This window comes from Mesorhizobium sp. WSM4816 (genome assembly GCF_055811535.1).
In genome coordinates this window covers 1-44,280 of record NZ_JBVVQR010000044.1, presented here as the reverse complement: position 1 = coordinate 44,280, position 44,280 = coordinate 1, and the positions used below count along the sequence as shown (strand labels likewise).

Here is a 44,280-nt window from a genome sequence, read left to right as displayed (position 1 = left end):
TTGCGACATCGATGGCGTGAACCACCACGAAAGCGCAAATTTCAGTCCATGCCGAAGCTATCTTAGCGCATATGCCCACGACGGGGGGATTGGCAGCGTCGATGCTGCTCCTCGCAACGCAGGTAGCCTCTTGGAAAGTCGGCCAACAAAAAGGCCCGCGAAGCTTGCGGTTCGCGGGCCTTGCTATCTTCGAATGTTGATGCCGATCAGCTCTTCAGCGCGGCATTGCACAGGCTGTAAAAGCCGCCACCGGTCTGGATCCATTTGAGGCCGCCCAGCGTCCCGGCCCCCTTGTTGGCGTGGTATTGGTCGCGGCAGGTGTACATGCGGGCCTTGGCCGGAGTTTCGCTGCTATATTTGTCCGGGATCGCCTTCGGCAACGTCACTCCCTGGGGAGCGGTGACGGTCGGCTTTTTCGGCTGGCTGGTGAGGCTTGCCTGATCGGCTGCCGGCTTGGTGTCGTCGTCGAAGGCACTGGCACCGCACTGGCTCATGCGGAAGTCGTTCCACTTCATGCCGTTCAGCGTGTTGCCGGCCTTGGCCGCCCGATATTTGGCGCCGCACTCCGCCCTGCTGAGGCCGCTGCCTGCATTGGCAGTTGCCGCTGCCTTGGTCGTCGCTGCGGCGGCCGCATCGGGCGTTGCAGCGCTGGTGCTGTTCGCCTTGGCTGGCGTGGCGTCGGTTGCGGCGGCGACGGTGGCGCATTCTGCCTTGCGGAACTGGTTCCAGTTCTGCCCGCCAAGTGTTCCGGCGTCCTTTGCCGCGTTATACTTGGTGCTGCATTCAGCCATGGTCAGCGCATTGGCGGGCGCTGCCAGGAATAAAGTCACGACGGCAAGACCCGTCAAAGTTGCAAGTCGATGGATAAGCATGTGTCTTCTCCCTCTGATGTTCACGTTATGTACCAAGCAAGCAATAGCACTCAACGAATGGTTGCGCCAGAGGCCAAATGGCGTAAAACCCTTCGGAAAGTGCATTATTTTGGATGAACTTGTTGCCAGCTCCTGCCCCAGGCATTTCCTGGGCGCATATGCACGGAAAACTTGTATAGAGCGGACCACTCTCCGGGAACTGCCTCGCATGACGGGCCGAGCGGGTCGGCCAGTGCGGCGGACCTGACTGCCCGGTCCAGAGCAACACGATTTGTGGGTTCCGAATTCAATGCCTATCGACTGACACTTGAAAGAATCCAGATGCGGTCTGAAGTCGCTGAAAGCTGCTGCTGCAACCAGGGCAGGCAAAATCAAAGCACTGACGTGACACAAAACACACAAGACAACAGTTTTCTAAGGATTGGTGCCCTATAATCATGAATTGTGATGATAGGGCTCGGGCCAATGTGTGGCATGACGTGCCGGCAATGAACCATCGGGAAGCTGACTAGCATGGCAGGAAGTTATTTCGGAACGGACGGCATTCGCGGCCGCGCCAACAGATTTCCAATGACGGCGGAGATCGCCATGAGGGTCGGCATGGCCGCCGGCCTTTCGTTCCAGCGCGGCAACCATCGTCACCGCGTCGTGCTCGGCAAGGACACCAGACTTTCCGGCTACATGATCGAGAATGCGATGGTGTCGGGCCTGTGCGCCGCCGGCATGGATGTGTTCCTGCTCGGCCCGATTCCGACGCCCGCGGTCGCCATGCTGGTGCGCTCATTGCGCGCCGACATCGGCGTGATGATCTCGGCCTCGCACAATCCTTACTACGACAACGGCATCAAGCTGTTCGGTCCCGATGGCTACAAGCTTTCCGACGAGATCGAGGAGCGCATCGAGGGCATGCTCGACAAGGATATCGAACTGGCGCTCGCCGACTCGGACGGGCTCGGCCGCGCCAAGCGCGTCGACGGCGTTCATGACCGCTATATCGAATTTGCCAAGCGCACGCTGCCGCGGTCGATGTCGCTGTCGGGCCTCCGCATCGTCGTCGATTGCGCCAATGGCGCCGCCTACAAGGTGGCGCCCGAGGCGCTGTGGGAACTTGGCGCCGAAGTTGTCGCCATCAACGTCGAGCCCAACGGCTTCAACATCAACAAGGAGTGTGGCTCGACCCATCCGGCCGGCCTGCAGAAGAAGGTGCATGAAGTGCGCGCCGATATCGGCATCGCGCTCGACGGCGACGCCGACCGCGTCGTCATCGTCGACGAGAACGGCGCGATCGTCGATGGCGACCAGATCATGGCGCTGATTGCCGAGTCCTGGCATCAGAGCGGACGGCTGGCCGGCGGTGGCGTCGTCTCGACGGTGATGTCCAATCTCGGCCTCGAACGCTTCCTCGGCGACATGAACCTGCAGTTGCACCGCACCAAGGTCGGCGACCGCTATGTCGTCGAGCACATGCGTGCGCACGGCCTGAATGTCGGCGGCGAACAGTCGGGCCACATCGTGCTGTCCGATTTTTCCACCACCGGCGACGGCCTCGTCTCGGCGCTTCAGGTGCTCGCCTGCATCAAGCGGCAGAACCGACCGGTCAGCGAATTGTCGAAGAAGTTCGCGCCGGTGCCGCAATTGCTGAAGAACGTTCATATTTCCGGCGGCAAGCCGCTCGAGGAAGCTTTGGTCAAGGCGGCGATCGAAGATGGACGCCACCGCCTGGGCCAGGCTGGCCGCCTGGTCATCCGGCCGTCCGGCACGGAACCGCTCATCCGCGTCATGGCGGAAGGCGACGATCAGCAACTGGTCGAGGCCGTGGTCAACGACATCGTCGAGGTCATTTCGGAAACCCGCAGCGCCGCCTGATCCCCCAGTTTTTGCCAGGTGAAAAGCCCGCCCTCCGGCGGGCTTTTTCGTGTGTCCGCACGCCAAATCGTTGGCGGACAACGCGAAAATCCTGAAAGATTTAGAGATTCATGGTTAAGCGATAGGGTTAAACGGCTTTTAACTTTTCCAATTCATTATCCACGACTGAAACCAATCAGATTCGGACGCGTTCGCTGTGCCGAGGGTTCTCAGGGGTGACAAGCATGTTCAATACAGCAAGAATGGGCCTCTTTGCCGCGCTGCTCGCGGGCGTGGCCGGACCAGTGTTCGCCGCCGACTTCGTCGAGCCGCCCGTGGTCGAGCCGGCCCCGCCGCCGCCCGTCTACGAGCAGCCGGTCGAATATGGCGGCTGGTACATTCGCGGCGACATCGACTACCACTGGTCGAAGTTCCGCGGCGGCGACTACATCACTTATAGCGCGGTCGCGCCGCAGAATCCCGGCCGCTTCGACAGCGGCGAGCTGGATGGCGCCTTCTCGGCCGGCGCCGGCGTCGGCTACCAGATCAACCGGCACTTCCGCACCGACCTGACCGCGGACTGGTTGAGCAAATCCGATTTCCGCGGCTCGACCAGCGGCTTCTGCGGCGTTAATCAGACGCCCTGCACTTCGACCGACCACTCGTCCTATACGGCGCTGCTGCTGCTCGCCAATGCCTATGTCGATATCGGCACCTGGCACGGCGTCACGCCTTATGTCGGCGCCGGCATCGGCGGCGCCTGGGTCAAATGGGACACGCTGCACAACAATGACATCGACGGCGAGTTCGAGCATCATGGCGGCAAGGGCTGGCGCTTTGCCTATGCGGCCATGGCGGGCGCCTCCTACTGCCTGACCGATCGCGTCAAGCTCGATCTCGGCTACCGCTTCAGCCATATCGAGGGCGGCAAGATGTTCGACTACGCTTCAGACAGCAATGTCGGTCCCGGCCGCGACAAGGGCATCAATGTGCACGAAGTGCGCGGCGGCCTGCGCTACCAGTTCGGCAACTCGGACTGCGCCCAGCCGGAGCCGATCGCCTACGAACCCGAACCGGTTTACACCAAGTAATCGCTTCGAGAGCAGGTTTGCGGACCGCCCGGCAAAGCCGGGCGGTTTTTTTCGTGGTGGCGGCAACGCGCATCAAAATCAATTCGCTAACGCCTTGTTATCCTTAACCGCCACTTAACCACTATGGTTAACAATGCCCTGAAACGGCGCTCGCGATCGCGAATGGCGCCAGCTTCGGGAGCCGGGGATCATGACAGTCAAATCGCGCATAGCACTGGCGCTTGCAGCAATCGCCCTGACGCCGTTGTCGCAGGCGCTTGGCGCCGACTACGATCCGCCGATCTATGTCGACCAGGCGCCGGACTATGTGCCGGTCGAAGTCGGTTCGGGATGGTATCTGCGCGGCGATGTCGCTTATCTGCCGGAAGAGAGCTACAGGAATGTGGACTTCGAATTCACCCCTCCAAGTTATAGTTATAAGGAAAGCGAGGATCCGGTTTTTGCCAGTATCGGCTTCGGTTATCATCTGAACGACTACCTTCGAGCCGAAGTGAATCTCGGCTATCTGCCCGGCAACAAGATTAACGTCAGATACAACGATGGAACCGTTGCTGCTTCCGCGAATGTGAAAAATTCCGCCATGACAGGTATGGTGAACGGCTATGTCGACCTGGGAACCTATGTCGGCTTCACGCCCTATGTCGGCGCAGGTGTCGGCCTTTTTCGAAGCAAACGCAGCTTTTCGGCGAGCTATGCCGACGCTGACACCCCGGCAGACAACTTCGCCCTGCGTGACAACAAAACCCAGTATTCCTTTGCTTATTCGCTAAATGCCGGTGTTGCGTACCAAGTGTCCAAGAACGTCTTCGTTGACTTGGGCTACCAGTACCTGTCGTCGCCGGATGCCGAATATGCCACCCTGGCCGACCTGGATGACTCTCCAATCCGCAAAGGGATCGACTCGCATCAGATCAAGGTCGGGCTGCGCTATGATCTCTGGTAGGCACGGCGAAAGCCTCGGGAATGCCAGCGGCGGACTTCGGTCCGTCGTTCTCTTTTTCGGTGGGACGCGACCAGTATCCCGTCAGCGACAAAAACTTTCCTCTTGACGCCGGAAGCCTGAACGCATATCGCCGTCTGTGGGCCACCCCTCCCCAACGAGGGGCCACTATCTGGAAGGATAGACCACGATGACGATCCATACGAAGCCCGGACTGCGCCCGGCAAATCCCAATTTTTCCTCAGGTCCCTGTGCAAAACGCCCCGGCTGGTCAGTCGAGGCGCTGGCCAATGCCGCGCTCGGACGCTCGCACCGCGCCAAGATCGGCAAGACCAAGCTCGAACAGGCGATCGAGCTGACGCGGGAAATTCTCCAAATTCCGGCGGATTATCGCATCGGCATCGTGCCGGCGTCGGACACCGGCGCGGTCGAGATGGCGCTGTGGTCGCTGCTCGGCGAACGCGGCGTCGACATGGTCGCCTGGGAGAGTTTCGGTTCCGGCTGGGTCACCGATGTGGTCAAGCAGCTGAAGCTCGCCGACGTGCGCAGGATCGAAGCCGGCTACGGTGCGTTGCCGGATCTGACAAAAATCGACTTCGACCGCGACGTGGTCTTCACCTGGAACGGCACGACCTCAGGCGTGCGCGTGCCGAACGGCGATTTCATCCCGGCCGCCCGCAAGGGCCTGACCATCTGCGACGCCACGTCGGCGGCCTTTGCGCAAGAGCTCGATTTTGGCAAGCTCGACGTCGTCACCTTCTCCTGGCAGAAGGTGCTGGGCGGCGAAGGTGCGCATGGCATGCTGATCCTCAGCCCACGCGCCGTCGAGCGGCTGGAAAGCTACAAGCCTGGCTGGCCGCTGCCGAAAATCTTTCGCCTCACCTCGGGCGGCAAGCTCATCGAAGGCATTTTTAAGGGCGAAACCATCAACACGCCGTCGATGCTGTGCGTCGAGGATTATCTCGACGCGCTGCGTTGGGCGAAGTCGATCGGCGGTCTCGACGCATTGATTTCCCGCGCCGACGCCAACGCCGCCATTATCGACGGTTTCGTCGGCAAATCCGCATGGCTCGGCCATCTGGCCACCGACCCGGCGACGCGATCGAACACGTCCGTCTGTCTTTCCTTCACCGACCAGGACGTCGCCGCGCTCGATGCCGACGGACAAGCGGCGTTCGCCAAGGGCATCGTCTCGGCGCTCGACAAGGAAGGCGTCGCCTACGATATCGGCGCCTATCGCGATGCGCCGCCGGGCCTGCGCATCTGGTGCGGCGCGACCGTCGAGACTTCCGACCTCGAAGCGCTACTGCCGTGGCTCGACTGGGCCTTTGCCGCGCAAAAGGCGTCGCTCAAGGCGGCCGCCTGATCCCTCCCCTTCGAGGGGAGGGTGGCCCGAAGGGCCGGGTGGGGTCGCCTCCACCCAACTCAACGGTCCGCCGTCCAGAAGAAAAAGATTTCGGCCACGCCCGGCCGCAACCTACCCACCCCGGCACGTCGCGCCGACCCTCCCGTCAGGGGAGGGGCGCCAATCGCAAAGGATGAAGCCCATGCCCCGCGTTCTCGTCTCAGACAAACTCTCCACCACCGCCGTGCAGATCTTCAGGGATCGCGGCATCGAGGTCGACTACCTGCCCGATCTCGGCAAGGACAAGGAAAAGCTGCTCGAAGTGATCGGCCAGTATGACGGCCTCGCCATCCGTTCGGCGACCAAAGTCACCGAAAAGCTGATCGACGCCGCCACAAGGCTCAAGGTGGTCGGCCGCGCCGGCATCGGCGTCGACAATGTCGACATCCCGGCGGCGAGCCGCAAGGGCATCATCGTGATGAACACGCCCTTCGGCAATTCGATCACCACCGCCGAGCATGCCGTCGCCATGATCTTCGCGCTGGCCCGCCAGATACCGGAAGCCAATGCCTCAACCCATGCCGGCAAGTGGGAAAAGAACCGCTTCATGGGCACCGAGATCACCGGCAAGACGCTGGGCATTATCGGCTGCGGCAATATCGGCTCGATCGTCGCTACGCGCGGCGTTGGCCTGAAGATGCACGTCATCGCCTTCGATCCGTTCCTGTCGGACAGTCGCGCCGAGGAGCTCGGCGTCGAGAAGGTGGAACTCGACGAGCTGTTCGCCCGCGCCGATTTCATCACCCTGCACACGCCCTTGACCGACAAGACGCGCAACATCATCGACGCTTCGGCGATCGCCAAAATGAAGACCGGCGTGCGCATCATCAACTGCGCCCGTGGCGGGCTGATCGTCGAGGCCGACCTGATCGCGGCGTTGAAAAGCGGCAAGGTGGCAGGCGCCGGCATCGACGTGTTCGAGGTCGAGCCGGCGGAGAAAAGCGAGCTGTTCGGCATGGAGAATGTGGTGGCGACGCCGCATCTCGGCGCATCGACGATGGAGGCGCAGGAGAATGTCGCTCTGCAGGTCGCCGAGCAGATGGCCGACTACCTGATCAAGGGCGCCGTTTCCAACGCCATCAACATGCCGTCGATCACCGCCGAGGAAGCGCCGCGCCTAAAACCCTTCGTCAAGCTGGCCGAAGTGCTCGGCGCCTTTGTCGGCCAGGTCACCGAGGATCCGATCAAGGAGGTCGAGATCCTGTTCGACGGCTCGACCGCGACGATGAACACGCGCGCGCTGATCAGCGCCACACTTGCCGGGCTGATCCGGCCGCAGGTCTCCGACGTCAACATGGTTTCGGCGCCGATCATGGTCAAGGAGCGCGGCATCATCGTCGCCGAGGTCAAGCGCGACAAATCGGGCGTGTTCGACGGCTATATCAAGCTGACGGTCAAGACCGAGCACAAGACGCGTGCGATCGCCGGCACCTGCTTCTCGGACGGCAAGCCGCGCTTCATCCAGATCAAGGGCATCAACCTCGACGCCGAGGTCGGTCAGCACATGCTGTACACGACCAATGCCGATGCGCCCGGCATCATCGGCCTGCTCGGCACGGTCTGTGGCGAGAACGGCGTCAACATCGCCAACTTCCAGCTCGGCCGCAACCGGCCTGGCGGCGATGCCATCGCGCTGCTCTATCTCGATGCGCCGTTCCCGGAGAAGGTGCTGGAACAGGTGCGGGCGCACAAGTCGATCGACTCCGCCAAGCGGCTGCATTTCGACGTCGGCGTCGCCTGAATCATGCGCGAGGCGCCCCGCGGGCTTTGTAAGCCCACGGGGCGTTTCGACAATGGCGTCGAAATATCGACAGAGTTCTTTCACGGCCCGTCACAGGTTTCCGGCTGTCAAATCGCCATTTTCCGTCCGCTGTATTCGGCCAGGCTGATGCCGCCGAGCACCAGCACGAGGGCGACGCCCTGATAGAGCTGGAATGTCTCACCGACGATCAGCACCGACAGCAGCGTGCCGAAAATCGGCACCAGGTTGATGAACAGGCCGGCCCGGTTGGCGCCGATCAGTTCGTTGCCCCTGATATAAAAAATCTGCGAGACGACCGAAGCGCCGATCGCAGTGTAGAACGCTATCGCCCAGCCGCGCGCATCTGGGACGATGACCTTGCCGGCAGCCACCTCCCACAGCAAGAAAGGCAGCGAGGTGACGAGTGCGGCAATCGACAGCGCCAGCATCAGGCTTTGCCAGCGTATGGCCGGCTTCAGCCGCAACCCGACCGAGTAGAAGCTGTAGCAAAGCACCGCGATCAGCATGATGGCGTCACCGAAGTTAAGATCCAGCTTGAGGAGCTGGCGCAGATCGCCGTGGCTGGCGGTCAGGGCGACGCCGATGATCGTCAGCGCGACGCCGGCGATCTGCACCCGGTTCACACGCAGGCGAAACAGCACGAAATTGGCGAGGATGATGACGACCGGGATTGCCGCCTGCTCGATCGAGACGTTGATCGCCGTCGTGTAGTTGAGCGCCGTGTAGAAGATCGCGTTGAAAAAGGTGAAGCCGCAAGCGCCGAGCCCGCCAAGCAGCAACCAATGCCTGCGCACCACCGGCCAGTCCTCGCGTAGCGTTCGCCAGCCGATCGGCAGCAAGATCAGAACGGCCAGGACCCAGCGCAGGAAGACCAGCGTCATCGGCGAAATATGGTCGACTGCCAGCTTGCCGGCCACGGAGTTGCCGCCCCACAGCAAGGTGGTGGACAGCAGGAACAGATAGGCGGTTCGATGCATCGCGAAATTCCAGCCGGGGTGGGCAGGGTCATTGCCGACCTATTGTGGTGGTTCGCCCAAGTAAATGATGTCAAAGGCGAAAATTGTTGTGCCTGAGGGCGCTTTCGGCGGCAAAGAATGGTCGCGCTCGCCGGGTGTTGACGTTATAGAACGACGTACGTCCACTTGGACGCGCAAAAGTACGAGTCTCAAGGCTTTGAACGTTCGCGTCGTGCTTTCCGAAAATCGATTCCGATTTTCTGGCCGATGCGATAGAAGCCTGTCGTTTCGAACCATTCAAGCCGCTCGGAGCGGCGCCTCAAGGGAAAAGAAACATGGCCAATGTGGTGGTCGTCGGCTCGCAATGGGGCGACGAGGGCAAAGGCAAGATCGTTGACTGGCTGTCGGAACGCGCCGACGTCGTCGTGCGCTTCCAGGGCGGCCACAATGCCGGCCATACGCTGGTCGTCGACGGCAAGGTCTACAAGCTGTCGCTGCTGCCGTCCGGCGTGGTGCGGCAAGGCAAGCTGTCCATCATCGGCAATGGCGTCGTCTTCGATCCGCATGCCTTCGTAGCCGAGGTGACGAAATTGAAGGCGCAAGGCGTCGAGGTGACGCCGGAGCGCCTGAAAATAGCCGAAAACACCGCGCTTATCCTGTCCTTGCACCGGGAGCTGGACGGATTCCGCGAAGACGCCGCCTCCAATTCGGGAACGAAAATCGGCACGACCCGTCGCGGCATCGGCCCCGCTTATGAGGATAAGGTGGGCCGGCGCGCGGTCAGGGTGATGGATTTGGCGGATTTGGAAACGCTGCCCTTGAAGGTCGACAGGCTGCTGACGCATCACAATGCGCTGCGCCGCGGGCTCGGCCACGCCGAAGTCACGCATGAGGCGATCATGAGTGAGCTGATTTCGGTCGCCGACGAGATCCTGCCCTATATGGACCGCGTCTGGAAGATCCTCGACGACAAGCGCCGCGCCGGCGAACGCATCCTGTTCGAGGGCGCGCAGGGCACGCTGCTCGACATCGACCACGGCACCTATCCGTTCGTCACCTCGTCCAACACGGTAGCCGGTCAAGCGGCCGCCGGATCCGGCGTCGGCCCGGGTGCCATCGGTTATGTGCTCGGTATCACCAAGGCCTATACGACGCGTGTCGGCGAAGGTCCGTTCCCGACCGAACAGAAGAACGAGATCGGCGAGTTCCTGGGCACGCGCGGCCACGAGTTCGGCGTCGTCACCGGCCGCAAGCGCCGCTGCGGCTGGTTCGATGCCGTGCTGGTTCGCCAAGCCGTCGCCGTAAACGGCATCAAGGGCATCGCCCTGACCAAGCTCGACGTGCTCGACGGGCTGGACGAGATCAAGGTCTGCACCGGCTACCGCCTTGATGGCGAGGCGATCGATTATCTGCCGGCCAGCCAGGGTGCGCAGGCGCGCGTCGAACCGATCTACGAGACGCTGGAGGGCTGGAAAGGCACCAGCGCCGGCGCCAGAAGCTGGAACGATCTGCCGGCCCAGGCAGTCAAATATGTCCGTCACATCGAGGAACTGATCGGCGCGCCGGTCGCACTCCTTTCCACCAGCCCTGAACGGGACGACACAATACTTGTGACCGATCCGTTTCAAGACTAGATTCCAAGCTGTTCCGGGCATCGCGGCCGATTTGCAGGGGCCGGCTCAGAAACGAAATGCAGGTCGACTGAAGCATGGCAGATTTTGTTGGTGCTCTGAAAAAGACGCTCGACGGCCTTGGCAATCCGACGCCGGAAATACGCGCCAGGGTCTATGACAAAGCCCGTTCGACAATCGCGGACAAGCTGGCGAAGAACATACCGCCGCTGGCGCCGTCGGTCGTTGCCCAGCATAAGCGCACTTTGGAAGATGCCATCGCCATCGTCGAGCGGGGCTACGCCAAGCCTGCGCCGGTATCCGATCCGCTGTCGGAGCTGGAAGACATCTTCTCCTCCATCGACCGCAACAAGAACCAACCCAGCCATGTCCGACAGCCGGCAAAGGCCGAGCCGGCATGGCAGCCGGCCAAGACCGAGCCGGAATGGCAGCCGGCACCTGCCGCCAAAGCCTCGCTGAATTGGCAAAAACCGCCTCCAGAGGACACCGATGCGGAGCCTTCGGATGCGGATCTTCCAGCGGCGTACGAGAACAGCGATAGCTTTAGAGACGATGTCTTCCCCAACGACGAGGAGCCGGCGCCGGACACTTTTCAGCATCCTGCCGAGCGCAGGCGCAGCTATGGCGGGCTGATCGCCGCTGTCGTCGCCTTGCTCGTCATCGCGGGCGGCGGCTACGGCATCTGGCTGAACAAGGACGCGTTCAGCAACATGCTGGATCTCAACAGCACGACGGTCGCAACCGTAGAACCGCTGGTGAAGCCGAGCCCGGCCGAGCGGCCGGCTGCCGATGCTGCGGCAAGAGCCCCGGCCGCAGCGGCTCCAGCCGATGCCGAGGGCACAAAGTTCACCCAGCGGCTGACACCTGAGGGCGGTGAGGTCGATCCCGGCCCCGCTTCAGGACAAAGTGGCATCGGAGAGGGCGAGTCCGTCGCAGCACTGACCACGCCGCCGCCGGCCGCACCTGCGCCTGCAGCGCCTGCCGGCACGCCAGCCACGAATGTGCCCGCACCGGGCGCGGCCCCCGCAACACCGCCTGCCGATGCCGCCACGCCGGCGCCGGCGGCGCCGACCGATAGCGCAGCCGCGCCGGCAGCGCCGGCCCCGGGTGCCGCGCCGGGTGCTGCACCGACAGCCGCGCCTGCCGAAACCGCGCTGGCGGTCGGCCAGAAGGCGATCTTCTACGAGGAGCGCACCAGCACCGCGCAAGGCTCGGCCGAGCCCGGCAGCATCGTCTGGTCGCTGGTGCAGGAATCGCCCGGCGGCAATCTGCCGCCCGAGCCGGCAATCCGCGCCGAGGCGAGCATTCCGGGCAAGGACGTGCAGTTGCGCATGACCATCCGCCGCAACACCGACCAGACGCTGCCGGCCAGCCACATCATCGAGATGATTTTCCTGACGCCCGATGGTTTCGACGGCGGCGGTGTCGACAACATCCTGCGCGTCGCCATGAAGGGCTCTGAACAGGATGCCGGCAGTCCACTGATCGGCATCCCGGCCAAGATCGCCGACGGCTTCTTCCTGGTCGCTCTCAACGACACAAAGCCGGATGAAGACGCCAATCTGACCCTGCTGCGGGGCCAGAAATGGATCGACGTGCCGGTCGTCTACAAGACCGGACGGCGGGCGCTGCTCACCATGGAAAAGGGCATTCCCGGCGAGAAGGTGTTCGACGAGGCGCTGAAGGCCTGGCAAACAAAAGAGGCGGGCTGAGGCCGGCTCACCAGCCTCCCTTCGGCTCAGAAGCCCTGGAACAGCATGTCGAGCGCGGCCACGATATCGTCGTGATGCCTGGAGATATTCAGTCGACTTTCGCCCAATTCCTTGGCCGGAACCGTGGCGATCAGATGGGTGGCCACAACCAATTTTCGCCCATTGATCTCGACGAGGGGATGGAGCTTTCGCATCGGCGGCGGCGTAATTGTTGTCGGAAGCAGCGGGATCACCACCCGTGTTTTAAAATCGTCGAGCAGGTCGGATTGGACGTCCAGCAAATAGCTGCCGCGAAGACATCATAGCGTGCCATCAGAACTGCCGATGTTCTTCCAACGGAATACCGTGCTTTTCGACGTATTCGTTCCACGCTTCTATTGTGGCGCGATTCTCAAGTTTCCATAGTCGGGCTTTTTCGGCAGCCACCGCCTCTGCGATACCGGCTTCGGCGGCGCGCGAGACATTCACATCGAGTCCCTTGGCTTCCTTCATGAGCTTCGAGTCGATCGACAGATTTGCCGGCTGACGAACCGCATTCATAGCTATCTTTCGCATAATAACCTCCGCAGAATGCGCATAATGTATGCGCATTGTCGTGGTGGAGCAACGGCGAAGCGTCTACCCCTCCATCTCCTCGCGCAGCATTTCAAGTTCCAGCCATTCCTCCTCGAGCGCTGCCAGCGTGGCGCGCTCCTTGTCGAGCGCGGCGATGGTCTTCTGGAATGAGGCCGGGTCGCGCTCGTAATAGGCCGGGTCGGCGATATTATCCTCCAGCCGTGATATCGAGGCGGTCACCGCGTCGATCTTCTTGGGCAGCGATTCCAGCGCGAATTTCTGCTTGAACGACAGTTTTTTCGCCGGGCCCTTCGGCGCCGTTGCCTCGGTCCGGGCTGCCGCCGCCACTTCACTCGTCTCGGCCTTCGGCCGTGCCTTGCGGTCGTCCAGCCTGGTGCCGCCGCGCTGCGCCAGCATGTCGGAATAGCCGCCGGCATATTCGATCCAGCGGCCGCCGCCTTCCGGCGCGATCAGGCTGGTCACCGTGCGGTCGAGGAAATCGCGGTCGTGGCTGACCAGGATGACGGTGCCGGCAAAACCGGCGACCAGTTCCTGCAGCAGTTCCAGCGTCTCCATGTCGAGATCGTTTGTCGGCTCGTCCAGCACCAAAAGATTTGCCGGCCGCGCCAGCACACGGGCGAGCAGCAGCCGCGCCCGCTCGCCGCCCGAAAGCTCGCGCACCGGCGTGCGCGCCTGTTCCGGCTTGAACAGGAAGTCCTTCATGTAGGAGACGACGTGGCGCTGCTCGCCGTTGATGACAAGGTTCTCGCCGCGGCCGTCGGTGAGATACTGCGCCAGCGTCTCTTGCGGGTCGACCGCCTCGCGTTTCTGGTCGAGCGTGGCGATCTCCAGATTGGTGCCGAGTCGCACCGTGCCTGAGTCCGGCTTCAATTCGCCGGTCAGCATCTTCAGCAGCGTCGTCTTGCCGACGCCGTTCGGGCCGACCAGGCCAACGCGGTCACCGCGCTGGATGCGGGTCGAGAAACCCCTGACCACGGTGAGGTCGCCAAAGCTCTTCTCGATGTTCCTGGCCTCGATCACCAGCTTGCCCGATTCGGCGGCGTCGCTGGCCACCATGGTCGCCGCACCCTCGGCGCCACGATGGCCGCGAAAGCGCTGGCGCATGGTCTGCAGTTCGCCGAGCCGGCGCATGTTGCGCTTGCGCCTTGCCGTCACGCCATAGCGCAGCCAGTGCTCCTCGCGCACGATCTGGCGGCCAAGCTTGTGCTGCTCGCGCTCTTCTTCTTCCAGAACGGTGTCGCGCCATTCCTCGAAATGGCCAAAGCCCTTGTCCAGCCTGCGGGTCTGGCCCCGATCGAGCCAGACGGTGGCGCGCGACACGCGCTCGAGGAAGCGGCGGTCGTGCGAGATGACGATCAGCGCCGAAGAGGTGCGGGCAAGCTCCTCCTCCAGCCATTCGATGACCGACAGGTCGAGATGGTTGGTCGGCTCATCGAGGAGGAGAATGTCGGGCTCCGGCGCCATGACGCGGGCCAGGGCAGCACGGCGGGCTTCGCCGCCGGAGAGATCGTTCGGCCGTTCCTCGCCGGACAGGCCGAGATGCTCCATCAGATAGGTGGCGCGGTAGGGATCGTCGGCGGGTCCGAGCCCCGCCTCGACATAGGCGCGGACGCTGGCGAAACCATCCATGTCGGGCATTTGCGGCAGGTAGCGCACTGTTGCCGAAGGCTGGCGGAACACCTCGCCATCCTGCGGCTCGATCAATCCCGCAGCGATCTTCAGCAACGTCGACTTGCCCGAGCCGTTGCGGCCGACCAGAGCGATCTTGTCGCCCGCCGACGCCGTCAGTTCCGTCCCGTCGAGCAGCGGCGTGCCACCGAAGGTCAGTTTTATCCCGTCGAGATTGAGAAGCGGCGGCGCCATGTCAGCTTTCAGGTAGGGGGAATGGATGGGCGAGCAACAGCGCGCGGCCGCTGCCCAGCGCGACTTCGAGCCGGCCCTTGACCTCGTTGGAAATGGTCAGCGACGAGCCGAACGCCACCTCGACATGGTTCAGCGGCCATTTGGCGCCGGTCACGGTCAGACCGGCAAGGTCGGAGAAGCCGAGAATCGAAAACAGCGTGCCGTCGGCGTAGTCGAAGCCGGCCTTTCCGGGAAGCAAGGGCACGCCTTCCTCTGCGCCACTGGTCAAAAGCACCTCTGTCCCTGCCTCGGCCAGCCGGACGCCGAGCGCCAGGTGCAGGAAGGCGTGGTCGGTGCGCTTGCCGCCGAACGCGCCGGCGAGCACGAGGCTGGTGGCGCCGCGTTCGAGCGCGGCGGCGATAGCCAGTTCGCCGTCGGTCTTGTCCTTTTCTGCCGGAAACACCTGGCGCGGCACTGCGGCGAGCTCGTCCGGCAAATCCGCCGGCACCGAATCGAAGTCGCCGACCCAGAGTTCCGGCGTCAGGCGCAGAGTCCGGGCATGGCTGATGCCGGCGTCGGCGGCGATGACACGCGTGCCTTCGACCTGGCGGTCGAGCAGCGGCGTGCGGATAAGGTCGCCGCCAAGCAGGATGGTGAATTTGCTCATATGCGTGGCCCTTACCAGCCCTGCTTGCGAAACGGAAGGCCGCGGTCTGGATGCCCGGCAACTTCCGCTTGCGCCGCAGATGGGCCGGGCCTATGTGTCGAAGCGCTCTAACGGGGTGCTGGACGCGATCTTCGCGGACCGGCTGAGAGGCAACCTGCCAACCCGCTGAACCTGATCCGGTTTGTACCGGCGGAGGGATTAGACGTTTCGGACAACCCGACGCCTCAATTCCCTTCAACGCCAACGAAGGAGGCGCCGATGCGCACGTTTTTATACACACTTGTTTCGGCAGTGCTGCTCGCGGCGACCGTTCTCGCCGGCACCGGGCCGGCATCCGCGCAGGAAAAACTCACCGTCTATACCTATGAGAGCTTCACCGCCGAATGGGGTCCAGGCCCGGCGGTCAAGAAGGCGTTCGAGGCCGAATGCGGCTGTATTCTCGAATTCGTCGCGGTCGCCGACGGCGTCGCCCTGCTCAACCGCGTCAGGCTGGAAGGGGCCGCGACCAAGGCCGACATCGTGCTCGGCCTCGACACCAATCTGACGGCGGAAGCCAAGGCCACCGGCCTGTTTTCGCCGCATGGTGCCGTCATCGACGTCAAGGTGCCGGGCGGCTGGAGCGACGATATTTTCGTGCCGTTCGACTATGGTTATTTCGCCGTCGTCTACGACACCGAAAAGCTGAAGACGCCGCCGAAGAGCCTGAAGGAACTGGTCGAGGGCAATGCCGATGAAAAGATCGTCATTCAGGATCCGCGCACCTCGACGCCCGGTCTCGGCCTGCTGTTGTGGGTGAAGTCGGTTTATGGCGACAAGGCGCCCGAAGCCTGGGCCAAGCTTAAGGCAAAGGTGCTCACCGTGACGCCGGGCTGGAGCGAGGCCTACGGCCTGTTCACCAAGGGCGAGGCGCCGATGGTGCTGTCCTACACCACGTCGCCGGCCTATCATATGGTCGCCGAAAACACCCAACGCTATCAGGCAGCGCCCTTCGACGAGGGCGCGTATCTGCAGATCGAGGTTGCCGGCATCACCAAATCAGGTGCGAAGAACCCGTTTGCGAAACAGTTCCTGACTTTCATGACCGGGCCGAAATTCCAGGATGTCATTCCCGAGACCAACTGGATGTTCCCTGCCGGCAAGACCGAGAAGCCGCTCAATCCGGCTTTCGAGAAGCTCGTCAAGCCGACCAAGACGTTGCTTTTCAGCCCCGAAGAGGTCGCCGCCAACCGCAAGGCCTGGGTCGACGAATGGCTGTCGGTGATGAGCAAGTAGGACTTAGATTTCTGCATGGTGTTCGCTCCACGCCACCCCCCTCTGGCCTGCCGGCCATCTCCCCCTCCAGGGGGGAGATCGGATGTCACTTCCGCTTTCGCCAATCGCAACAGTCGAAGGATTGAGGCGAGGGTGAAGCTTCCAATCTCCCCCCTTGTGGGGGAGATTGCCGGCAGGCCAGAAGGGGGTGGGCGGGAACTCGACCTCAGCCACATCCCATCTTTCAGCGCCCGCCGTTAAGTTGGGCAGCGCGGAATGCACACTGGCCATCGTAGAGATCCCCGCATCACCGCCGGCACCATCGCGCTTGCCGCTGTTGCGCTGCTGATCGGCGGCGCGTTCGCCGGGCTCATCGTCGAAGGCGCACGCGATCCGTCCGGCGCCGCGTCGGCCTTCGATTCCTACCTCTTCCGCGTCGCCCGATTCACGCTGTGGCAGGCATTGCTGTCGACGCTGCTCTCCGTCGTGCCGGCGCTGTTCGTGGCGCGGGCGCTGTCGCGGCATCCGCGCTTCTTCGGTCGCGGCCTCATCCTGCAGCTCTTCGCCGTGCCGCTCGCGCTGCCGGCCATCGTCGCAGCACTCGGGATTCTGGCACTCTATGGCCGTGCCGGCTATTTCGCCGGCGTGCTCAGCGCGATCGGCGGTCAGGGCTGGCCGGGCATATACGGCCTGTCCGGCATCCTCGTCGCCCATGTCTTCTTCAATCTGCCGCTGGCCACGCGGCTGTTCCTCGAAGCGCTTGCGACAGTGCCGGCCGACCAGTGGCGGCTGGCGAGCCAGCTCGGCATGGGCGCCAGGCCCGCCTTCCGGCTGATCGAATGGCCAACGCTGCGCGCGGCGCTGCCGGGCGTCGCCGGGCTTGTCTTCATGCTCTGCATCACATCCTTTACCATCGTACTCACGCTGGGCGGCGGGCCGCGTGCGACAACGCTGGAGGTCGCCATCTACCAGGCGCTGCGTTTCGATTTCGATCCTGCCCGCGCGGTGACGCTGACAGTGCTGCAGATCGCGCTGACCTTCGTCGTCGTGCTGGCATTGATGCGGCTCGGCGCCAATACCGTCGGCGACGCCAACCTGCCGGTGGCTTCGCGCCGCTATCTTTCGGCCGGCGCCGCCGAGACCGTGCTGAACGCAGCATTGATCATCCTCGCTTTGCTGTTCGTCGCCGGGCCGATGGCGGCCACGGTCACGTCAGGCCTTGGCGCCGATCTCGGCCGGCTGGCGGGCGAGAGCGCGGTGCGGCAAGCGGCGCTGACCAGCGCCGTGCTCGCCTTGCTGGCGGCGCTGCTTGCAGTGGCGCTGTCGCTGTCGCTGGTCATGGCACGCCGGGCGCTGGCCTTGAGGCGTCGCGTCGGCGCCAGGACGCTGCTCGAATACGCCACGGATACCGGCGCCGGCTTCGTCCTCGTCGTGCCGCCCGTCGTCATCGGCGCCGGCTGGTTCCTGCTCCTGCGGACCGTCAGCGACGTCTTTGCCATCGCCCCTGTCATGGTCGTCGCCGTCAATGCGGTGATGGCGATGCCGTTTGCCATCCGCGCCATTCGCCCCGGCTATGATGCGGCGAGCGAACGCCACGAACGGCTCTGTTTGCTGCTTGGCATTTCGGGCTGGAACCGTTTCCGGCTGGTCGACTGGCCGTCGCTGCGGCGGCCGCTCGCCACCGGTTTCGCGTTCGCGATGGCTTTGTCGCTCGGCGATCTCGGCGCCATTGCCCTGTTTGGCAGCGACTCCCTGCAGACGCTGCCTTATCTCCTGCTGGCCCGCATGGGCAGCTACCGCACGATGGACGCGGCCGGCCTGGCATTTCTGCTCGGCCTGGTCTGTCTCGCGCTTGTCCTGGCCGCGGACTGGCTGGGACGGGGAGAAAGATCATGACGCTCAACAGCGAAAACGGTACGGCTGTGCGGCTGGAAAAGGCCTCGTTCAGCTATGGCGAAGCGCCGTTTTTATTCGATGTCGAGTTCGCCGCCTCGAAGATCACCGCCATCATGGGGCCGAGCGGCTCGGGAAAATCGACACTGCTCAATCTGGTGGCCGGCTTCGAGACGCCGCAATCGGGCCGCGTGCTGATCGGCGGCGCCGATGTCGGCGCCAAACCGCCGTCGGCGCGACCCGTGTCGATGGTGTTCCAGGAAAACAATCTCTTCGCCCATCTTTCGGTCGAACGAAATGTCGGCCTTGGCCGCTCGCCATCGCTCAGGCTGACCGAGGCCGACCACGCTGCAATCGCCGCGGCGCTCAAGCGCGTCGGCCTTGCCGGCAAGCAACAGCGCCTGCCGCGCGAACTCTCCGGCGGCGAGCGGCAGCGCGTCGCGCTCGCCCGCGTCCTGGTGCGCGACCGGCCGGTGCTCTTGCTCGACGAACCGTTGGCCTCGCTCGGACCGGCGTTGCGCGACGACATGCTCGATCTGGTAGCCGACGTCCATGCGGAGCGGCGCATGACGGTGCTGTTCGTCACCCATCAGCCGGAGGACGCCCACCGTATCGGCCAGGACATGGTGTTCCTGGACAATGGCACGGTTGCCGCAACCGGGACTGTCGCCGATTTTTTTACCAAGGCTGGACCGGAAGCCTTTCGGCGCTATATCGGTGCAGGTCCGTTTGGCGCAGGATCACGAGATGTTGCCCGGAAGCGGACATAATTTACGGCCAAACCGGCTTCAGGCGATGTGGCGTTTGCTTGCCATGGTCAACGTAGTGTGGCTAGGTCCTCCGATACTGGTCCGGCATAGGTTGTGATTTGCCACTACGGTGCCATCCGCGCTCGTGGGCTCGAAGGACTCTGTGGCAGTTGATTTTGCGCATGATCTGAAAATCGATGCCCGATTTTCGGGCCATGTGCTGAGAGCCGAAAGGAAGCTGTTCTGCCGACCGGCACAGACAGAGTGAGAAGGAAACCGCTGGCGCGCTTCCTGGCGCTGGCCGGCTTTGCCATGGCGTTGGCAAGCTGCCAGATGTTCACGCCTCCGGACGTTCAGGTATCCGGCTTCCAGCCTTCTAGCAAACCGGTCACCGTCGACAATGTTGCCGCCAACAGCAAGGTCGCCGAAATGGCCAAGGCGCAGCATCCGCGCATCCTCGCGACCTATGGCGGCGAATATTCCGATCCCAAGCTCGAGCGCATGGTCGCCAAGGTCGTCGGCAGCCTGACGGTGGTTTCGGCCAACCCGAGCCAGACCTACCGCATCACGATCCTCAATTCGCCCAACGTCAACGCTTTCGCATTGCCTGGCGGCTATCTCTACATCACGCGCGGCCTGTTGGCGCTGGCCAACGATTCGGCCGAACTCGCCGCGGTCATCGCGCATGAGATGGGCCATGTCACTGCAAACCACGGCTTGCAGCGCCAGCAGCTCGAGGCCGAGGAAGGCTTTGCGACAAAAGTCGTCTCGGATGTGCTCGGCGACAGCCCGACCGCCAAGGCGGCACTGATCCGCGGCAAGCTGCGGCTTGCCCAGTTCTCGCGCAATCAGGAGCTGGAGGCCGACGGCATCGGCATCAAGTCGATCGGCGAGGCGGGCTTCGATCCGTTTGCCGCTGGCCGCTTCCTGCAGTCCATGTCGGCCTACACCGATTTCCGCTCGATCAGCGGCGCCACCGACGCCAGCCTCGACTTCCTGGCAACGCACCCGAACACGCCGCAACGCATCGATCTGGCGCAGCGCCATGCCCGCCAGTTCGGCGCGCCCGGCGTCGGCACGCGCGACCGCGACGCCTTCCTCGCCGGCATAGACGGGCTGCTCTACGGCGACACGCCGGAGGAAGGCTATGTGCGTGGCGAAACCTTCCTGCATCCGGGGCTCGGCGTGTCGTTCTCGGTGCCCGACGGCTTCATCATCGACAACTCGGCCGCGGCGGTGACGGCAACCGGACCGGGCGACATAGCGATCCGCTTCGACGGCGTCTCGATCGACAGGAACCGATCGCTGACCGACTACCTCCGCAGCGGCTGGGTGGCCGGTCTCGACGAAAGCAGCGTGCGCCAGGAAACAATCAACGGCAACGAGGCGGCGACGGCGCATGCCAGCGCCGAGGGCTGGCAGTTCGGCATCGCGGTGATCCGCGCCGGCGGCCAGGTCTACCGGCTGCTGACGGCAGCCCCCTCCGCCAGCACCTCGCTGGACGCGGTGGCGCGCTCGGTCAGCGGCTCGTTCCGGATCTTGAGCGCGGCCGAAAAAGCAGCGCTGAAGCCGCTGCATATCCGCGTCGTCACGGTCCGGCCCGGACAGACCATGGGTTCGCTCGCGGCGCAGATGGTCGGCGTCGACCGCAAGCTCGACCTGTTCAGGGTGCTCAATGCAATGTCGCCCGGCGCAGCCGTTTCGGCCGGCGACAAGGTCAAGATCATCACCGACAGATAGAGTGTGTCGATATTCAGGTGATGCCGGCCCGCAAACGGCAATTTCCTGCGCTTCCGACCTTCGCCGGCCGGAGCACTCATGAGCGGTCGCGGCAGTAAGGCTACGGCCGGCGTAGGCCGGTGCTCACGTACTTTATGTACGCTCCGCTCCGGTTCTCGGAAACCACCTGGTTTGGTCGCTTCGCGCCCGTCTTCGACTCCGACTCGTCCTAACCTGAATCGCAACACACCCTAGGCGGCGGTCGCCAGAAACTCGGGGTTTTGCTTCACCAGCGCTATCTTGAGCTTTTCCATGGCGCGTGCCTCGATCTGGCGGACGCGTTCCTTGGAGATGCCAAGCGCCTCGCCGAGGGCTTCGAGCGTCGCGCCCTCGTCGCTCAGCCGGCGTTCCTCGATGATCCTGAGCTCGCGGGCGTTGAGCGCGCCGAGCGCGGTTTTCAGCCATATAGAGCGGCGTTCGACATCGATCGTGTCGCCCACGACTTCGTCCGGCAAAGGATCGTCCGAAACCAGAAAATCCATTCGCTCGGTGGCGCCCGCATCGTCGGCGAGCGGCTGGTTGAGCGAACTGTCGGGGGCCGAAAGGCGCGAGTCCATCATCGCCACGTCGGCCTCGGAGACGCCAAGCGCCACCGACACCTCGCGGTAGAGCGAGGTGTTCGAGATCGGCTCGGCACCGTTCGCCAAGCGGGCGCGCAGGCGCCGCAAATTGAAGAACAGCGCCTTTTGCGCCGAACTGGTGCCGCCACGCACGATCGACCAGTTGCGCAGGATATAGTCCTGCATCGAGGCACGGATCCACCACGTCGCATAGGTCGAAAACCGCACCTCGCGCTCCGGTTCGAAACGGGCCGCTGCCTCCAGCAGGCCGACATGGCCTTCCTGCACCAGGTCGCCGAGGGGCAGGCCATAGTGGCGGAACTTCGAGGCCATGGAAATAACCAGCCGCATATGCGCCATGGCGATTTGGTGCAGTGCCTGCTGGTCGTTGTCTTCCTTCCAGCGCAGCGCGAGAACATGCTCCTCGTCGCGCTCGAGATAGGGGGCTTTCATCGCCGCGCGGACCATGGTTCGCCCTGCCGTATCTTCCATCATGCCACGCTCCCTGTTCCGGGCGTTGCGGTGCGATCGCTCGCCCCTGAGCTGGCATCGTGGTTGAATTGGCGACGCCGCGCCCTACAACAGCCAACAAACGTGCCACCCGCGCGAATGGTTCCGCCGCTGATGTCGCGTGGATTGCACTGTTCGAAAGCTCGATGCGGCGGTCGCTCCTCGGCCGGTTGGCGTGAGTCGATGTGGTTTTGAGAATTGGATTTCGAAAGTGTCTCATTTTTGAAATCTGGTTTCTTATTTCGCCAGGCTGCATCTGTCAGTTTCCGGCGCTCACAAATGCGCCGGACGCCGGCCCCGGACGCCGGCCAATGACGGGATCACAGAAAAATGAAATGGCTCAAATCGCTTATCGTCGCCGCAACACTGCAGGTACTGGCTGGCACATCAGGCCATGCCGGCGCCAATCTCGATCAGATCAAGCAGGCCGGTGTCTTCAAGGTCGGCACGGAAGGTACCTATGCCCCCTTCACCTATCATGATGCCTCGGGCGAACTGGTCGGCTTCGACGTCGAGATTGCCAAGGCGATCGCCGAGCGACTCGGCGTCAAGGCCGAATTCCTCGAAGGCAAATGGGATGGGCTGATCGCCGGCCTCGACGCCGAGCGCTATGACGCTGTTATCAACCAGGTCGGCATCACCGAGGAGCGCAAGGCCAAGTATGATTTCTCCGATCCCTATATTGCTTCCAAGGCGGTGCTGATCGTGCGCGGCGACAATACCGACATCAACAGCTTTGCCGACCTGAAGGGCAAGAAGGCGGCGCAGTCGCTGACCTCGAATTTCGGCAAGCTCGCCGAAGCGAACGGCGCCGAACTCGTCGGTACCGATGGCTTCGACCAATCGATCCAGCTGCTTCTTACCGGCCGCGCCGATGCCACCATCAACGACAGCCTGTCCTTCCTCGATTTCAAGAAGCACAAGCCCGACGCCAACGTGAAGATCGCCGCGCAGGAAGAAAACGCCGACTATTCCGGCGTCCTCGTGCGCAAGGGCGATCCGGAACTGGTCGCCGCCATCAATCGGGCGCTGGCCGATATCAAGTCCGACGGCACCTACCAGAAGATCGCCGACACTTACTTCGGCCAGGACGTTTCGAAGTAAGCGCATTTCACGGAGCCGGCTGGTTGCCGGCCCGCATGGCCAAGTATCGCGGCGAGCCGTCTTTGACGGCCGCCGCTTTTGGCGTGATATGACGACCGTATGGTCGCGCCTCGATGCTGCCGGGCCGATTTTGGGCGGCAATCTCGCAAGGAGAGTTTTCGTGCCGCACTGGCTGCAATTGATGCTGGATTCGTTGCCCACGCTGCTATGGGCCGCGCTGATCTTCACCGTGCCGCTAACGCTGCTGTCGTTCGCATTCGGTCTATTCGTAGGACTGGTCGCAGCGCTCGTCCGGCTGTTCGGCCCGACGCCGCTGGTCGCCGTGGTCCGCTTCTATGTCTGGATCTTCCGTGGCACGCCGCTTCTGGTGCAGCTCTTCCTGATCTTCTACGGCCTGCCCTCGGTCGGCATCCTGCTCGACGCCTTTTCAGCCGCGTTGATCGGCTTCACACTCAATATCGGCGCCTATACGTCGGAGATCATCCGCGCCGTCATAGGCTCGGTGCCGAAGGGGCAGTGGGAGGCGGCCTATTCGATCGGCATGACCTGGGGCCAGGCGATGCGACGCACTATCCTTCCACAAGCGGGCCGCGTCGCGGTGCCGCCGCTGTCCAACACTTTCATCTCGCTGGTCAAGGACACATCGCTGGCCGCAGCCATCACGGTGCCGGAGATGTTCCAGGCGGCGCAGCGCATCGTCGCCACCACCTATGAGCCGTTGATCCTCTATGTCGAGGCGGCGGCTCTCTATCTGGCGCTGAGCTCGGTGCTGTCGGCGTTGCAGACGCGCCTGGAAAAGCGGCTCAACCGCTATGGCGGCTTCCTGGAGGCGCGCGCATGATCGGCCTCACCGACATCGAGAAGCGCTTTGGGGACAACCTCGTGCTGAAGGGCGTGACCGTCACCATCGAGGAAGGCAGCGTCACCGCCCTTGTCGGCCCCTCGGGCGGTGGGAAAAGCACGCTTCTGCGCTGCATCAACCTGCTCGAGATCCCGACCTCGGGCACGGTGCGCATCGGCGACGACGCGCTCGAATTCCATCCCGGCGGCAAGATTCCCGGCACAGCCATCCAGCGCCTGCGGCTGCAGACCGGCATGGTGTTCCAGAATTTCCAGCTGTTCCCGCACCGCACGGCGATCGAAAATGTCATGGAGGGGCTGGTGACGGTGCTGAAATGGCCGGCCGGGCGAGCGCGTGAGCGGGCGCTCGCCCTGCTCGAAAAGGTTGGGATGGCGCACAAGGCCGACGCCTGGCCGGCGACGTTGTCAGGCGGCCAGCAGCAACGCGTGGCGATCGCCCGGGCGTTGGCACCATCGCCGAAAGTGCTGCTGTGCGACGAGCCGACTTCGGCGCTCGATCCGGAACTGGCGCAGGAGGTGGTCGACGTGCTCGGCCAACTCGCCAGCGAAGGCACCACCATGGTGATGGCGACGCATGATTTGCGCCTCGCCTCCAAAATCGCGCAGGAGGTGGTGTTCCTCGACGCCGGCAGCGTCGTCGAGAAAGGCCCCGCCGCGGTTTTGTTCAGCAATCCGGAGCGCCAGCGAACCAAGCGGTTTATCGCGACGCTGAAGCAGGAGGCAGAGAAGGAAGGCGGCGGCGAAGGTTAGTGCATGTCGCCCAAAACGGCGTAGCGGTTTTGGGGTGACCATCACAAACAACAAAAAACCCGGCGCGAGGCCGGGTTTTTCCAAATTAAGGCGAGAAGCGCTCAGGCTGCTTCTTCCTGCTCGGCTTCTTCGTTGTCGGCCTTGGCGCCGCGCTTCGGTCCCTTGTTGAGGTTCACCTCAATGAGGCGCACCGCTTCGGTTTCCGACATGCGGTTGACGGCCGCGATCTCGCGCGCCATGCGGTCGAGCGCCGCCTCATAAAGCTGGCGTTCGGAATAGGACTGCTCCGGCTGATTGTCGGCGCGGTAGAGGTCGCGCACAACTTCCGAGATCGAGATCAGGTCGCCGGAATTGATCTTCGCATCATATTCCTGGGCGCGGCGCGACCACATGGTGCGCTTGACGCGGGCGCGGCCCTGCACGACCTTCAGCGCGCGATCGACGTAATCCTCTTCCGACAGCTTGCGCATGCCGATGGAGGTCGCCTTGGCGACCGGAACCTTCAGACGCATCTTGTCCTTCTGGAAGTCGATGACGAACAGTTCCAGCTTGTGGCCCGCAACTTCCTGCTCGTCGATCGAGACGATCTGGCCGACGCCATGCGCCGGATAGACGATGTACTCGCCCGTCTTAAAACCGTGACGCGCTGCGCTGGACTTCTTCTGCGGGGTGATTGTTGCCATTACGCCATGAACTCCTTGGTGTGGAACCGGCATTCTGCCGGTCGAACTCGCGCGATCGGGTACCGATCGTTAGCCGCACAACTACGAACCCACCGGAAAAGCCGAGGGCGGCAAATCGCATAGTCGCGACTGCCTGCCCCAGATCACTCTGGTCCGGATTGAAAAATTCACCTTTCAGTGATTTGGGGCGTTTGCGCCATAAATCGACGTTGTGTCACCGGCATGTTTGGTTCGTGTAGCACAAAAAGTCGGAAGAATCAAGGTTTTGCTGCACGCGCGAAGGTCAAGCGCGATCTCCGCCTGTCAAGGCAGTTAACGTGCGGTGCCTGTCAGCACGCGTGATGCCGATCAAACCGGCGTCGCCGTTACGGTGCCACGCGCCCGTTTTGGACGCGCAAGGACGATGTGACACTTTGATCTGGCGCATGGTCCTTCCGAAAATCGATTTCGATTTTCGCGGTCGAGCGCTAGTCGCCCTGGCCGGGCTCGGGGGAAAAATATTTTTCGAACTTGCCGGCCTCGCCATCGAAGGACTTGGCGTCGGCCGGAGGCTCCTTCTTGGCGGTGATATTGGGCCATTTATCGGCATACTCGGTGTTGATCTGCAGCCATTTGTCGAGCCCTGGCTCGGTGTCCGGCTTGATCGCGTCGGCCGGGCATTCCGGTTCGCAGACGCCACAGTCGATGCACTCGTCGGGATGAATGACGAGCATGTTCTCGCCCTCATAAAAACAGTCGACCGGACAGACCTCGATGCAGTCCATGTATTTGCATTTTATGCAATTATCGGTCACGACATAGGTCATCGGTCGGCTCCGGGACGTCCCCTTTTATCAGGGCGACGTGGCGTCCAATCGGACGCACAAGGTACGCTGTAACACTTTGAAACCACGCATCGCGCGCTTGGAAAATCGATATAGATTTTCGGGCCGATGCGGTAGGCTTTCTTGGTGAGGTAACGTCTTTGCCCGCCGCTTGCAAGGGCGGCCATTGCGCGTGATGCCGGTGTTTCCGGAATGGATTTCCAGCCGGCGACGCGACGAAAGCCGGTTATGCGTCAGTCGTCGCCGAACAACCGGTCGGTCTCCCGGCGTTCCTTCTTGGTCGGGCGGCCGCTGCCGGCATCGCGCAGTGCGGGGATCGCATCGCGAACGGCCTCGCCCTTTGGTGCCGGCGGCGGCGAGATATCCTCGTAGAGCAAGCGCGCTTCCTCGGCGGGACCGCGCCGGCTGCCGGTGCCGAGCACCTTCCAGACGAAGATGCGCCGCTCGAGAGTGATGGTCAGGACGTCGCCGAGGCGGACCAGATCGGAGGCCTGCGCTGCTTTGTCGCGATTGATGCGAACGCGTCCGGCCACCACCAGCTTCGCCGCCAGCGAGCGCGATTTCACCGCACGCGAAAAGAACAGCCATTTGTCGATGCGCTGGCGGGCATCAGTGACCATCGGAGCGAACGAACTTACTTCTTCAGCTGGTCGCGCAACGCGGCGAGCTTGGCGAAGGGGGAATCCGGGTCGAAGCGCACCGGACGCTCCTCGCGAGGCTTCGGCTGGAACGCGGGCTTTCCACCAGGCGCGCCGCCCTTGCCGTCCGGCCTGCCGCCTTTCCAGTCGGGCCGGCTTTCGCGACGATCGGGGCGCTCTCCCTGCGGCTTGCCGTCGCGCCGTTCGCCTGGCTCGCCCTGGGGCTTGGGCTTGAACTTGCTGCGGTCGAAGCGGGGCTTGCCGGCGCCGTCGCCGTCGCGGCGTCCTTCATGGGCGGGTCGGCCGCCCGGGGCGCTGGCCTGCTGCCCGGCCTCTGCCGGCGCGTTGCTGCGGCCATCGCGCGCGGCTTGTCCGCTGCGCGGGCGATTGTCCCTGTCACGGGGCCGGTTGTCGTGGTGGCGGTGGCGTGGGCGCTGGTCGAAGCGGCCCTGCCGCCACAACAGGATGGGTTTTGGTTCTTCGGCCTCTTTCTCGGCCTCTGGAGCAGCCTCGCCGGTGGCGGCTTCCACCGCCGCGGCAGGTTCGGCCGAGACTGCTGCCGTTGCGGGCGAGGCTTCGGAAGCCGGCTCCGCCTGTGCGACCTCAACCTCGGCGGTTTCGGGTGCTGCCTCTCGAACTGCGGCTTCAGCTGCAGGCAGACCCTCTACCGTGACCTCAGGCGGAGTTTGCAGCTGAGCTTCTGCGACAGGTTCCGCTTCGGTAGCGGGTTCCGCGAGAGCCTCCGCCGTGGCTTCTGCCACTGCATCCGGCTCAGAACCGTCGGCCGGCGTCTCGACGGCTGCGTCGGCAATCGCGGCTTCCGCTGCCTTGGCCTGCTCGGCTTGTGCCTCCGCCGCCTGCTTGGCCGCGGCGGCTTCGCGCGCGACATTGTCCTGTGCCTCGAGCCGTGCCTTCACCTCGACAGCCGGCTTCGGCTCGGCCCGGTAGCCGAGGCCTTTCAAGATCTCTTCCATATCGTCGGCCGTGGCGCCGAGGATCGACATCATCGGCGGCGTTACCATGAAGGACTGACCGTCATAGGCGCCGTCGGGGCGCTGGCCGAGGCCCGGCTTCCAGTTGGTTGCGGGCCGGATCAGGTCGGCCAGCCGTTCGAGGATGTCGACGCGCACCGCACGACGGCCGAGATTGCGGTAGCCGGCCAGCTTGTAGAAGGTCTTGTCGAAGGTGGGATCGATGACCACCGAGGTGCGGCCGGAGGCCAGCGCGTGAACCACGTCGCCAAAGCCAGGCTTGTCCTTGCCGTCGTTCTGCAGCGCCCACAACAGCGTCACCAGTCCGGCCGGGGCCGGCTTGATCAGCGCCGGCACGAAGACGTGGTAGGCGCCGAAGCGCACGCCGAGCCGGCGCAGGGCGGCGCGGCCCTCCTGGTCGAGCGACTTCATCTCCTCGGCGATGTCGCGGCGGTTGATGAGGCCGAAATTCTCGACGAGCTGGAAGGCGATGCCGCGGCCGATGCCGGTGATCTGCTCGGCGTTCTTGAGGTCGACCAGCGGCTTCAGCAGCGACTCGATCTGGAAATTGACGAAGCGCTCGGCGCGCGCCGCGACCTTGTCGCGGGCGGGACCGGTGAGCTGCTCGTCGGCCAGCAGCACCAGGCGCGGCTTCAACGGCTCGTCGCCTGCGACCAGCGTGCCGATCGGCGCGCCGATCCAGCGCAGCGTGCCATCGGAGCCGAGCGCGATGTCGCCATTGGCCGAGGCGCCGAAGCGTTCGGCCCGCGCCTCGAATTCGGCTGCAAGCGCCTTCTGGGCTGCTGTGCGCACCGCCTTGGCGTCCTCGCCGCCGGCGCTTTGGTCCGCGGTGAAGCGGAACCCCTGCAACTCGCCGACATGATGGCCTTCGACGAGGACGGTTCCGGTTGGACTGATTTCGGCTTCAGGCATGGTATTTTCTCTAAGGCGCCGCATGAGGACGGAAGTCCTGCGGTCTACGAAGCGTTTCGTCAACCGCTCATGCAGCGCATCCGACAATCTGTCTTCGATTTCGCGCGTCTTTTCCTGCCAGTGTGCCTGATCGGCCAGCCAGCCGGGCCGGTTGGAAACGAAAGTCCAGGTGCGGATCTGGGCGATCCGGTGCGACAGCGTGTCGATGTCGCCCTCGGTGGTGTCGGCGCGGCGCACCTGCTCGGCCATGTAATTCTCATCGACATGGCCATGCCTGGCAAGGTCCATGTAGATCGAGGCGATCAGGTCGGCATGCTGAGCCGGGGCGATCTTCCTGTAATCGGGAAGGGCGCAGGCCTCCCACAACAGCGCCACGCGCCCGGCGTCGGTGGCAAGCGCCCGGATGTCCTCGTCGCGGGACAGATGTTCGAGCGCCTGCGCATCGACCGCCGGCAGCGCGCGCGTCAGGCCTTCAACCGGCGCGTTGGTCTCGATCGAGCGCTTCAGCGCGTCGAGGTTGGCGAAATCGAAACGCGCGGTGCGCCATTGCAGCACCTTCACCGGGTCGAAATCATGCGCTTCGATCTTCTTGACCAGTTCCTCGTCCAGTGGATCGACCTGGCCGGTGACGCCAAAAGTTCCGTCGCGCAAGTGGCGGCCGGCGCGGCCGGCGATCTGGCCGAGCTCGGCCGCCGTCAGGTTGCGATACTGGTAGCCGTCGAACTTGCGGTTCTGGGCGAAGGCGACGTGATCGAGATCGAGGTTGAGGCCCATGCCGATGGCATCGGTGGCAATCAGATAATCGACATCACCCGACTGGAACAGCTCCACCTGCGCGTTGCGGGTGCGCGGCGATAGCGCGCCGAGCACGACTGCCGCACCGCCCTGCTGGCGGCGGATCAGTTCGGCGATGGCATAGACCTCGTCGGCGGAGAAAGCGACGATCGCCGTACGTCGCGGCAGGCGGGTCAGCTTCTTGGAGCCGGCATAGGCGAGATGCGACAGCCGTGGCCGCGTCACCACCGACACCCCCTTGAGCAGACGCTGGAGGATGCCGTGCATGGTCGCTGCGCCGAGCAGCAGCGTCTCCTGGCGGCCGCGCAGATGCAGGATGCGGTCGGTGAAGATGTGGCCGCGCTCGAGGTCGCCGGCCAGTTGGACCTCGTCGACGGCAACGAAGGCGGCGTCGGTCTCGCGCGGCATGGCTTCCACGGTGCAGACCGAATATCTGGCGCCGTCGGGCTGGATCTTCTCCTCACCGGTGATGAGCGCCACCTTGTGAGCGCCGACTTTTTCGCAGACGCGCGAGTAGACCTCGCGGGCGAGCAGCCTGAGCGGCAGGCCGATAATGCCGCTTTCATGCGCCACCATGCGCTCGATGGCGAGATGGGTCTTGCCGGTGTTGGTTGGCCCGAGCACAGCGGTCACGTCGCGGCCTGACAGGATCAGTGGCTCAGTGTGTTTCGGCTGGATGTTCATCGACCTGGAAATTAAGGCTCTCTGCCTCGCGTTGTCGGGAGCGCGCCCCGTAGTGGCGCGGGTGACAGCCGACACATAGGGATTTTGGGCGTGAAGCGAAAGCAGAATATTCCGATGGCAGCTCGAAGCCTTCCGTCGCCGTCGACATGCCGTTCCGCCGTTCCGATTTAACAGTTGGAACGAGTCTGGAACGAATCGGCTACGAATCGCTGACTCGCGCAGATTCAGGTTTTGTTCACGGCTACATCTGGATTTTTCGCCGGCGAGTCTCACCACATGCTGAATCGCCGAACTGGCCCGTTTCATGCAGGGCTGACGTCGCCGTTAACCTTTGCCGCTGAACGATCGACGCAGGTCGGCGGGCGTCATCCAACATTCTGAAATAATTAAACTTTCCTAACGCGCCTTAACCATTTGGGATTGTTTTCAGCCCTTGTCGTTTAACACTGTGCTCAAAGCCGGAACGAAACGGCGACGAATCGGCGCCGGCGCCTGTTTCCCGGTTTGTTCACCCCAATATGTTGTGTCGTGAACAGGTTTTCCACCTGTTATCCACACGCCGTTAACAGGGTTTTGCACAGGCTGCACGGCCGCCGCTAATTTTTGCGTGCCGCTTCGGCACAAATCGGCGTTACGTCCGTTAGTCGGCGCAGTCGCTGCACGACGACCAGACTGCCAGCCCGGCTTGTTCAAGGCGCATCCTCTCCCACGGCATAGCGCTGCAAAGTAGGGCCGACGTTCTGGACAATTTCGTCGTGCGACAGGGCGACGACGGGCGGAAGCCGCAGCAGGTATCGGCACATCGCCAGACCCAGCAACTGGCTCGAAACGAGCCCGGCCCGTCGACCCGCATCGGCGGGGTCAGCGACCGCCGCAATCACCGGCCTCACCTGGTTGCCAAATACGTCGCGCAATTTTTCCGCGGCGAATTCGTTCGACGTCGCCGAACGCAGCAGAATTGCCATGCCAGGGCCGCTGGCCGAGCCCTCCCAGACTTCAAGAAAACGCCTGATCAGCGTTTCGCCGATGGCATTTCGGTCGATCACCCGCAGTGCCGGCAATTGCAGGTCGACGACCGCCGCCCTGGCGAACAGCTCGTCCTTGCTGCGGAAATAGCGGATCACCATGGCCGGATCGATCGAGGCATGCGCCGCGACGTCACGGATCGAGGCGCCCTCATAGCCGTGCTCGGCGAACAGGAGCTTCGCGGCCTCCAGGATTTTGGCGCGCGTGCGGTCCGACTTGCCGGGTTTTTTCGGCTGATTCTCGGTCATGAAAAGCTTATGCCAACAGCCGTTGACAAATGCAATGGCTTCGACTAAAAAGTCAACGATCGTTGACAAATGGAGAGAGAAATGCTGCCCGAAACCACGGAAGTCCTGATCATTGGCGCCGGCCCGACCGGCATGGCGCTGTCCATCGTGCTGCACCAGGCCGGTGTCGATCATGTCCTGATCGACAGGCTGGCTGAGGGCCTTCAGACCTCGCGGGCTGGCGTCATCCACGCGCAGACGCTGGAAACGCTGGAGCCTCTCGGCGTCACGCACGGGCTGAGCGAACTTGCCCTAAAACTGCAGAATTTTACCATCCGCGACCGCAATCGGGCGCTGCTCAAGCTCGATTTCAGCAAGCTTCCGTCGAGGCATCCCTATCTGATGATGCTGCCTCAGAACCTGACCGAGCAGGTGTTCGCCGAACGGATCGCAGCCTTGGGCGGCGTGATTCATCGCTCGGTCGAGGCCAAGGCAGTCGTTCAGGACGCTGACGGCGCACGCGTGACGGTGATCGAGAACGGCCGCGAGAGACTGATATCGGCACGCTATGTCGTTGGTGCCGACGGCATGCACAGCCTGGTGCGCAGGTCGACCGGCATCGAGTTCGACGGCGCCGCCTATGACGCTTCGTTCGTACTTGCCGATGTTCGTCTCGACTGGCCGGTTGGGCCGACGGAAGTGTCGCTGTTCTTTGCCCCGGCCGGGCTGGTGGTGGTGGCGCCGCTCCCGGACGGTTCGTATCGGGTCGTCGCGACAATGGATGAGGCACCGGAAAACCCCGCGGTCACCGACATCCAGGCGCTGCTCGACAGCCGTGGTCCGACCAAGAAAAGAACCCGGGTGCTCGACCTGGCGTGGAGCTCGCGTTTTCGCGTGCATCACCGCCTGGTCCGCTCGTACCGCAAGGACCGGCTGTTCCTTATCGGCGATGCCGCGCACGTGCACAGCCCGGCGGGAGGGCAAGGCATGAACACCGGCATCATCGACGCGGTCGTGCTTGGCCAGTTGCTTGGCGACGTGGTGAACGGCGTGCGCCCGGAAACCGCGCTCGACCTCTACGAAACGCTGCGCCGCCCGGCGGCCCAGGAGGTGCTTGAACTGGCGGGCACGATGACCGAGATGGCGCTTTCCCGCAATTCGGTGAAGCGGTTCGTCCGCAATCTCGTGCTTTCAGCGCTGAACCTCACTCCGTTTCTGAAGCGTCGCATCGCCTTGAAACTGTCGGGCCTCAGCCGGGCGTCGCTTGCCCGCCTGCCGGCACCTTCGCGCCAGCCGGGTCCAGTCGCCGCCCAGACCAAGCCGGCAGCCGAACCAGGGCTGAAGCGTGTCGCCTGACGGCCGGAATAATCCGGATCCCGGCCTCGAACTCGGCCGTGTGGGTGGTTAGACCCGTGCAACGGTCACCGGCAACAGGCCGACGCCTCAGGTGACATGACGCCTCAGGTGATATACTGGCCGCCATTGGCTGATATGGTCGAGCCGGTGATGAAACCGGCATCGTCGGAAGCCAGGAAGACGACGCAGCGTGCGATCTCTTCCGGCTCGCCGAGGCGGCCGACCGGGATCTGCGGGATGACGCGCTCATTGAGCACCTTCTCGTCCATCGCCCTGACCATCTCGGTGGCGATGTAGCCGGGGCAGATGACATTGACGGTGATGCCGACCCGCGCCCCTTCTTGGGCGAGCGCCTTGGTGAAGCCGATATCGCCGGCCTTCGACGCCGAATAATTGACCTGGCCGGTCTGGCCTTTCTGGCCATTGATCGAGGAGATGGTGATGACGCGGCCGAACTTGCGGTCGCGCATGCCGACCCACAGTGGGTGCGTCATGTTGAAGACGCCGGAAAGATTGGTGTCGACGACCTCTTTCCACTGCTCGCGCGTCATCTTGTGGAACATGGCGTCGCGGGTGATGCCGGCATTGTTGACCAGAACGGAAACCGGGCCGAGATCGGCCTCGACCTGCTTGATGCCGGCGGCGCAGGCATCGTAGTCGGCGACCGACCATTTGTAGACGGGAATGCCGGTCTCTGCCTTGAATTTCTGCGCCGCTTCGTCATTGCCGGCGTAGTTCGCGGCGACCTGATAGCCGGCGGTTTTCAGGCCGATCGAGATCGCGGCGCCAATGCCGCGCGATCCACCGGTGACGAGTGCTACCTTTGTCATAATATCCTCCCTTTTTCTCGATCGGCGGGCGGCGAACGGAAACGCTCTAACGGCGGAGCCTGTTCGCCACCGACTGTTTCACGGCTTGCTCGCTCCGTCCTCACGGCGCTTTGCAGATGACTTCACAGCGCTTCAACGCACATGGCGACCCCCATGCCGCCGCCGATGCACAGCGTGGCAAGGCCCTTCCTGGCACTTCTGCGGCGCATCTCGTAAACCAGCGTGTTGAAGATGCGGGCCCCGGAGGCGCCGATCGGATGGCCGATGGCGATGGCACCGCCATTGACATTGACGATCGACGGATCCCAGCCCATGTCCTTGTTGACGGCGCAGGCCTGGGCGGCGAAGGCTTCGTTGGCCTCGATCAGGTCGAGATCGCCGACCGACCAGCCGGCCTTGGCCAGCGCCTTGCGCGAGGCGGGAATGGGCCCGGTGCCCATGATCTGCGGATCGACACCCGCGGTCGCCCAGGACACGATGCGCGCCAGCGGCGTGATGCCGCGCTTTGCGGCTTCCGCTTCGGTCATCAGCAGCACCGCGGCGGCGCCGTCATTGATGCCGGAGGCATTGGCGGCGGTCACCGTGCCGTCCTTGTCGAAGGCCGGTCTCAGCTTGGTCATCGCCTCGATCGTGGCGCCGTGGCGGATATATTCGTCCTGGTCGACAATGGTGTCGCCCTTCTTGCCCTTGACGGTGAAGGCCACGATCTCGTCCTTGAATTTGCCGGCCTTCTGCGCGGCCTCTGCCTTGTTCTGGGAGGCCAATGCGAGCTGGTCCTGGTCCTCGCGGGTAATCTGGAACTGGCGAGCGACGTTTTCGGCCGTGTTGCCCATGTGGTAGCCATTGAAGGCATCCCACAGCCCATCCTTGATCATGATGTCAATCATCTTGTAGTCGCCCATCTTGACGCCGGCACGCAGGTGTTGAGCGTGCGGGGCCAGCGACATCGATTCCTGCCCGCCGGCGACGATCACCTTGGCATCGCCTGTCGCGATCTGCTGCATACCGAGAGCAACAGCGCGCAGACCTGAGCCGCAAACCTGGTTGAGGCCCCAGGCGGTGGTTTCCTTTGGCAGGCCGGCTTCGATAGATGCCTGGCGGGCGGGGTTCTGGCCCTGAGCCGCAGTCAGCACCTGGCCGAGGATGACCTCGTCGACCTCCGCCGGCTCGACACCGGTACGGGACAGCAACTCCTTGATGACGACGGCACCAAGCTCATGCGCCGGCGTGGCGGCGAAGGCGCCGTTGAAGGAACCGACGGGCGTGCGCGCCGCACTGGCGACAACGATGGCAGCGGACATGTTCTTCTCCACACTTCGAGGTATCGAGGTTTTGGTATCGCAGTTTGTATCGTCAGGGCTTTTCTTGCCCTTTCAATGATCCAAGTCAAACCGGAAATGGGCATACCGGCCATGCGCCGCAAGCAGGTTGCGCATCGTGGTGGATACAGCCGGCCCATTGCTGCGCAGCATTTTCAGCCCGCCGTGCAGCATTAATTGATGCCGCACTGCACAAACCGCTTGGAATTGTGACGCTTTTGCGCATATCCTTGAAAAGGCGCAATCGTTACCGGCAGCTTACCTCAAGTGCGCCGGTGTCCCGGGAGGATGCTGATGGCCGCGAAAGACGAACCGATTATCATCAAGAAATATGCCAATCGCCGCCTCTACAACACCGGCACCAGCACCTATGTGACGCTCGAGGACCTTGCCGAAATGGTCAAGAAGGGCGTGGAGTTCACCGTCCAGGACGCCAAGACCGGCGACGACATCACCCATCCGGTGCTGACCCAGATCATCTTTGAACTGGAGAACAAGGAAGGGCAGAACATGCTGCCGATTCCGTTCCTGCGCCAGTTGATCGCTTTTTACGGCGACCAGATGCAGATGATCGTGCCGAGCTTCCTCGAACAGTCGATGATCGCCTTCTCAAAGGAGCAGGAACGCTTCCGCGAGCAGATGAAGGGTGCGTTGGGCAAGTCGCCGCTGGACATGATGAAGATCGCCACGCCGATCAAGGCGCTGGAAGAGCAGACGCGCCGCAATATGGAGATGTTCCAGAACGCCATGCGCCTGTTCACGCCCTTCCCACCCGCAGGCTCGAATGGCACTTCCGCAGCGCCGGCGGAGCCGGCCAGGAAGGAGACGTCGGAAAAGCCCGACGACCTTCAGGAACTGAAGGAACAGATCGCCGCCATGCAGCGCAAACTCGACACGATGTCGTGATCGCCGGCCGGCCGGCCGAAATCTCTCATCAGCAGGCCGTCTCAGAAATCTCCGCCTCGGAATGAGTGCCGCGCGACCGCTATCGCGTTCTAAAACGCAATCTCACGAACACCCGAAGTGGCTTCAGGGCACGCTGACCAACTGTTCGCACGGCCTGTTCAGGCGCACAGCTTTGAGTGAGGGTGTCCTCTTTCATGACAAAAATTTCATGTCATCGCCACTGAGTGCCGCTGTTTTTGCGCCACACCAGACATATATGCTGCGCTGCAATATGGTCCGTTAGCGCCGTAATGAAGGATTTCGCCTTGCCCAGCAGAAAAACCGCCATCGTCACCGGTTCCACCTCGGGCATCGGCCTGGCAATCGCCCATGCGCTCGCGGCCGATGGCTGCAACATTGTCGTCAATTCCTTTTCAGACACGGCCGACGACCAGGCCGTCACCGATGCGATCGCCAGGCATCACGGCGTGAAGACTGTCTACATCAAGGCAGATATGTCGAAGCCGGCCGAATGCCGGGCGCTGGTCGCAAAAGCAGCCGAGAGCTTCGGCTCGGTCGACATCCTGATCAACAATGCCGGCATCCAGCATGTCGCGCCGGTGGAAGAATTTCCCGTCGAGAAGTGGGACGCCATCATCGCCATCAATTTGTCGTCGGCCTTTCACACCATCGCCGCCGCCATCCCGCTGATGAGAGAAGCCGGCGGCGGCAGGATCGTCAACATCGCCTCGGCCCATGGGCTGGTCGCCTCGCCGTTCAAATCGGCCTATGTCGCGGCCAAGCACGGCATCATGGGGCTGACCAAGACGGTCGCTTTGGAACTGGCGCGCGACAAGATCACCTGCAACGCCATCTGTCCCGGCTATGTGCTGACGCCGCTGGTCGAGGCGCAGATCCCCGACCAAATGAAGGCGAACAAGATGGACCGCGACACGGTGGTCCGCGAGGTCATGCTCGACAGGCAGCCGACCAAGGAATTCGTCACGGTCGAGCAAGTTGCCGCTGCCGCGGTGTTCCTGTGCTCGGATGCGGCAGCGCAGATCAACGGCACGCAAATCTCGGTCGACGGCGGCTGGACCGCGCAGTGATCCATCCAATGGCTCTCTAGATCAAGGACAACGCCATGACGACAAACGGCAAGGCGGAGGAGCCCAAGAAGATCAACGTCGCGCTGCAGGGCGGCGGCTCGCACGGCGCCTTTTCCTGGGGCGTGCTCGACCAGCTGCTGGAGGACGGACGGCTCGACATCGCGGCGGTTTCGGGCACCAGCGCCGGCGCCATGAACGCGGTGGCGCTGGCCGACGGCTTCGTCCGCGGCGGCGTCGAGGGCGCGCGGCAGAAGCTCGACGATTTCTGGCGCGCGGTGGCGCGGAAGGGCCGGTTCAGCCCGGTGCAGCGCATGCCGTGGGACGTCGCCTGGGGCAACTGGTCGATCGAGAACACGCCGGGCTATCTGTTTTTCGACACGATGTCGCGGGTGTTTTCGCCCTATGTCGCCAACCCGCTCGGCCTCAACCCGCTGCGCGACGTGATCGAACAGGAGATCGATTTCGGCAATGTGCGCGCCTGCAAATCGATGGAGCTGTTCATCTCCGCGACCAATGTCGAGACCGGGCAGTTACGCGTCTTTTCCGATGGCGAGATCGATCTCGACACGGTGATGGCGTCGGCTTGCCTGCCGCAGCTGTTCCGCGCCGTCGAGATCAAGGGCGTGCCCTACTGGGATGGCGGCTATGGCGGCAATCCGGCGCTGTTCCCGTTCTTCAAGACGACTGCCACCGAGGACGTGCTTTTGGTGCAGATCAACCCGGTGGTCCGCGAGGGGACGCCGAAGAGCGCCAACGAAATCCAGAATCGCATCGACGAGATCACCTTTAACGCCGGACTCTTGCGCGAATTCCGCTCGATCGCCTTCATCAAGGAGCTGATTGCCGCCGGCCGGCTGCCGCATGGCGAATACCGCGACATCCGCATGCACCGCATCGATGCCGACGAGGCATTCAAAGACCTGTCGGCATCGTCCAAGGTCAACGCCGAATGGGCGTTCCTGACCTATCTGCGCGACCTTGGCCGCACCGCCGCCAGCGATTGGCTGGAGGAGAATTACGACGCCGTCGGCAAGCGGCCGACGCTTGACCTCTCAGGCGAGCTCGACGACGGCTTCAAGCCGATGCGTGGTCCGGCACCGGGCCGGCGGGTCAAGGAGTTCCTTGCAGCACGCAAGAAGCCCGAGGCAGCGCGTCGCCGAGCCTGAGGCGTTTTGTTTGTCAGTTTTTTTGCAAGGCTAGATCGATCACCTTGATCAGCGCGGCCGCAGCCTGCCGCTGCTCGTCCGGATCGCTGATGCGCATCTTCATGCCTTCCAGCCCGTCGAGCAGCATGTCGGCCAGCAATTTTGCCGACAAGCCCTTGGCGGTGAGATCGACGCCATTGCGTCCGGCCTCGCTCTGGATCGCTGCCGCGACATGCTCGGCAAACCGGCTGCGCCAGCAGCCGATCAGGTCGGCGAGGCTCGACTTCATGTCAAGGAGTTCGGCGCCATGCGGCGAGGCGTGGACGGTGCGCGTCATCGAGATCAGCGCTTCGTCGATGGCCCGCATCGTGCGCTCGGCAAATGGTTCTTCGCCGGCGAGTGCCGTTTTCGCCTGCTCGAGCGAGCGGGAGAGCAGCATCAACGCAATGGCGCGATAAATATCGGTCTTGTTCTTGAACTGGAGATAAAGCGCCGGCCGCGACATGTCGGCGGCACGCGCAATGTCGTCCATGGTGGTGCGGGCGAAACCATAGGCCAGAAACACCTTCATCGCGCTGTCCAGAATGCGGGCGCGCTTGGGGTCGGTGGCGATGTCCTCGATCTCGATCATGGCGCGACTTTATCCTGCAAAAGCTCTATTGACAAAATGACGTAATTTGTCAAGATGTATAAGGGCGAATGGCCGACCGGCCTGCCCGGGCTGTGGACGACAACAAAGGGTATCCCCATGCGCCTCACCGTCGACGGGCAGGCATTCGACGTCAATGCCGATCCCGAAATGCCGCTGCTGTGGGCGCTGCGCGATCTCATGGGCAAGACCGGGCCGAAGTTTGGCTGCGGCATCGCCGCCTGCGGCGCCTGCACGGTGCATGTCGACGGCCAGCCGGTGCGCTCCTGTTCATTGCCGGTCGGTGAGGTCACCGGCGCGGTCACCACGATCGAAGGCATCGGCACCGAAGGCAGATTGCATCCGGTACAGCAGGCATGGCTGGAAGAGCAGGTCGCCCAGTGCGGCTACTGCCAGGCCGGCCAGATCATGAGCGCGGTGGCGCTGCTCGACCAGGTTGCCGAGCCGACCGATGCCGACATCGACGATGCCATGGGCGGCAATCTCTGCCGCTGCGGCACCTACCCGAAGATCCGTGCGGCGATCAGACGAGCGGTCGTCCTCAAGACGGCGGGAATCTGACCATGGCCAGTGTCGGAAAGATCGCCCGCCGCACGTTTCTCATCGGCACCGCTGCCATCGCGGGCGGCGTCGCCGTCGGCTATTACTATTATCGCAAGCCTTTTCCGAATCCGCTGGAAGGCGACCTCGCGGCTGATGAAGCGACCTTCAACCCCTATGTGAAAATCGGCGCCGACAACACCATCACCATCGTCGCGCCGCGCGCCGAGATGGGCCAAGGCATCTCGACGGCGCTTGCTGCCATGGTTGCCGAAGAGCTCGATGTCGGGCTCGACCAGATCAAGGTCGAGCACGGCCCGGCCTCCTACGCCTATTTCAATGCGGCGATCCTGGAAGAGGGCGGTCCGTTCGCCTTCTTCGATGAAAGCATGACCGCGGAGATAGTGCGCGCCGGCATGGGCGTGGCCGGAAAATTCCTCGCTCTGCAAGGCACCGGCGGTTCGACATCGACGCTCGATGGTTTCGGCAAGATGCGGCAGGCAGGCGCCGCCGCGCGGCAGATGCTGATTGCAGCGGCCGCGCAAAAGCTCGGTATAGCTGCCGCCGATCTGGAAACGGCCAACGGCTCGATCCTGCACAAGGCATCGGGCAAGTCGCTGACCTATGGCGCGGTCGCTGCGACCGCTGCGACGATGGCGCCGCCCGCGGAAATCAGGCTCAAAGACAAAGCCGGCTGGAAACTGCTCGGCAAACCGCAAAAACGCATCGACATGCTGGCCAAGGTCACCGGGGCGCCGATCTTCGGCATCGACGTGACGCTGCCGGAGATGCTGTACGGCACGGTCAAGATGAGCCCGCGCTTCTGGGCCAAGCCGGTCAAGGCGGATTTCTCCAACGCCGAGAAACTGCCTGGCGTGATCAAGATCGTGCCGATCGACACGAATTACGGCCACGGCTTCGGCATCATCGCCGAAAACACCTGGGCGGCATTCAAGGCGGCGGAGGCGATCGACGCCGAATGGGCCGATCCCGAATATCCGCTGGACAGCGCCGGCATTTCCGAGGTGCTGAAGCAGGCGCTCGGCACGAAAGGGTCGGTGATGCGCGACGATGGCGATGTCGATACCGCCTTCGCCGACGCGCCGCGCGAAAGGATCGTCGAGGCCGACTATGGCGTGTCTTATCTGGCACATGCGACGATGGAGCCGATGAACGCCACGGCGCGGCTGAAGGACGGCGTCCTCGACATCTGGTGCGGCAACCAGGCGCCGACCTTGGTGCGGCAGCTTTGCGCCAATGCTGTCGGCATTGAGCAGGACAAGGTCAGCGTCCACACCACCTTCATGGGCGGCGGCTTCGGCCGACGTATAGAGGTGGATTATGCGCTCTGTGCCGCGCTGATGGCGAAAGAAACGGCAGGCCGGCCAATCAAGGTGATTTGGACGCGCGAGGAGGACATGCGCCACGACGCCTACCGGCCGGCTTCGGTCGGCAAATTCCAGGCGCGGCTTGGCAGCGACGGCATACCGGTCGCCGTCGACATGACAATCGCCTCGCCGTCGGTGATAGCCAGCACCTTGCGCCGGCTGTTTCCCTCGATCCCGCCGCTTGGCCCCGACAAATCCATTGTCGATGGGGCCTACGACCAGCCCTACACCATCCCGAATTACCGGGTCAGCGGAATTGCTGCGCCCGCCTCCATCCCGGTCGGCTTCTGGCGATCGGTCGGCTGCTCGATCAACGGCTTCTTTCATGAGGGCTTCATGGACGAGATCGCCACCGCCGGGAAAACCGATGCGGTCGAGCTGCGCAAGACACTGATGGCTGCCTATCCGGCAGCGGTGAAGGTGGTCGAGAAGGTCGCCGAAATGGCGAAGTGGGGCGAGGCGCTGCCCGCCGGCAAGGCCAAGGGCATGGCGTTCACGCTGTCCTTCGGCAGTTGGGTCGGCGAGATCGTCCAGGTCGCCGACACGCCGTCCGGGATCCGCATCGAGAAGATGTGGATCGCCGCCGATGTGGGCACCGCGCTCGATCCTGGTATCATCGAGGCGCAACTCATCTCCGCCGCCATCTACGGCCTGTCGGCAGCGATGGGTCAGGAGATTACTTTCGCCGACGGCATGGTCGAGCAGTCGAATTTTCATGACTACGACGCCATGCGCATCTCCCAGTGTCCGGCGTTCGAAGTCGCGATCCTGGAGAATTTTCACAAGATGGGCGGCGTTGGCGAAGTCGGCACGCCGCCGGCGGCACCGGCACTCGCCAACGCCATCTTCGCACTGACAGGCAAGCGCATCCGGACACTGCCCTTGTCGAAGGAGGTGACCTTTGCATGAAATATTCCCATCATGCTGACAGCTGCTGCCATGCTGTTTTGCTGGCGCCTTTACCAACGGCACTGGCAAGCCGCGCACGGCACCGATGATGGTCGATGAAGCCAAGACTTGCCCGAGGGACGCGGTCTGCCGGTTGCTTTCGCATCCGCGCTGCGCCGAGTGTAATGTCGCAGATAAAAGGCCGCGCTGGTCCGGCGCGCTTCACGGCGGCCGCACCCTGCCCCAGCGAAGTATTACCCATCAACATTTCTGACTATATTGCGGTGCAACTTTGATGTAGAAGCTCGTTCGCCGATCACGGCAAGTTGAACACGGCCTTGCGCGCACCCATATCGGCGACGCGCCCGAATTAGAAGACGCGGCCTGGCCGAATCCCGCGCACTGGAAAAATGACGATGCCGAAGTACAGGTTTCACAAGCTTGCAGCCATTGTTGTGCTTGTCGGTTTCGCTGCCTGGATGGTGACGGGCGAGTTCTCGTCCGTCGGCAGCGCGGCCGCCGACAAACCCAAGGCGGGGGAGGTCGAGCAGCCAAAGGCGGCTGACGCCGGCAAGGCCAAGCCCGCTGAGGCAGAACAGCCCAAGGCGACCTTGCGCACCGTCGCGACCATAACCCCGCCCAGGCGTACCTATGCGCGCGCCATCCGGATTTCCGGACTGACCGAAGCCGACAAGCGCGCGGTCCTGGCGACGCGCGTCGCCGGCGTCATCGACAAGCTGCCGGTCAAGCAGGGACAGCGCGTCAAGACCGGCGACCTCGTGCTGATGCTGGCCGCCGAGGAAAAGCTTTCGGCGGTCAGCAACGCCCAGCAGCTCCTGGTCCAGCGTCAGGCCGAACTCGATGCAGCATTGCGGCTGATGAAAACCGGCAATCTGCCCAAGCTGCAGCTCGACACGGCGCGCTCCAACCTGACGCTGGCCCAGTCGCACCTGGAAGCCGCGCAGGCCGAGCTCGACCGCAACGAGGTGAAGGCGCCGTTCGACGGCGTCATCGACCGGGTGCCGGTGGAGCTTGGCAGTTCCGTGATGCAGGGCGGCGAGGTGGCGACCATTCTGAGCCTCGATCCGGTGATCGCCCGCGGCGAGGTCAGCGAACGTGATCTCGGCTATCTGAAGATCGGCGACAAGGCGAATGTACGGTTGGTCAGCGGCCAGAATGTCGAGGGCACCGTGCGCTATATCAGCCGCGACGCCTCGTCCGCCACCCGCACCTTCCGCGTCGAGATCGCAATCCCCAACCCCGAGGGCACCATTCCGGCCGGGATGACCGCCGAGATCGCGCTGAGCGCGCAGCCGACCGACGCAGTCATGCTGCCGCGCTCCGTGGTGACGCTCGGCGACAAGGGCGATCTCGGTATCCGCGCCGTCGACAAGGACAACAAGGTCGTGTTCTTCCCGATCGATCTGGTCGACGATACGCCAACCGGCCTGGTGCTCGGCGGCATCCCTGCCGATGCGCGCATCATCGTCGCCGGCCAAGAACTGGTGAAGGAAGGCGAAGTGGTCAAGCCGGTCGAGGCCGACCAGGCGACCATTCAGAAGCTGCTGGGCGAAGCGACGGCCGGGACGCAGTAATCATGGATGTCGTCAAACTCGCAATCAGCAATGCCAGGCTGACCATTTCGGTGCTGGTGTTCCTCATCCTTGCCGGTGCGGTCGCCTATCAGTCGACACCGAAGGAAGCGGAACCCGACGTTCCGATTCCGATGATGTATGTCAGCCTGATCTATCAGGGCATCTCGCCCGAGGATTCGGAACGCCTTCTGCTGCGGCCGATGGAAGCCAAGCTGAAGAGCCTCAAGGGGCTCAAGGAGATGCGTTCGGCCGCCTTCCAGGGCGGCGGTTATGTGCTGGTCGAATTCCACCCGCAGACGGATCTGGCGACGGCGCTGCAGGACACGCGCAGCAAGGTCCAGGACGGCAAGGCCGACCTGCCGCAGGCAGCCGAGGAGCCTGTAGTCTCCGAAGTCAACGTCTCCGAATTCCCCGTCCTTGTCGTGACGCTGTCGGGCGAAGTGCCCGAGCGCGTTCTGACGACGGCGGCGCGCGAGTTGCGCGACCGCATCGAGGAAGTGCCGGGCGTGCTGGAGGGCTCGCTGCAGGGCGCCCGCGACGATCTCGTCGAAGTCGTCATCGATCCGATGAAATTGTCTTCCTACGGGCTGCAGCTAGAGCAGCTGATCGGTGCGGTCGGCGATTCCAACAGTCTTGTCGCCGCCGGCAACATCGAAGGGTCCGAGGGCAAATACGCCGTCAAGGTGCCGTCGCTGATCGAAACGCCACAGGACGTGGCGGCGCTTCCGATCGTCGCCGGCCCCAATGCCGTGGTGCAGGCCCAGGATATCGCCACCGTCCGCTCCACCTTCAAGGACGCCGAGACGGTGACTCGTCTCGACGGCAAGCCGGCGATCGCCATCGAGGTGAAGAAGCGCATCGGCTCCAACCTGATCGACACGATCGCCCAGGTGAGGGCCGTGTCCGATGCCTTCATAAAGACCATGCCGGAAGGCATGCACGTCACCTACACGCAGGATAAATCGGTCTTCGTCAACCAGTTGCTCGGCGATCTGCAGAACCACGTCATGATCGCCGTGATCCTGGTGTTCATCGTCAT

At 63.3% G+C, this 44,280-nt stretch carries 38 protein-coding genes and 1 riboswitch; of the genes, 22 read left to right on the top strand and 16 right to left on the bottom strand.

What is annotated here, in order from left to right:
* Positions 1 to 206: 206 nt before the first annotated feature.
* Positions 207 to 872, bottom strand: coding sequence for a hypothetical protein (locus tag AC0L3H_RS29245; RefSeq protein ID WP_473587782.1), 666 nt, complete (start codon positions 870 to 872; stop codon positions 207 to 209).
* 513 nt (positions 873 to 1,385) lie between these two features.
* Between AC0L3H_RS29245 and glmM the strand changes: the two genes are divergently transcribed.
* The 5 genes from glmM (at position 1,386) to serA (ending at position 7,894) form a co-directional block, all read left to right on the top strand.
* A complete protein-coding gene (gene glmM / locus AC0L3H_RS29240) occupies positions 1,386 to 2,738 on the top strand; it encodes a phosphoglucosamine mutase (protein ID WP_091593398.1) in 1,353 nt (450 codons plus the stop codon).
* Positions 2,739 to 2,962: 224 nt separating this feature from the next.
* Positions 2,963 to 3,808 (top strand): outer membrane protein, encoded by an 846-nt coding sequence (locus AC0L3H_RS29235; RefSeq protein ID WP_473517999.1) that lies wholly within the window; start codon positions 2,963 to 2,965, stop codon positions 3,806 to 3,808.
* Positions 3,809 to 3,998: 190 nt separating this feature from the next.
* Positions 3,999 to 4,751: an outer membrane protein gene (locus tag AC0L3H_RS29230; RefSeq protein ID WP_473587781.1), complete on the top strand. Its 753-nt coding sequence runs from the start codon at positions 3,999 to 4,001 to the stop codon at positions 4,749 to 4,751.
* Between the two features lie 187 nt (positions 4,752 to 4,938).
* Positions 4,939 to 6,114, top strand: a complete 1,176-nt coding sequence (locus tag AC0L3H_RS29225) for a phosphoserine transaminase (protein ID WP_473587780.1) — start codon at positions 4,939 to 4,941, stop codon at positions 6,112 to 6,114.
* A gap of 181 nt (positions 6,115 to 6,295) precedes the next feature.
* The gene (gene serA, locus AC0L3H_RS29220; RefSeq protein ID WP_031255292.1) at positions 6,296 to 7,894 is read left to right on the top strand and encodes a phosphoglycerate dehydrogenase; all 1,599 of its coding nucleotides are present in this window, start codon (positions 6,296 to 6,298) and stop codon (positions 7,892 to 7,894) included.
* 107 nt (positions 7,895 to 8,001) lie between these two features.
* On the opposite strand, the gene AC0L3H_RS29215 is transcribed toward serA, so the two are convergent.
* A complete protein-coding gene (locus tag AC0L3H_RS29215; protein WP_473492223.1) occupies positions 8,002 to 8,892 on the bottom strand; it encodes a DMT family transporter in 891 nt (296 codons plus the stop codon).
* A 314-nt stretch (positions 8,893 to 9,206) separates the two neighbouring features.
* Here AC0L3H_RS29215 and AC0L3H_RS29210 point away from each other — a divergent pair, with 314 nt between their 5' ends.
* On the top strand, positions 9,207 to 10,505 hold the full coding sequence (locus tag AC0L3H_RS29210; RefSeq protein ID WP_473492224.1) for an adenylosuccinate synthase: 1,299 nt from the start codon (positions 9,207 to 9,209) through the stop codon (positions 10,503 to 10,505).
* 74 nt (positions 10,506 to 10,579) lie between these two features.
* Entirely contained in the window at positions 10,580 to 12,214 is a 1,635-nt protein-coding gene (locus AC0L3H_RS29205; protein WP_473587779.1) for a hypothetical protein, read from the top strand.
* Between the two features lie 26 nt (positions 12,215 to 12,240).
* Here AC0L3H_RS29205 and AC0L3H_RS29200 read toward each other — a convergent pair whose 3' ends face one another.
* From AC0L3H_RS29200 to AC0L3H_RS29185, 4 genes are all read right to left on the bottom strand, one after another.
* Complete coding sequence (locus AC0L3H_RS29200) at positions 12,241 to 12,495, bottom strand: CcdB family protein (protein ID WP_473587778.1); 255 nt, start codon at positions 12,493 to 12,495, stop codon at positions 12,241 to 12,243.
* A gap of 31 nt (positions 12,496 to 12,526) precedes the next feature.
* On the bottom strand, positions 12,527 to 12,769 hold the full coding sequence (locus tag AC0L3H_RS29195) for a type II toxin-antitoxin system CcdA family antitoxin (RefSeq protein ID WP_091593381.1): 243 nt from the start codon (positions 12,767 to 12,769) through the stop codon (positions 12,527 to 12,529).
* A gap of 63 nt (positions 12,770 to 12,832) precedes the next feature.
* Positions 12,833 to 14,653, bottom strand: coding sequence for an ABC-F family ATP-binding cassette domain-containing protein (locus AC0L3H_RS29190; protein WP_473518005.1), 1,821 nt, complete (start codon positions 14,651 to 14,653; stop codon positions 12,833 to 12,835).
* A gap of 1 nt (position 14,654) precedes the next feature.
* Positions 14,655 to 15,299, bottom strand: coding sequence for a thiamine diphosphokinase (locus AC0L3H_RS29185; RefSeq protein WP_473587777.1), 645 nt, complete (start codon positions 15,297 to 15,299; stop codon positions 14,655 to 14,657).
* Positions 15,300 to 15,400: 101 nt separating this feature from the next.
* Positions 15,401 to 15,514, top strand: a riboswitch (TPP riboswitch).
* A 43-nt stretch (positions 15,515 to 15,557) separates the two neighbouring features.
* Here AC0L3H_RS29185 and thiB point away from each other — a divergent pair.
* The 4 genes from thiB to AC0L3H_RS29165 all read left to right on the top strand — a co-directional run bounded on the left by thiB (position 15,558) and on the right by AC0L3H_RS29165 (position 20,932).
* Complete coding sequence (gene thiB / locus AC0L3H_RS29180) at positions 15,558 to 16,571, top strand: thiamine ABC transporter substrate binding subunit (RefSeq protein ID WP_473521199.1); 1,014 nt, start codon at positions 15,558 to 15,560, stop codon at positions 16,569 to 16,571.
* 255 nt (positions 16,572 to 16,826) lie between these two features.
* Entirely contained in the window at positions 16,827 to 18,446 is a 1,620-nt protein-coding gene (thiP, locus tag AC0L3H_RS29175) for a thiamine/thiamine pyrophosphate ABC transporter permease (protein ID WP_473587776.1), read from the top strand.
* Positions 18,443 to 19,213 carry a thiamine ABC transporter ATP-binding protein gene (thiQ, locus tag AC0L3H_RS29170; RefSeq protein ID WP_473587775.1) on the top strand — a complete coding sequence of 257 codons (771 nt, stop codon included), beginning with the start codon at positions 18,443 to 18,445 and terminating at the stop codon, positions 19,211 to 19,213. The genes thiP and thiQ overlap by 4 nt, the downstream gene beginning before the upstream one ends.
* A gap of 291 nt (positions 19,214 to 19,504) precedes the next feature.
* A complete protein-coding gene (locus AC0L3H_RS29165; RefSeq protein WP_473587783.1) occupies positions 19,505 to 20,932 on the top strand; it encodes a M48 family metalloprotease in 1,428 nt (475 codons plus the stop codon).
* A 230-nt stretch (positions 20,933 to 21,162) separates the two neighbouring features.
* On the opposite strand, the gene AC0L3H_RS29160 is transcribed toward AC0L3H_RS29165, so the two are convergent.
* On the bottom strand, positions 21,163 to 22,026 hold the full coding sequence (locus AC0L3H_RS29160) for an RNA polymerase factor sigma-32 (protein WP_128181614.1): 864 nt from the start codon (positions 22,024 to 22,026) through the stop codon (positions 21,163 to 21,165).
* A 345-nt stretch (positions 22,027 to 22,371) separates the two neighbouring features.
* Between AC0L3H_RS29160 and AC0L3H_RS29155 the strand changes: the two genes are divergently transcribed.
* The 3 genes from AC0L3H_RS29155 (at position 22,372) to AC0L3H_RS29145 (ending at position 24,756) form a co-directional block, all read left to right on the top strand.
* Positions 22,372 to 23,145, top strand: a complete 774-nt coding sequence (locus tag AC0L3H_RS29155) for an amino acid ABC transporter substrate-binding protein (protein ID WP_473587774.1) — start codon at positions 22,372 to 22,374, stop codon at positions 23,143 to 23,145.
* Between the two features lie 160 nt (positions 23,146 to 23,305).
* A complete protein-coding gene (locus tag AC0L3H_RS29150; protein ID WP_473587773.1) occupies positions 23,306 to 23,986 on the top strand; it encodes an ABC transporter permease subunit in 681 nt (226 codons plus the stop codon).
* Positions 23,983 to 24,756, top strand: coding sequence for an amino acid ABC transporter ATP-binding protein (locus AC0L3H_RS29145; protein WP_473587772.1), 774 nt, complete (start codon positions 23,983 to 23,985; stop codon positions 24,754 to 24,756). The genes AC0L3H_RS29150 and AC0L3H_RS29145 overlap by 4 nt, the downstream gene beginning before the upstream one ends.
* Positions 24,757 to 24,857: 101 nt before the next feature.
* Here the strand turns inward: AC0L3H_RS29145 and AC0L3H_RS29140 are convergent, their stop codons facing one another.
* From AC0L3H_RS29140 to AC0L3H_RS29115, 6 genes are all read right to left on the bottom strand, one after another.
* On the bottom strand, positions 24,858 to 25,439 hold the full coding sequence (locus AC0L3H_RS29140; RefSeq protein WP_027152934.1) for a CarD family transcriptional regulator: 582 nt from the start codon (positions 25,437 to 25,439) through the stop codon (positions 24,858 to 24,860).
* Between the two features lie 467 nt (positions 25,440 to 25,906).
* Positions 25,907 to 26,245, bottom strand: coding sequence for a ferredoxin FdxA (gene fdxA / locus AC0L3H_RS29135; RefSeq protein ID WP_023803892.1), 339 nt, complete (start codon positions 26,243 to 26,245; stop codon positions 25,907 to 25,909).
* Between the two features lie 251 nt (positions 26,246 to 26,496).
* Positions 26,497 to 26,883 carry an RNA-binding S4 domain-containing protein gene (locus tag AC0L3H_RS29130; RefSeq protein WP_027152935.1) on the bottom strand — a complete coding sequence of 129 codons (387 nt, stop codon included), beginning with the start codon at positions 26,881 to 26,883 and terminating at the stop codon, positions 26,497 to 26,499.
* Positions 26,884 to 26,897: 14 nt separating this feature from the next.
* Positions 26,898 to 30,284, bottom strand: coding sequence for a helicase-related protein (locus AC0L3H_RS29125; RefSeq protein WP_473587771.1), 3,387 nt, complete (start codon positions 30,282 to 30,284; stop codon positions 26,898 to 26,900).
* 426 nt (positions 30,285 to 30,710) lie between these two features.
* The gene (locus AC0L3H_RS29120) at positions 30,711 to 30,977 is read right to left on the bottom strand and encodes a hypothetical protein (RefSeq protein ID WP_473587770.1); all 267 of its coding nucleotides are present in this window, start codon (positions 30,975 to 30,977) and stop codon (positions 30,711 to 30,713) included.
* Positions 30,974 to 31,558, bottom strand: a complete 585-nt coding sequence (locus AC0L3H_RS29115) for a TetR/AcrR family transcriptional regulator (protein ID WP_473587769.1) — start codon at positions 31,556 to 31,558, stop codon at positions 30,974 to 30,976. Before AC0L3H_RS29115 ends, AC0L3H_RS29120 begins: the two co-directional genes overlap by 4 nt.
* An 81-nt stretch (positions 31,559 to 31,639) precedes the next feature.
* On the opposite strand from AC0L3H_RS29115, the gene AC0L3H_RS29110 reads away from it, so the two are divergent.
* Positions 31,640 to 32,893: an FAD-dependent oxidoreductase gene (locus AC0L3H_RS29110; RefSeq protein ID WP_473587768.1), complete on the top strand. Its 1,254-nt coding sequence runs from the start codon at positions 31,640 to 31,642 to the stop codon at positions 32,891 to 32,893.
* Between the two features lie 104 nt (positions 32,894 to 32,997).
* Here AC0L3H_RS29110 and phbB read toward each other — a convergent pair whose 3' ends face one another.
* Entirely contained in the window at positions 32,998 to 33,723 is a 726-nt protein-coding gene (phbB, locus tag AC0L3H_RS29105; RefSeq protein WP_091593354.1) for an acetoacetyl-CoA reductase, read from the bottom strand.
* Between the two features lie 122 nt (positions 33,724 to 33,845).
* Positions 33,846 to 35,024, bottom strand: a complete 1,179-nt coding sequence (locus AC0L3H_RS29100; protein WP_473587767.1) for an acetyl-CoA C-acetyltransferase — start codon at positions 35,022 to 35,024, stop codon at positions 33,846 to 33,848.
* A 312-nt stretch (positions 35,025 to 35,336) separates the two neighbouring features.
* Here AC0L3H_RS29100 and phaR point away from each other — a divergent pair, with 312 nt between their 5' ends.
* The 3 genes from phaR (at position 35,337) to AC0L3H_RS29085 (ending at position 38,202) form a co-directional block, all read left to right on the top strand.
* On the top strand, positions 35,337 to 35,948 hold the full coding sequence (gene phaR, locus AC0L3H_RS29095) for a polyhydroxyalkanoate synthesis repressor PhaR (RefSeq protein ID WP_027152940.1): 612 nt from the start codon (positions 35,337 to 35,339) through the stop codon (positions 35,946 to 35,948).
* A 305-nt stretch (positions 35,949 to 36,253) separates the two neighbouring features.
* Complete coding sequence (locus tag AC0L3H_RS29090) at positions 36,254 to 37,036, top strand: 3-hydroxybutyrate dehydrogenase (protein WP_473587766.1); 783 nt, start codon at positions 36,254 to 36,256, stop codon at positions 37,034 to 37,036.
* A gap of 35 nt (positions 37,037 to 37,071) precedes the next feature.
* The gene (locus AC0L3H_RS29085) at positions 37,072 to 38,202 is read left to right on the top strand and encodes a patatin-like phospholipase family protein (protein ID WP_027152943.1); all 1,131 of its coding nucleotides are present in this window, start codon (positions 37,072 to 37,074) and stop codon (positions 38,200 to 38,202) included.
* Between the two features lie 13 nt (positions 38,203 to 38,215).
* Here the strand turns inward: AC0L3H_RS29085 and AC0L3H_RS29080 are convergent, their stop codons facing one another.
* On the bottom strand, positions 38,216 to 38,812 hold the full coding sequence (locus tag AC0L3H_RS29080) for a TetR/AcrR family transcriptional regulator (RefSeq protein ID WP_128170624.1): 597 nt from the start codon (positions 38,810 to 38,812) through the stop codon (positions 38,216 to 38,218).
* 117 nt (positions 38,813 to 38,929) lie between these two features.
* Between AC0L3H_RS29080 and AC0L3H_RS29075 the strand changes: the two genes are divergently transcribed.
* From AC0L3H_RS29075 to AC0L3H_RS29060, 4 genes are all read left to right on the top strand, one after another.
* On the top strand, positions 38,930 to 39,391 hold the full coding sequence (locus AC0L3H_RS29075) for a (2Fe-2S)-binding protein (protein ID WP_473587765.1): 462 nt from the start codon (positions 38,930 to 38,932) through the stop codon (positions 39,389 to 39,391).
* A 2-nt stretch (positions 39,392 to 39,393) separates the two neighbouring features.
* Complete coding sequence (locus AC0L3H_RS29070) at positions 39,394 to 41,667, top strand: xanthine dehydrogenase family protein molybdopterin-binding subunit (RefSeq protein WP_473587764.1); 2,274 nt, start codon at positions 39,394 to 39,396, stop codon at positions 41,665 to 41,667.
* 395 nt (positions 41,668 to 42,062) lie between these two features.
* Entirely contained in the window at positions 42,063 to 43,241 is a 1,179-nt protein-coding gene (locus AC0L3H_RS29065) for an efflux RND transporter periplasmic adaptor subunit (protein ID WP_473587763.1), read from the top strand.
* A 2-nt stretch (positions 43,242 to 43,243) separates the two neighbouring features.
* On the top strand, positions 43,244 to 44,280 hold a 1,037-nt coding region (locus tag AC0L3H_RS29060; protein ID WP_473587762.1), incomplete at its 3' end, for an efflux RND transporter permease subunit.

Excerpts from the sequence above, each read along its gene's own strand:
- AC0L3H_RS29245 (WP_473587782.1), bottom strand. The coding sequence starts at position 872 with ATGCTTATCCATCGACTTGCAACTTTGACGGGTCTTGCCGTCGTGACT.
- glmM (WP_091593398.1), top strand. The coding sequence starts at position 1,386 with ATGGCAGGAAGTTATTTCGGAACGGACGGCATTCGCGGCCGCGCCAAC.
- AC0L3H_RS29235 (WP_473517999.1), top strand. The coding sequence starts at position 2,963 with ATGTTCAATACAGCAAGAATGGGCCTCTTTGCCGCGCTGCTCGCGGGC.
- AC0L3H_RS29230 (WP_473587781.1), top strand. The coding sequence starts at position 3,999 with ATGACAGTCAAATCGCGCATAGCACTGGCGCTTGCAGCAATCGCCCTG.
- AC0L3H_RS29225 (WP_473587780.1), top strand. The coding sequence starts at position 4,939 with ATGACGATCCATACGAAGCCCGGACTGCGCCCGGCAAATCCCAATTTT.
- serA (WP_031255292.1), top strand. The coding sequence starts at position 6,296 with ATGCCCCGCGTTCTCGTCTCAGACAAACTCTCCACCACCGCCGTGCAG.
- AC0L3H_RS29215 (WP_473492223.1), bottom strand. The coding sequence starts at position 8,892 with ATGCATCGAACCGCCTATCTGTTCCTGCTGTCCACCACCTTGCTGTGG.
- AC0L3H_RS29210 (WP_473492224.1), top strand. The coding sequence starts at position 9,207 with ATGGCCAATGTGGTGGTCGTCGGCTCGCAATGGGGCGACGAGGGCAAA.
- AC0L3H_RS29205 (WP_473587779.1), top strand. The coding sequence starts at position 10,580 with ATGGCAGATTTTGTTGGTGCTCTGAAAAAGACGCTCGACGGCCTTGGC.
- AC0L3H_RS29195 (WP_091593381.1), bottom strand. The coding sequence starts at position 12,769 with ATGCGAAAGATAGCTATGAATGCGGTTCGTCAGCCGGCAAATCTGTCG.
- AC0L3H_RS29190 (WP_473518005.1), bottom strand. The coding sequence starts at position 14,653 with ATGGCGCCGCCGCTTCTCAATCTCGACGGGATAAAACTGACCTTCGGT.
- AC0L3H_RS29185 (WP_473587777.1), bottom strand. The coding sequence starts at position 15,299 with ATGAGCAAATTCACCATCCTGCTTGGCGGCGACCTTATCCGCACGCCG.
- thiB (WP_473521199.1), top strand. The coding sequence starts at position 15,558 with ATGCGCACGTTTTTATACACACTTGTTTCGGCAGTGCTGCTCGCGGCG.
- thiP (WP_473587776.1), top strand. The coding sequence starts at position 16,827 with ATGCACACTGGCCATCGTAGAGATCCCCGCATCACCGCCGGCACCATC.
- thiQ (WP_473587775.1), top strand. The coding sequence starts at position 18,443 with ATGACGCTCAACAGCGAAAACGGTACGGCTGTGCGGCTGGAAAAGGCC.
- AC0L3H_RS29165 (WP_473587783.1), top strand. The coding sequence starts at position 19,505 with ATGGCGTTGGCAAGCTGCCAGATGTTCACGCCTCCGGACGTTCAGGTA.
- AC0L3H_RS29160 (WP_128181614.1), bottom strand. The coding sequence starts at position 22,026 with ATGATGGAAGATACGGCAGGGCGAACCATGGTCCGCGCGGCGATGAAA.
- AC0L3H_RS29155 (WP_473587774.1), top strand. The coding sequence starts at position 22,372 with ATGAAATGGCTCAAATCGCTTATCGTCGCCGCAACACTGCAGGTACTG.
- AC0L3H_RS29145 (WP_473587772.1), top strand. The coding sequence starts at position 23,983 with ATGATCGGCCTCACCGACATCGAGAAGCGCTTTGGGGACAACCTCGTG.
- AC0L3H_RS29140 (WP_027152934.1), bottom strand. The coding sequence starts at position 25,439 with ATGGCAACAATCACCCCGCAGAAGAAGTCCAGCGCAGCGCGTCACGGT.
- fdxA (WP_023803892.1), bottom strand. The coding sequence starts at position 26,245 with ATGACCTATGTCGTGACCGATAATTGCATAAAATGCAAATACATGGAC.
- AC0L3H_RS29130 (WP_027152935.1), bottom strand. The coding sequence starts at position 26,883 with ATGGTCACTGATGCCCGCCAGCGCATCGACAAATGGCTGTTCTTTTCG.
- AC0L3H_RS29125 (WP_473587771.1), bottom strand. The coding sequence starts at position 30,284 with ATGAACATCCAGCCGAAACACACTGAGCCACTGATCCTGTCAGGCCGC.
- AC0L3H_RS29115 (WP_473587769.1), bottom strand. The coding sequence starts at position 31,558 with ATGACCGAGAATCAGCCGAAAAAACCCGGCAAGTCGGACCGCACGCGC.
- AC0L3H_RS29110 (WP_473587768.1), top strand. The coding sequence starts at position 31,640 with ATGCTGCCCGAAACCACGGAAGTCCTGATCATTGGCGCCGGCCCGACC.
- phbB (WP_091593354.1), bottom strand. The coding sequence starts at position 33,723 with ATGACAAAGGTAGCACTCGTCACCGGTGGATCGCGCGGCATTGGCGCC.
- AC0L3H_RS29100 (WP_473587767.1), bottom strand. The coding sequence starts at position 35,024 with ATGTCCGCTGCCATCGTTGTCGCCAGTGCGGCGCGCACGCCCGTCGGT.
- phaR (WP_027152940.1), top strand. The coding sequence starts at position 35,337 with ATGGCCGCGAAAGACGAACCGATTATCATCAAGAAATATGCCAATCGC.
- AC0L3H_RS29085 (WP_027152943.1), top strand. The coding sequence starts at position 37,072 with ATGACGACAAACGGCAAGGCGGAGGAGCCCAAGAAGATCAACGTCGCG.
- AC0L3H_RS29080 (WP_128170624.1), bottom strand. The coding sequence starts at position 38,812 with ATGATCGAGATCGAGGACATCGCCACCGACCCCAAGCGCGCCCGCATT.
- AC0L3H_RS29075 (WP_473587765.1), top strand. The coding sequence starts at position 38,930 with ATGCGCCTCACCGTCGACGGGCAGGCATTCGACGTCAATGCCGATCCC.
- AC0L3H_RS29070 (WP_473587764.1), top strand. The coding sequence starts at position 39,394 with ATGGCCAGTGTCGGAAAGATCGCCCGCCGCACGTTTCTCATCGGCACC.
- AC0L3H_RS29065 (WP_473587763.1), top strand. The coding sequence starts at position 42,063 with ATGCCGAAGTACAGGTTTCACAAGCTTGCAGCCATTGTTGTGCTTGTC.